The organism is Campylobacter sp. RM16190 (assembly GCF_012978835.1).
Taxonomy (GTDB): Bacteria; Campylobacterota; Campylobacteria; order Campylobacterales; family Campylobacteraceae; genus Campylobacter_A.
The window spans coordinates 1-57671 of the sequence record NZ_LIWS01000003.1; the positions used below are offsets into that span (position 1 = coordinate 1).

Consider the following 57671-nt stretch of genomic DNA (forward strand, 5'->3'; position numbering starts at 1 on the left):
AGTTGTTTTAGTCTTATTGCGAGGACAATAAGAGAGTTTCATAAACACTCCGGGCTTATAGGATCGTTTTATAAATTAAAATTTATTAATCCTAACATCGGCCAAAATTATCTTAGACATCTTGTCTACCTCTCTAGTAACTTCATTTGTTTTATCTACTATTCTGATATTTTGATGAGTCATATCATCGATTTGAGAGATGGATTTGTTTATCATACTTATCCCTTCAGCCTGCTCTTTTATACTCTCACTCATCTCATTTATACTTTGAGCTAGGACATTTGCATTAGCCTCTATCTCACTTAGTGATTTTTGAGTTCTTTCCGCTAGTTTTCTAACTTCATCTGCAACTACCGCAAAGCCTCTTCCGTGTTCTCCGGCACGTGCTGCTTCTATGGCTGCGTTAAGTGCTAGTAAATTTGTTTGATCTGCTATATCTCTTATTATTACTATTATGTTTTTTATCTCTTCTGATTGTCTTGTTACATCTTCTGCTTTTTGACTTATAGCATTCATTGAGCTTGACATCTGTTCTACTGCTGCAGCACTTTCTTGAAGAGAATTTGCTTGGATGTTGGTTCCGTCGGTAAGCTCCCTCATAGATTTAGCCAAAATATTAGCCTTTTCCTCGAGCATCTGAGCCTCATTTAGATTGTCTTGAAGCATCTTACAAATTACATCTCCCATGTTTTTAACACCCATAACCATATCTTTCAAATCACTTTCAAGACCCTCTCTAAGCTCTACTTTTTGAGTAAAATCATTTTTTGTATATAGGCTTAAGACCTTTGTAATATCTTTTAAATTTTCAGATATAGAATCAAAGAATGTATTTAGTAAATCTTTTAACTCCAAAAGTGATGGATTATTTGGATCGGATGAAATTTTCACACCCAAATTTCCTCTGATCATCAAATTTGCAACACTATTTAGCTCATCTATCATCATGTTGTCTTTCTTAATGCCTTCTATAACCTTATCTATATTTTCATTTATAACCCTACTCATGACTCCAAATTCATCATTTGTGCTTATTTCTAACTTTTTAGGAGCCTTTGCCTCATAGGTCACAAATTTAAATACGTCATTTAGCTTATCTTGGATGGCTTTTATTGGATTTAGCGATTTTTTAAGCAATATATATACAAACGCTGAAAGAGCTATCACAAATATTATCGCCAAAATAGCTTGGGTTCTTAAAATAGGTATAGTATTGTTACTGAAAGTATCACCCTCAATCTCTGCTACAGCCAGCCAACCCTCGCTATTTAAAGATAAAATTTTAGCAAATACATTGTTATTTTCTTGATTTACATAAGAAATCAATCCATTTTCATCAAAATTTTTACTCTCAACCTCTTTCATAAGCTGCACTGTTGAAGGCAGAGTTTTTGACAAATTATTTGAATTTGAATGCATTAAAATTTTTGCATCTTTGCCTTCAATGACATAGATATAGCTATACTCGGTTCTACCCATTTCAAGTATCTCTTTATTTAGTCCATCTATGCCAACATTTAAAGACGCCACACCTATTAGCTTGCCATCTTTTATAGCAGGAGCAGAAAAACTAACCACTAGTTGATTATTTGCCACAGATATATAAGGCTCTGTAAAGATAGCCTTATTTTCAGATTTTGCCTTTTTATACCAGCCACGAGTCCTTGGATCATAGTCTTTTGCCGGGTTTCCGTCCGAAAAAAATGTCGCACCATCAGACTCTCTACCGTAATAAGCAAGAGATATTAAGCTAGTGCCCCAATGCCTAGCATCTTTGACTATTTTGAAAATTTCATCATCGCTTCCAGATGAATTCGCTATATCTCTAGCAAGTTTTACTACATACTCTTTATAGGAATCAAAAAATTCACCCATAACACTTTTTACATCTTTTAGGATCTGCTCTTGATTTTGATTTACAAGTTTGACAATTTTATCCTGAGCCATACAATAATTAACCACAGATATGGCAGCAAACGAAATAAAAAGCGCCACAATAAGCATAATAGCGATTTTGTTTGTTATTGATCTCATTTAATATTTTCCTTATTTTAAATTTTAATTAATTCTACTAGTTTATTATTTAAAAGATATTAAAATAAATGGGATTGCAAAATGTAGAAAATATATAAATTCTACCGCCGAATAAAGCGGTAGAATTTGGATATCACATAGCGAATTTAGGATCGCTAAATGCAGTTAGTTTAGGCGCCTCGCCTTTGAATTTCTCGATATTTACAAGAGCTGTATGAGAGATATTTCCGTTTGCAAGTTTGCTGGTTGGCATATCTATGGTTAGCATGTTTGCCGAACCGTTTTTGCATAGTCCGTTCATATCAGGATCATACCAAGCACCCTCGCAAAGTCTCACAACGCCAGGCATGATGTTTTTGGTTACAACCGCTCCCGCAAGCGCTTCACCACGAGCGTTAAAGACGCGAACTAGATCGCCGTTTTTAATACCGAGCGATTTGGCGTCTTTTTCGTGTATCCAAATCGGCTCTCGATTTGCCACTGCGTAGTTATCGCGGATGCTTGTGTTGCTTAGTTGCGAGTGAAGTCTATCTGCCGGGTGAGCGCTGATCATATGGAACTGCGCAGGTTTGTTTTGCATACCTAGCCACTCGATCGGCTCAAACCACATCGGATGCGCCTTGCAGTCATCATATCCCATCTTTTCGATAGTTTCAGAATAAATTTCGATAAGCCCCGAAGGTGTTCCAAGCGCATTTAAAATAGGATCTTCTCTAAATTCGCCAAATCTCACCCACTGATCTCTCTCAGGTGTAGAAGCAAATGTAACAGCCTTGTTTTCATTCCAGAATTCGTTAAATTCTTTCATGTCTGTTACTAGATCAGGGTTTGCTTTTACCTGAGCGTATGCTCCGTTGTAATACTCTTTTATCCAGTCAAATTCGTCTTTTCCATTATCTGTGTAGGCTACGACTAAATTTTTAGCATAAGCTTTGCATAGATCGGTGAAAATTTGATAGTCATCTCTTGCCTCACCAAATTTCTCAACAACTTGTTTCATCGGAACAATGTTCATATTTGAGTAATCACCGGTCATAGTGATGTCGTTTCTCTCATACTGAGTTGTTGTAGGGAACACTATGTCAGCCATCTTTGCGGTCGGCGTCCAGTATGGCTCATTTACTACGATAGTGCGAGGTTTTTGCCACGCTTTTACAAGTGTGTTTGTATCTTGGTGGTGGCAGAAAGGGTTGCCGCCGACCCAGTAGATAAAGTCGATATCAGGATATGTTATCTTCTTACCGTTGTGATCTATAATTTTGCCCGGATTTAGCAGAGCTTCAGCTATCCTAGCTAGAGGGAATACATACTCTGTCGCTTTCGAAAGCCAGCTTTGACCTGTGCCACCCGAAGAAACAGTTTTTGCTACAAATTTACCATTTTTATCAAAGCCACCTGTAACACTTCCTATAAACTCTCCCGCTTCATTGAAATTTCCAACGCTTGCGCTGTTCATACCGCTTAATACGCCGCCTTTGCAAGTCGGCGCACCGCCGTTTGAGTAGTGATAGCTAAGACCAAATCCACCGCCAGGAAGTCCGATTTGTCCAAGCATAGCAGCTAGAGTTACCATAGCCCAGTGCGGTTGCTCGCCGTAATGAGCTCTTTGCATACCCCATCCGCTCATTAGCATAGTGCGGTTATCCATAAAGGTATCTGCAAGCTCTTTTATAAGCGAAGCTTTAAGTCCGCAAATTTTACTCGCCCACTCTAGGTCTTTTGCCACGCCGTCTGTCTTGCCAAGCAGGTAAGGAAGGAATTTATCAAAGCCCACTGTGTAAGTTGAGATAAACTCTTTATCGTATTTGTCACTTGTATATAGGTAGTGCATCATACCAAGCATCATCGCTGTATCGGTATTTGGCAGAGGAGTTACCCACTGAGCTTTGTCGAAGTATTGAGCTGTTTCGCTCTTGATAGGATCGATGATGATCACTTTTTTGCCCGATTTTTTAAGCTCTTCAAAGTATTTAAAGCCTTGCTCGTCTGTCGAAGTCCAAGCTATGCGAAGTGTGGATATAGGATTTGCCCCCCAGATAACTACTACTTTTGAGTGCTCAAGTATAAGCGGCCAGCTGGTTTGTTGCTCATACACTTCGATACTTCCTACAACGTGAGGCATGATGACCTGACTAGCTCCGGTTGAATAATCCCCAAGGTGACCCACAAAGCCTCCGCTTAGGTTCATAAATCTATGAAGCAAAATTCTTGAGTTGTGCACGTTACCGCTTGATTTCCAGCCGTAGCTTCCTGCAAATACAGCTTGGTTGCCCTTTTCTTTTCTCGTCTTTTTAAGCTCTCTGGCAACAAGCTTGATAGCATCTTCGTATCTTACTCTAACCCACTCGTCTTTGCCTCTAAGTTCCGGTTTTGGGTTATTTGGATCCATTAGATAGCTTTTGCGCACCATTGGGTATTTGATACGGCTTTTATAGACCATATCGGCTGTGAAATTTTGAAGCGGGTTTGGTATCTCGCTTGTCTTTTGCACAGGACCTGAGCCTACGATAACTCCGTCTTTAACGTCCACTTTTAGCATACCCCAGTGAGCTGCGGTATTTACGGTGCCGTTTTTTACAAGGGCCGGATTTAGCTCATCGGCTAGTAAATTTGTGGCTGTAACCTTTGATAGCAGAGGAGCTCCGGCTAAAAGTGCGCCAAATTTTAAAACATCTCGTCTTTGTCTATTCATCTTTTCTCCTTTTGTGGTTTTTATCTCTCGTCTAAGCATTTTTAGGCACTACTTCACATCCGAAGAGTGTTTTTGAAGATATTGCGTGATGAGCCACTCGTCTTTTTTGTCTATCGCGGTTCTGCTAAGCATCGATTTTACAAGACCCGGCCATTGGTTTGCAGTATAGTGATCGGTCGCATGAGCACCGTGGCAAATACCGCAGTTATCTTTGTATAACTGATCGGCTCTTGCAAACATAGAAGATACTTCATTTACAAATTCGCCCTTTGTGGTGTAAGCAACTGCTTCTACTTTGTCCCATTTGCCGTTTTTGCCCTTTTCAAGTGTTTTATACTCGATCTTAGCCGTCTTAGCAAATGCAGCCGCTATAACGCGCTGTGAGTCGCTATAGTAGATCACGTTATCTATAGCAGGGTTTTTGTAGCCACGGATGACTATCTTTACTCTATCTCCGCTCTCTTCGCTTATCTTAACTGCGTTTGTTGGAAGCAGCCTTCCTATAGACTTAGTCGAACTCTCGTCCGCAAAAATCGGCTTCACAACATCTGTATAAACATCGCCTGCAGCAAGCAGCGAACAAGCTAGCGTTACTGATAGTAATACCTTCTTCATATTTCTCCTTTATCGTGGTTGTAGGGAAATTATAGATAAAAAGTATGATTTAAGTATGATTTTTTTGAAATTTATGAAATTTTATGAATTTATTTAAGTAGTTTTGTGGATTTAGAAAATTTTAATAAATATACTTAATTTTAGCATAACAAATATCTATTAAATACAACTCTTGGGCTATATTTTTTTCTCAAACATAGCCAACCTCGCTCACCGTCCTATCGCACTCCTCGTTTAAGCAGAGCTTGTAGCCTCTACCTTGAGCGCTTTGGATGAGTTCAGGATATAGCTTCTTGCGAAGTTTATAGACAAACGAGCGTATCGCATCACTCGTGCAGCTCTCTCCTTGCCACACGTTAGCCTCTATCATCTCAAAGCTAACGGTTCGCGTCTGGTTTTTAAGAAACAGATGAAGTAGCGCTTGCTCCTTTTTAGTTAGCGCCACGACTTCACCGTCCTTATAAAGCTCTCTTGTAAATGCGTTAAACACAAAGCCGTTTTTAAGATCAACGCTTGCAAAATCGCTTCTAAATTTATTCGCCGCAAAGCTCATTGTCATCACTAGCTCGCGTTTGTCAAAAGGCTTTTTAAGCACGCCCGAGCTCTTAACATCGATCGCACTTAGCATATTTTCATCGCTATCATAAGCAGTTAGAAATAAAATAGGCACGTTCTCATCGCTCTTTCTGATGATCGAAGCCATTTTTAGACCGCTCATTCTGGGCATGTTGATGTCAGAAACTATCAAATTTATATTGCGCGAGCCAAAGCACTCCAGCGCCTCTTTAGCATCCCTGCAAGCGTAAATTTCATGCACATAGTGCTCTATCGCGCTTTTTATCGCCTCTCTTAAGTCATCATCATCCTCGACCAGAAGCAAATTCACATCTTTTAATATCTCTTTTATCTTACTATACATTATCCGCCTCTTTAACCTCTCTTTTTAGATAAAGCGCAAATTTCGTGGGCTCTTTGGCGCTTTCAAGCACAAGTCTTCCGCCAAGCTTATCGGTAGCTAAAATTTTAGCCACATAAAGCCCCATGCCCGTTCCCGTCTCTTCTTTGGTCGTGAAAAACGGCTCAAAGATACGCTCTTTATCCCATCTTATGCCGCTACCGTTATCGCTTACGCTTATACAAATTTCGCCTTTTGCCCTTTGCAAACCCACCCAAACTCTGGGCTCAAAATATATATCATCTTGCATAAAATTCACAAGCTCATCTTTGGCGTTTGAAAGCAGGCTTAGTAAAATTTGCTTCACGTAAGAAGACACACCGCAAACGATAAATTCACCCTCTTCGCACTCAAACTCAAACAAAATTCCATTCGTATTCATCTGCGGCTTTACTATAAATGCAAGCTCGTTTATAACATCTTTTACATTAAAATTTATTATATTGTTATCGTTTTTATAAAAACTTCTAAAAGCACTTATCGTCTCATCCATAAGCCTGATCCCGTTTTTGCAGCGACTTAGATGAGTTTTTATCTCGTCAAATTTGGCTTCATTTAAGCAGTCTTCGATATTTTCAAGCGATAGTAAGATGGAGCTAAGTGGCTGGCGCTGTTGATGAGATATGGAGTTTATCATCTCGCCGACAACCGCCATCTTTGCGTTAGATATGAGCATTCTGTGGTGTTCGGCCTGTTTTTCTTCAAGCTCTCTTTCGTGCGTCACATCGCTTGCGGTGATGATAAATCCGTCAAATTTAACCCCGCCCTCAAGCACGCTTGAGACGTTTAATCGGTAAAAAATTTTATCGATACAGACGATGAAATTTTGATTTTCGTGAGGGTGGTTTTTGAGATTTGAGAAGCTTTTTAAACACTCAAGCTCTTTGGAATTTAAAACGAGAGAGTTAAATTCTTGCTCGTAATACACCTTGCTTTCAAGATTAAAAATTTGCTCAAATTTTTTGTTTATAAATTTGATGATTCCACTTTCATCTACGAGCAAAAGCCCCAGATTTGGAGTCTTTGCAAAGGCTCGCTCTACATCGTTTTTACTCTGTGCTTTATTGCCGGCAAGCAGATATATCAAAACTCCTGCAAGCAAAAAGCCCGCTAAAACCAGAAATTTAACATCGCCGCTAGCGTAATAAAACCAAACGCAAATCGCCCCAAACAAGAAAAATAGAGCGAAAATAACCTTTTGCAAAAAGCCTCCTTGGTTTTGCAAATTTAAGCTTAATTAAGCTCTTTATACTCCACTATATCAAGCCCAAACCCGCCAAGAGCTACGAATTCTCGGTTTTTGCTTGAGCTTAGAAGCTCGATCTCTTCAACTCCTAGCTTTCTTAAAATTTGAGCTCCGATGCCAAAGTCTTTTATAGTGCTGTCGCAGGTTTTTTCATCTTGCAAAAATACCAAAACTCCACCGTTTTCGCTTAGATACTTGATCGATTTTAAAAGATCTTCGAATTTAGCCGAGGTCAAAAGCTCGATATCGCTTGCGGTTTTGTGAAATTTTACATTTGCACGCTTGTTTATTTCGCCAAATGCAAATGCAAAATGCGTTTGGTCTTTATGGTCGATTATGTCGTATTTAACGGCATTAAAGCCAGCTATCTTAGCATCTGATTTTTCTTTTATGTCTATTAAACTCTCATGCTTTAGCCTATACTCAACCAACTCTGAAACCGAGACCATATTAAGCCCAAATTTCTTACAGAACTCCTCAAGATCGGCTCTTCTTGCCATATTTCCATCATCTTTTACGATCTCGCAAATCACCGCAGCTTGCGTCACTCCTGCGTATTTGCAAAGATCAACCGAGCCTTCTGTGTGACCTGTTCTGCTTAGCACGCCGCCTTTTTTGGCTATAAGAGGAAAGATATGCCCCGGCTTTACGAAATCTTCAGGCTTAGAAGTATGATCAGTCGCCAAACGTATCGTCATATCGCGCTCATAAGCGCTAACTCCCGTTGTAGCCGCCTTTGCATCTATCGTAACGGTAAAGGCCGTCTCGTGGCACGAGGTGTTTTTACTCACCATCAGATCAAGTTCAAGCCTCTTTGCTATCTCCTCGCAAACCGCAAGACAAAGCACACCTCTAGCGTGAGTTATGGCAAAATTTACCTTTTGCGTATCGCTAAACGCACCTGCAAAGACAAGATCGCCTTCGTTTTCTCTATCCTCATCATCGACCATTACTACCATTTTGCCGTTTCTTATATCGGCAATCGCTTGTTCAACTCTATCCATTTTTTCTCTTTATAATTAAATTTGTAAGAATTATACCTGTTTTGTTTAAAATTAAAGATTAAACTAAAATTATAAACAATTTATAAATTTTATATTTTCAACAAATAGTTGTTTTATAGACATTAGGATAAATTTGCTTTTTTAGTTTTCTTGAAACGATAATTAAATTTTAAAATATTTTTGATTATAATACTGATACAAATTATTATAAAGGTTAAAGATATGCAAAAGATTGCTTTTAACGATGACATCTCGGAAACTCTGCTTATAAATTTGTATTTTAGAAGCCTTGAAAACGAAGTAAAAGAGCCGATTTTAAAAGATGAGTTTTCAAAAGATATAGTTAAGAATATAGATTATGATTTTGCAAAATTTGATTCAAGCGATTTAAGCCGTATAGGAGTTATCATAAGGGCTAAATTTTTTGATGACGCACTTATAGAATTCACTAAAAACAACGATGAAGTCGTTATCGTGCAAGTTGGAGCAGGTCTTGACACAAGACCCCTTAGACTTGAAGAAATCTGCCCTAATGCTATCTTTTACGACCTTGATTTGCCCGATGTATCTGCACTTAGAGATAGCCTTGTACCAAAAGCCAAACGAAATTTTAATATCGCTAGCTCCATGCTAGAGACCGCTTGGATGGATGAGCTTAAGGCAAAACATCCAAATGCGAAATTTGCATTTGTGCTTGAAGGCGTTGCGATGTATTTTGAAAAAGAGGTTTTTAAGGAGTTCTTTTTAAATTTAGCTAGGAGGTTTGAAGGCATAGTCGCGCTTGATCTTATAAATAATTTTGCCGCAAAGATGGATTCTAGGAAGCATGATACGCTTAAATTTATGAAAAAAGCCGTAGTTTTTAAAATGGGCATAGAAGATCCAAGTGAGGTTGAAGAGTGGGATAAAACCGCGATAAAACATCTAAGCACGGGCGTTATGATGAGTATGTATAAAGATCGCTGGAGCCTTAGAGCAAGGATCATGAGGATATTTCCTTCAATTAGAAACTCTTGCAGGATGTTTGTGTTTAAGATAAATTGATACCAAATAATATTTAGTTAGATAAATTTCTTAAATTTTAAAATATAGAAAAAGACACCGATGCAAATAATAGACGAAAAAACGACCGTTGCTTTATAACCCACAAAAGAGGCGATAACAAAGCCAAGAGCAAAGGATATATACTGAAACAACATGCTTATACTACTTTGCAAAGCGCACTCGCTTACCGGATGCTTTGTCGCCTTTCTCATGATCATAGTTGAGACACTTACGGCGCCTACAGTATATACGGCAAAACAAATTTGACACACCAAAACCAAAACTATGAAATTCGTATATCCTAAAATAGGCAAAAGCAGAGTTAAAATCCCCGCAGCTTGGATGAGCGTAACTAAAATTATTGTTTTGATACTACCGAATTTATTTATAAGATAACTTGCGATAACGCTACCCAGCAAAACACCGCAAAGCCCGTATATATGCACGATCTTGCCAACTTCATCCAGCCCTCTTCCGCTATCAACTAGTATGGGATTAATAAGCCCAAAGGACATGCAAACACCCACACCTTGAAGCATCAGCACGCTTAGCCAAAATTTCTTATCTTTAAAAAACATCGCCATGTTCTTAAAATTTACGTGATTTTGACTTTTCTCAAGTTCTCTTGGTAGCTCTTTAAAGGTTATAATCATAAAAAGCGCGATAAGCGTAAGAAAGACTAAAAACAGAGTCGAAGCTATCCAGCCGAAATTTGCATATATTATGAGCGTAACGCCGGTTCCTAAAACATGCCCGATAAAATTTCCACTAGCTCCTAGCGAATTTGCGCCCGCCAAATTTTGAGGAGTTGAAATTTTGATAATCAAAGCGCTTGATGCGATAGCCGAAGTAGCCGATAAAAAGCCAAGAAGACCCGCCATAATCAAGATAAAGCCTAAATTTTCTCGCACGTTTAAAAATGAAGTTATACCAAGAGAGATTATCATCAGAGTTAAGATAACTACGATAAAATTTTTATAAACTCCACCCATTTTTGCGACCGCAAATTCCACAAACGGCGCCCACAAAAATCTAAATCCATAAAATAATCCTATAAAATATACCGCGCCTATCTTTTCTAAGCTGAGTCCGTCTTGCCTAAGTATGGCCGCCAAGCTTTCGGAGAAAAACCCGACGCTTATGTATTGAGCCATATTTAAAGAGATTATCAAAAAGGCGATTTGGGCTTTGAAATTTAAAATTTTAATAGGCAAATTCAAAGCCCTGCCTTATAGATAGCTTAAATTTTATGCGCAAGATAAGGTCGTATTGGCAATTTATTAAGCATACCTTGGCCAAAGTGCAATTTATTAAATTTTTATTACGCATCTTTATTTTTAGCATGCCAAATTTTTACATTTTGCTGAGCTTGCCACATGCTGTAGTATCTGCCCTTCGCGCTTAAAAGCTCTTCATGAGAGCCTTTTTCAACCAAATTTGCATCATCAAAGACCAAAATTTGATCAGCCGCGACGATGGTAGATAGCCTATGAGCTATGACTATAACGGTTTTATCCTTTACTAAAGTATCAATAGCCTTTTGCACCGCAAGCTCACTTGCGGTATCAAGCGCTGCGGTAGGCTCGTCTAAAATAACAATAGGAGAGTCTTTTAGTATGGCTCTAGCTATGCTGATACGCTGCTTTTCTCCGCCTGAGAGATTTCCGCCTATATCGCCCACTCTAGTTTCATAGCCTTTGGGAAGCCTTGAGATAAAATCGTCACAAAGTGCCGTTTTGGCTGCATTTTCTACCTCCTTATCGCTTGCGCTTGCTCTGCCCATGCGAATATTGTTTAGCACCGTATCGTCAAAGAGATAGACATCTTGAAATACCACAGATAAGCACTTCATAAGCTCTTCTTGCCTTATACTCCTTATATCTACTCCGCCTATTTTTATCTCCCCTTTTTGCGCGTCGGCATACCTCATAAGCATCTTTATAGCCGTTGTCTTGCCGCTTCCAGAGGCTCCTACTATAGCGGTCATGCTCTTGGCGGGAATTTTGAAACTAACACTATTAAGAGAGTTTTTATCGCTACCAAAATAGGCAAAATCAACCTCATTAAATTCGATATCAAACTTTTCTGGTATCGTTATAGGCGGATAAAATTCAAGCTCTTTCATATTTAAAATTTCTTTCGTGCGCCTAAAACCGTTTTCGCTAACGTCAAAAACGCTAGCCACCACTAAAAGTATCGAAAACGGCTCATTTAGCCTTGGAAGGATAACCAACACGGCCGCAAAAAGACCAAGCGAAATTTCACCGCTTATATTAAGATAAACACCCACAAAAACGGCTAACAAAGTAGTAAATATGATCAAGCTTCCTGTTAGCAAAATAGGCAAATTTGATCCCGTCATCTCATCAAGCTGAATTTGCCTTACGTTTTCTATCTCTCTTTGTAGCTTATTTGAGTTTTTGCCGATCAAATTTACGGATCGAAGCACGCCTATACCTTGGATATACTCTATGATACTTGATTCAAGAGACGCGTTTGCCGTCATAAATTTCTTTTTATCTTCTACTGCCATCTTACGTTTTAGATTATAAAGCGGGATAACAAGAGGCAACATCACAATAAGTATAAGAGCGATCTTTAAATTTGCAAAAAGAGTGGCGATGATAACAAAAGAGCAGATTAAAAGCGGCTCTAAAAACATAAGAGGTATCATGTTCATAAGCATTACCGCAGAATCAACATTGCTTGCAAATACGGCGTTTAGCTCGCCGGTCTTATATCTGCCAAGGTTTTCAAGAGGCACTGAGGTTAGCTTTTTTCCAAGCTTTAAGCGAAGATCGTATCCTACATCTACAAAAGTGCCAGCATGATCATAATGAGAGCTTTTAAATTTAGCCACCATAAATACTATAAGCACGGCTATCATCGCTAAAACAACGAAATTTAAAGAGCTTTTATCCCCCTGATAAGCAAAAACAAGAAGAGGGTAAAACAAACAAAGCAAAACGGCTTGAGATACTATAGCTACGACGCCTGAATAAAGGCTATTTTTATACTCTTTTTGATACGAGCCTGCAATCTCTAAAAACATCTTGTAAAGCTCTTTTATGGAAGCGAATTTGATATCTTTATTCATGATAGGACCCCTTGTGGATGTTCCAAATTTGAGTTTGCGTATAGCTATCCCAAAGCTTGGAGTATAAATTATCATTTGCTAAAAGCTCTTCGTGAAGTCCGTTTTCTACTACTTCGCCTTTATCAAAAACTACGATCTGATCGGCTTTTTTAATAGTTGATAGACGGTGAGCTATGATGATTACGGTTTTGCCTATTATGAGATTTGAAATGGCTTTGATGATCTTCTCTTCGTTTTCAGGGTCTGCAAATGCAGTCGCCTCATCAAGCACTATGATAGGCGCATCTCTTAAAATTGCGCGAGCTATGGTTATGCGCTGCTTTTGCCCTCCGCTTAAATTTGCACCTCTATCACCGCAAATAGTATCATATCCATTTGGCAAAGTCTCTATAAACTCATGAATTTGCGCTGCTTTTGCGGCACTTATCACCTCATCTCTTGTTGCATTTGGCTTTGCCATTGAGATATTTTCATATACGGTGTCGTTAAACAAAAACGTATCTTGAAATACGAAAGATACGAAATTCATTAGCTTCATAGGCTCAATTTGCCTTACATCAACTCCACCTATTAAAATTTCACCATTACAAACATCCCAAAAACGAGGGATAAGCTGTGCTGCGGTGCTCTTGCCCGCACCGCTTGGACCAACGAGTGCCGTTACGCTTCCTGCATCAACCTTAAAACTAACATCCTTAAGAGCGAATTCGTCTCTTGTTTCGTATTTAAAACTTACATTTTTAAATTCTACCGAGCTATCCTTCGGTTCTTTGAAAGAATCTGAAATTTTAAGAGGCTTTATGTCTAAAATTTCTAAAATTCCGCTTGCCGCCGCCCTTGACTGCTGAACAAAATTATTTACCCACATAAGCGGCATCATCGACTCTATAATGCCTGCTGCAAGTATCAACGCTCCTATAAATTTGCCAAATTCCAAACTACCATTCATATAAAGATAACTACCCGATATACCCACAACAACAAGAGTTATAATCGGACTAGCAAGCATTATAGCAACCCTTGAAGCAGTAGTCGTCAGAGCTATCCACTCCTTAAGACTCTTGCAGTAGGCGTTAAGAGCATCGTTATAGCGCTTAAAGGAGCTTGCGCCGTCACTAAATGTCCTAACCACCGGCATAGCTTGAACAAATTCTATAATAGACGCGTTTATAAGCGCTTGGTTATCGTCATACTCTTTTCTATATTTTGCATTATCTTTAAAAGCCATACTCATAACAGCCGCACTTACAAAAACCAAAGTGAGGCTAAGCACCAAAAGCCTTAGATCAAAAAAGCCAAGTGCGATTAGGCATGCAATAGGAGTTACGGCCACTCTTGCCAGCATAGGAGTAGTGTCTGCTACAAAAGAGTGTAAATTTTTCACATCATCAAGCATGCTTTTTTTAAGCTTGCCGCTTCCTTTGGTTATAACCTCTCCGAAAGGAATCGCCGCTATATGCTCAGAAAGCTTGGTGCGTAAAATTTGCTCAAGCTTAAAGGCTGCCACGTGAGATACTCTAAAGGCGTTTGAGCGCAAAAGATATTCAGCTATGATAAATCCTGTGCCTACACACAGCAAAGTATAGTTTATCTCCGCATTTGCAAGATACGAGATGACAAAAGCAAAAATACTAAAAGCAAGCACATAGCAGATAGATGCGATGCCTGCTAAGATCATACCTAGCTTTATCTCTTTTACAACAGGCTCGATGATCCTTGTTAAATCTCCTTGCTTTTCTTTCATAGGAATTCCTTAATTTTATTTGAGCGAATTTAATCCGCTATAAGCAGAAATTTGGGCTTATAAACAAAAAGCCCAAATTTGAAGTTTAAAATGAATATCTAACACCTAAGCCAAATCTTCTTGGATTCGCAAAGTGATTCATCCCCGATATGCCTCCGTGATGCATGAAGGTTACGACGTGAGAGTTGTTTGTGATGTTTGTTACGTATCCATAGATATCAAAGGCCTTAAACCTATATCCGGCACGAATATCGGCGGTAATCCAAGATTTTTGCTTAAATTTATTCTCAGCATCAAAATACTTATCGCCATTTCCTCTTAGATCAACTCTTGTATAAAATCCACTAGGATGAGTGTAAGTTACGCCCAAATTTAAAGTATAATTTGGAGTATTTTCTATCCTTTTATTAACCGCATTTGGATACTGGATATTCTCTTTATATTTGGTCTTATTTATGCCCAACGCTCCGCTTATATCAAGCTCATTGCTAACTCTATAAAAGGCTTCAAGCTCGATTCCGTCGCTTTTTGCTTCTCCTCCATTACTTGTAACAAATATTCCTCCCGGCAAAATAGAGTATAGATGTATATCCTTGATATCCATATGAAATGCCGATATGCTAAATCTAAGACGATTATCAAAGGCGTTACCTCTAAGCCCTATCTCGTAGTTGTGGCTCTTTTGCGCATCGAAAGCTTGCTCTTTTATGAATGCATAGTAGTTGTATCCGCCGGACAAATAACCTTGAGAATATGATAAGAACGCACTCAAATCATCATTTATCCTATAGGTTAGTCCTGCTTTAGGAAGGAATTTGTTCCAAGTTTTAGAATCGTTTAAAGTATTTATAGGAGCACCTTTAGGCATACCAAGAGGAGTCATAAAAGCCGCCATATCTATATCTTTTTTGATCTTTTGAAATCTTCCTCCAAGCGTTAATAAAAAGCTATCCGTTAGCTCATAGGTTCCTTGTCCAAAGACCGCTGCAGTATCGCCTTTTACCGTTGCAGGAGCGTCCATTTCCATCTTCATTCCGCCTTGACTAAACTGCTGACCCATTCTTTTGTTTTCAGTCTTTTCACGCTCGAAATAAAGCCCGCTAACCCACTTAAATTTATCGGCATTTATACTCGCAAGCCTAAATTCTTGAGACAAAGTATCTAAATGCACATCTTGAAACTGGATTAATCCATTAGAAGGAAGTAACGGAGCATAAGTAAAGTCGCTATCGTAAATTCCATTTGCTTTTGATTTCTTATGAGTAGTTACGGACGAAAATTTAACCCTATCAAACTCATAATCGACTCCAAAAGCTTGAGAAAAAGTTTTAACCAAGCTATATGTAGGTCCTTCAAAATTTGCTTTTTTGGCATCCTTTAAATCTATAGTGCCAAAAAATCCTGTTCCTCCTTGATAAAAATGCTCTTTAGACCTCTCCTCAACCAAAGTTAAGCGAGTGGTTAGCCTATCTGTGGGCTTGAGCGTAAAGGCTAGATCAAATTTATGATCGTTTGTTTTATTGGCTTTTTTATCGCCGTTATACTCATTTGTTATCCAGCCGTCATCCTTTGAAGCGTATCCTCCGATATTTAAGAATAAAACATCATCTATTAGCGCACCGTTTGCGTTAAAATTTCCCATCATGTAGTTATATGATCCGTATTCGCTTCCTACAGCGCCGCTCCACTCGTTTTTAGGCGGTTTTGATACGACATTTACAACACCTCCGATTGAATCTTTGCCATAAATCGTGCTTTGAGGTCCGCGCAAGATTTCAACTCTCTCGACATTGTTTAAAATAGAGTTGTAATTGCCCATATTATTGCTCGTAGAAATACCGTCTATATATATGGTAACCGGATTTGAATTAGTAAAATCGGAGTGATTTATGCCGCGAAAATTTACCCTTGTCTTGTAGATAAAATGCTCGGCACTTAGGTTTGGAATCTGGCGCATGATGCTGTCAGTATCCTTTATACGCTTTTCTTCTATCTCGTTTTCATCTATGACACTTATGCTCTGAGGAATATCTTTGATATTTTCCTCCATTTTATTGGCTGAAACCGTTACTTCTTTTAAAGAAACAGAGTCGGCTCCAAACAGACAAACGCTCGCTGCAACTGAGATAATTCCGACAAATTTTATATGATTTAAGCTCATTCAAAACTCCTTAAAAGTTATTCAAGCTTAATGCTACTATAATTTGATAATTATTACTATTATTTTTTAATGGTAAAGGGATTAAATTTAATGGTGCAGGGATTTTATGAGTAGTTTTTCTGAGCTAGAGGAATTTTTTAACGAGACTTGGGGTGGAAACGAGCGTTGCTTAAAAAATTTAAGCCTAAAAACAAATGAGATGATCTTAAACATACAGATATTTAATAACGCAAACGGTTTTGGTTACGGAATGTTTGATATGTATTTTGATGATTACAAGGTCTTTAACTCCGCAGACATAGGCAAATACTCTTTTGTCTATTTTAATACAGGCAACAGTTCGGTGTGTATGAATTACGAAAAAAATAGCACAAATAATATCTTTAAACCAAATGATGCTTGGATAGGAGTTATAAAAGAGCCTTTTAAGGGTAAAGTAACCTATGAGCGAAAAAAGCGATTTAAGAGTCAGTGTATATTTATAGACAATGAACTAATCAGCGATTTTCCTTTATTTAACGAGATAAACAGCCTTGAGCCTGCAAGTATAAAAACAAGCTCTACAAATTTAACTCAAAAACTCATCCTTCAAGACTTAGAAAATTCGCATATATATAAGGGCAAAATGAGAGAAATTTTTATAGAGGCTAAAATTTTGGAGATGATATATAAAAGTTTTTCGGCTTGCGATAACTACGAGTGCTGCAAAGGGCTAAATTTATGTGAACATGACATAGCTGCGATAAAAAAAGCTAGAGAAATTTTGCTTAAAAATATGTCAAATCCACCGTCAATCAAAGAGCTTGCCAAAATTTGTGCCATAAATGAATTTAAACTCAAAAAAGGCTTTAAACAGCATTTTAACAATACTATCTATGGCATGCTTCAAGAAGAGAGACTTAAAAACGCTAAAGAGCTTTTAATGAGAAACGATGTGAGCGTAAAAGAGGCGGCTAGTATCGTAGGATATAGATCCTTGGCGCATTTTAGTAAGATTTTTAAAGAGAAATTTAATGTGCTGCCAATGGAAATCTCAAAACATAAAAAATTTTGGATTAAAGCTTAGAATACTAAATTTTCTAATCAATGTAATTTCAGCAAAAATTAAGTAAGTTTTTAAGGGCTTTCAAACATCGATAAAATTGGGATTTGGTTGCGGAGGATGGACTTGAACCACCGACCTTCGGGTTATGAGCCCGACGAGCTACCACTGCTCTACTCCGCGATAAGTTAAAAGTGGATGGGGTAAGAGGATTCGAACCTCTGAATGTCAGGACCAAAACCTGATGCCTTACCGCTTGGCGATACCCCAATACCAAATAAGAAAACGTGATTATATTCACTTTTTTAAAATTTGTCAAGACTTTAGCGCTAAAATAACGAAGTTTCAAACAAATTTTAAATATATTAAAAAGTACTCATATAAAAACGATGCAAATTTAACTATATGCGCTACAAAATAAAAACCTAAATTATATCCATATAAGATGTATCATAAACGCCTTCAATACGCTTTTTAAGATCATCTTGCCAACCGACACTAAGACAACGTAAATTCATAAATTTATCTATCAAATTTGCATTTTCTTTAGGCGCATAAAAGACACGATTTACATCAGCCACACTCATAGAGCTATCATCCCTAGAGACCATCTCGACACTATCGCCCGCCTTGCAAGCGCCCGCCTCAAGCACTCTATAATACCAGCCACTTAGTCCGCTTCTAAAAATTTCTTTTGCCACTCCTGCGTTCATCCAGCGCTTTGAGAGCTTAAAACATGGCTTTCTAGGCTGGCTTACTTGAAGCACAAGCGAGCCGATCTTATGCACATCACCTATATATACGCTTTCTTCATGTATGCCCGAGATAGTTAAATTCTCACCCATCGCACCAAAAGGCAAATTATTTAAGCCCAAAAACTCACTCCAAACAGGATAATTTTCATAAGAGTTTGCAAATATAGCCTTCTCTGCTCCGCCGTGATGCTTCTTATCAGCCACCTCATCGCCATGAAAGCCGAATTTATCAGCATAAATTTCATCATTTGTCGCTGTTTTAAATATCGCGCTTTGCCAAATTTTATTTATCGAATTGGCCGCATTTTCATCTCCATAGGTTTGAACTTTACCTATCAATAAGGCCTTTACAATCCCCACCATAAACCTTTTTATAAATTTCTTAAATTTTATTCAATTGATTTTATAGCATATCAATAAGTATCAATATAAAAAATAGTAAGCAAGAAAAGCCATAAAAGCTTTCCTGATAACATACGTATAATCAAACAAAGTAAATTTAAGCTACATTTTGTAGATTTAATCTTCCGCCAAGCGGCTCATCATCGTCATGAAACTCAAATTTAACAGCTCTAGCCCCAAAACTCTTAGCGATAGCTTCAAGAGTGTCACGGGCAGATTTATGAATTTTGCTTTGAAGTTCGGAAATTAACTTAACAGACATCTTCTCAACCTCGCTTCTAGCCTCTTCTATAAGCCTGTTTTTATCTTCTTCTCTAAAAGTGCTTCCAAAAAAGCCGTTTAACGAATCTGGAAGCAAAAACGGGATAAACTTACCATTTTTCTCATCATAAAATTTCATATTAGCAATCGAAAATTTATATTTACATGGAGGCATTACTATTAGATATTCGCTGTTTGCAATATTTATTATATCCATCTTCGGACTGGTTAGATCATATATGAAATTTATCTCAAATTCAAATATCATCGATAGTTTTTTCTCGCTTACCAGCCATCTTAAATATTCTTTACCAAAGCTTCCAAATGCATGATCAGTCTTTGTTACTATTTCCTTGCTATAGACTTGAAAAACGGAAAGCTCACCGATAGACTTAAGCTGTAATATCTCATTGCTTATAGAAGCTTTGCTAGCTCGATTGCTGCTTGAAATTTTAACAATTTTAAACAGCATAAAAACTACAACCAATAAAAAAGCCATAAGTGCTAAAATCATATAATCAATCATATATTCTCCTTTTTTAAAGCTTTTTAGCAAAAAATAATGAATTTAGTATTAATGCTACTACTTTATATTAAAAAATTTGCCTAAACTCAAATCCTGCGCCTTTTAAGCTTTTGCTAACCTGCTCTTGATGATCCTTGCCCTTTGTCTCAAGCGTTATGATAATACTTGCATCGCCATACTCAAGCTCAGTGGAGAAGCGATCATAATCTATCTTAACGATATTGGCGTTTGCAGCTTTAAGCGCATCAGTTAAGCTTAAAAGCGCACCCGGCTTATCTATCAATGTTACTTGTATAATCATCTTGCGAGATGACTTGATAAGACCTTTTTCTATTATTATGTTTAACATCTGCACGTCGATATTACCGCCACTTAAGACTATGCCTACTTTAGAGCCTTTTTTGATCTTTACCTTGCCGTGCATAACACATGCTACACCTACTGCTCCTGCACCTTCTACGACTATCTTTTGATTTTCCAAAAGATACAAGATCGCATTAGCTATCTCCTCATCATCTACCTGCACTATCTCATCAACACACTCGATTATGTGAGCTAAAGTTATTTCGCTAGCGTCTCTAACGGCTATTCCATCGGCTATCGTACGAACCGATTTTGAGTTTATAACCTTTTTTGCATTAAAGCTATTATACATTGCAGGAGCACCCTTTGCACTTACTCCAATTACTTTTATATCGGGATTTACCTGCTTAACACAGCTTGCTACGCCGCTTATTAGTCCGCCACCACCAACAGGAACTATTATCATATCAAGATCTGCTATTTCATCAAGCATTTCAAGCCCTACTGTTCCTTGACCAGACATTACAAATTCATCATTAAATGGATGTATGAAGCTCATTCCATTTTCTTTAGCATAAGATACGGCAAATTCATAAGCTTCGTCAAAATTATCTCCGCTTAACAAAACCTCTGCACCAAGAGCCTTAGTACCGGCAACCTTTAAAAGTGGTGTAGATTCAGGCATAACGATAATAGCCTTAGCTCCAAACTCTCTAGCGCTTAAAGCGACACCTTGCGCATGATTTCCGGCACTTGCAGCCACGACACCCTTATTGCGCTCTTCTTCGCTTAAATTTGCTATCTTATTATATGCACCTCTTATTTTATATGCACCAGTACGTTGTAAATTCTCTTTTTTTAGATATACGCTAGCCCCACTCATCTGGCTAAGTCTAGTGCTATATGCGAACGGAGTCTTATCCACAAATCCGCTTATTGTGCGTTTGGCTTGTATTATTTTATTTAACGATATCATTTTTAAACCTCTCTAACTCTATTTTTATACATTTATCTTCGACAAAATTTATATTATTTTCTTTAGCTATTATTTTAGCATTTTTATTTGTGATACCAAGTTGAAGCCAAAGAGTTTTAATGCCTAAATTTATGACTTCCATTATCAAATTTTCAGCAAATTCGCCTTTTCTAAACATAACGGCTATATCTATCTTTTTATCTATCTCACTTAAGCTTCTATAGACTTTGCGACCCAAAATTTCATCCTCTTTAGGATAGATTGGAAAGATATTAAAGCCCTCTTTGATTAGAAATTTAGCTACTATATTACTAGCTTTGCTCTCATCCGGACTTAATCCTACTATAGCTATATTTTTAGATGTTTTTAATATATTATCAATTCTCATTTTTGCTCCTTAAAAGCACTCCACACTCTATATGAGTAGTGTTGGCAAACTGATCAAAAATTGCAAATTTACTTACTTTATGGCTCTTGGAAAGCTCTTTTAGATTCTCTTTTAAAGTGGTCGGATTACAGGATATGTAGATTATATTTTCATAATTTTTTATAAAATTTATTACACTTGTCTCAAGACCTACACGAGGAGGATCTACTAAGATATGAGAAAAGTTAAATTCGCTCAAATTTATTTTTTTTAAGCGATTAAATTCTCTCACGCCGGCAAAAGCTTGCATAAGCTCATCTGCCGAAAGTCTAATAAATTTTATATTATCAATACCATTTAATTTGCAATTTTTAAGCGCGTTTTCAATTGACTTCTTTGAAATCTCCGTAGCTAAAATTTTACTAAATTTATCAGCCATCGGAATAGTAAAATTTCCATGTCCGCAATACATCTCAAGCATATCACGGCTATCTTTTACACAATCTTTAGCCCAACCTATCATCTTTTCATTGACGGCTCTATTTGGCTGAATAAAGGCTCCATCACCCAAGATAAATTTATACTCTCTTTGAAGTATATTCAATCTTTCTTTTAAATTTTCACTACCACTTATTAGTTTTTTACCTCTACTTCTTGCGATAACAAAAATTTTAAACTCTTGCGCCAGAGTATCAAATTCACACTTTAAATTTGAGATATCCTTATGATATAAAAGTACTATTAGAAGTTCGTCTTTGGTCGATATAAACTCAACTCCAAACAGTTTATCTCTTAAATTTTGGTTTTTTTCTATATATTTTAAAAGAGGTGACATGATGGCAGCTATCTTAGAATCAACCTTCAAGCACTCATCAATCATTACAAATTTTTGATTTTTACCACGCATAGAGTAACTTATCTGGTTTTTATTGTGATAAATTCCAAACTCCGCTCTACTTCGGTAATAGATTGATTCTGAAGCGAAAAATTCAAACTCTCCGGCATAAAAATCTTTAAATTCTCGCTCAATATACTCTTTTTTAAATTCTATTTGCTCGGTATAAGGTAAATTCAGAGTGCAGCTTCCGCACTCTGAAACAAATTTACAATCCAAACTCAAATTAAACTTTCTGTCCTACAAATCTAACCAATAACACTACTGCCAAAAAGCCAAGAGGAAGAGCAAGCCATATACTAAGCCCTAAAGATACAGGCATATAACCTACAAGAATACTTACTGCGCATATGCTTAGAGCATAAGGCATCTGTGTTTGAACGTGATCTATGTGATTACATCCTGCACCCATTGATGAAAGTATCGTTGTGTCTGATATCGGCGAACAGTGATCGCCAAATATGGCTCCGGTTAAAACAGCTGAGATATTTACTATCATATAGGCATGAAGTGCGTCTCCTTCAAGTCCACTATTTACTCCTACAGCATTTGCAAGAGGAATGGCAAGAGGCATTAAAATTCCCATTGTTCCATAGCTTGTACCTGTAGAAAAAGATATAAATGAACCAAGAATAAATACAGCTGCAGGAAGGACTATCTTAGGCGTAGAGGCAGATAGCATATCGACAAGATATCTTGATGTGCCAAGCTCTTTTATAACAGAGCTTAAGCTCCAAGCAAGAAGCAAGATAACAATCGTTACTATCATTGTTTTCCAGCCTTTAACCCATGTCTCGATAGCCTCTTTTACGCTAAATATTTTTCTATATATACCTAAAAAGATTGCAACTATAGTCGCTAAAAGCGCGGATTGGAATAGAGCAACGGACGCATCGGCGTTACCAAATGTCTCTCTAAACGTTTCAAACGTAAACGGATTTGCCGTGGCTTTTTCAAGAGCCTCTCCTTGCAAGGCATTTAATCCGCTGAAATAAAAGCTAACAAATGCGCCTATTATAAGGACTAAAAGTGGAATAACAGCATTTGAACTTTGAAGCTTTATACCCTCCTTTGGCTCAAGAGTCTTATCTTCGACATCCACCATTCTTGACTTGGTTGAGTGAAGCTCTCCTGTGCGAGCTCTCCTTTCAGCCTTTAACATACCTCCGAATTCTCGCCCCATAAAAGCGGTACAGACTATAAAAAAGAGCATAAATAAATTGTAAAATCTATAAGGAATTGTCTCGACAAATATTCCAAAGGCATTGATATCTGTTACTCCTATTAGTTCATAACCGTTTTTAATAAGTGAGATTTCAAGCCCCACCCATGTAGAAATGATAGCAATACCGGCTATAGGAGCAGCGGTAGCATCTATGATAAAGGCTAGCTTTTCGCGACTAACCTTAAATTTATCAGTTATAGGGCGCATAATTGGACCTACGATCAAAGCATTTGCATAGTCGTCAAAAAACACAAATAGACCCATAACCCAGGTTGAAATCTGTGCCGAAATTCCAGTCTTTGCTCTTTTGCTAAGCCATAAAGCTACAGCCTTTGTGCCGCCCATTTTTGTAATTAAGGCAACAACACCTCCTATACAAAGAACTTGAAGAATAATACCGGCATTCCAACTATCTGCCATTGAGCCTACTATGCGTTGAACTATACTTATAAAGCCCTTTACAAAAGAGGTAAAAACACCGTTGTCTGCTATATTTATTAGATATGTTCCACTAAACACACCTATAAAAAGAGACAAAATAACATCTTTTGTTATAAATGCCAAAACTATAGCCACAACAGGTGGCACAAGTGTCCAAATACCAAATATCTGGGCATTTTTTGCCGCCACTTCAGGATCTACGGCAAAAGCCAAGATAGGCAATAAAAATAAGAATAAAAATTTTTGCACTCTCTTTCCTTTGTATTAAATTTAATTTTTCTCCACATGAAGCCCTGCCCAAGTCTGAGCAGTAGCCATCAGCTCTACAATGTTTATATTCACATGCTTTGGCATATTTATACAGTTTACAACAATAGTCGCTATATCTTGCGCGGTTATAGGCTCAACGCCCGCATAAACCTCATTAGCACGCTCTATATCACCTTTAAACCTTACCTCACTAAATTCAGTCTTACAAATACCTGGTGCAATCTCCGTCACGCGAATACCAGTGCCTTTTAGATCGTTCCTTATATTTCTGCTAAACTGCTTGACAAAGGCCTTTGAAGCTCCGTACACATGACTTCCAGGATACGGCCAAGCGCCAGCGGTAGAGCCTAGATTAAAGACATATCCGCTCTTTCTAGCAGCCATTATGGGCAAAACAGCTTTAGTGGAGTACAAAAGCCCTTTTATATTAGTATCTATCATTGTTTCAAGGTCATCCACACTTGTTTGCAATATTCCATCTATGCCTAGTGCGAGACCTGCATTATTAACCAAAATTTCAATATCTTTAAAAGATTCTGGAAGATTTTTTACAGCCTCAAAAAGAGCATCCTTATCTCTTATATCACACTCTATTATGTGAGTATTTTTAATCTCCTTGACTAATTTTTCCAATCTATCCCTTCGGCGTCCTAGAGCTATTATTTTATAACCCTCTTTTGAGAGCCTTCTTGCTATCGCATCGCCAAATCCGGATGTTGCTCCGGTTATAAAAGCCGTTCCTTTCACCACTACCCCTTCTAATTATCAAAATTTGACTTTAAGCCAAGAGCTTTTAAATACTGCAAATTTGCCTCTTTTTTGCCCATTATCGCATAATCAAAAGCGTTAAATCCGGCATCATCTACAGCATTTAAATCAACACCTACGGATATTAAAAATTTTAAAATTTCCACATCACTTTTACGAGCAGCCTCCATAAAAATAGTTCTTGATGTATGCTCAAAGTCGCAAGGTTTTATATAGCTTGGTAAAACCTCTCCTAGATTTGAAGCATAAGCAAGCTTTGTGTTTATATCAATAGTCCTCTTGCTTACATCAGCTCCGTGCTCTACAAGTAGCTTTACGAGATTAAGATCATTTAGTCCTACAGCCTTAAAAAGAGGGGTTTGTCCTAGCAAATTTGAATAATTTACGTCGGCACCGTTTTTAAGTAGCAGTTCAACACTTTTTAAATTATTAAGAGCGAAAAAAAGAGGGCTCTCATACCCACTATTAATATCTACTCCTATTTGTATAAACTCTTTAAGAATATCTATGCTTTTATCATAAAGCAGCGCGGTTTCAAAAGCTTTTTGCAAAGAGTCTTTAGAAATCTTTCCGGAGTATATAAACTCGTTTATATCATTTTTTGAGAATTTAGGATCACTAACGCGCTTTTGCACTTCGCTAATATCTAACATGCTGGTCGCAAAATCCTCTTTTTGTATCGCAATTGCAAATTTTAAAAACTCATTTGCAATCTTTGTGGCATAGTAGATAGCGCTGCCCTCATCCATTCTAAAACTGGACATATAGTGTTTTACGGTAGGACCAAGAGCCTCATTATAGTTTTTGTTAAACACTCTAAATAGTAAAAAATTTGAAAGAGTTTGATGCCCCCAGTATCTAAAAAAAGCTCTATTTTGTTCAAGCTCTTTTTCATATTCTTCGGATTCAAGAAGAGTTTGTGCATAAATTTCAGGTTCAATTCCGGCTTTTAAAAGCATAAATTTAAAATTATTTAAATTTATATCCGCAATTTTTCCTACACAAGAGCGACTCTCCGATCTTATTTTAGTTGAGGTGTCAAGCAGATTTTCTATATGCTTTAAATTTAAAAGAGAACTTGAGCATCTAAAATCAATGGCTGTTAATCCTGCTGCCTCGATATTAAAATTTGCAGAAAAAACACGTAGTTTATTGGCTAAAATTTCATCGCAGTCAAGTCTGCCATCATCTAATATACTTCCAAAAGTAAGGGGTACAAAAAATAAAAATAATAAAATTGCCTTTATGGCAAACCCCATTTCGCAACTCCTCTTTTTAAGAACTGGATTAAATTTCAATCAATTACTTTAATTTTGCCAAAATTTTAATTATAAGATTTTACAAAATTTCGTTTTATACTTTTATAAAGTCCGATTATATAACAATATTTTTTAAACGAAAGTGGCTTTTTGCAATATTTAGATAAAACATCTTAAAGAATTTAAATTATTTCCAGATTTACTCAAATTTAACACTTTCAAAAGCATTTTTTAGCTTTTCGTACAGAGGATGAAAAGGCACCCCATTCACTCTTAGATCGGCAATAGAAGTTATAAAGTTGGTATCTCTTTCCCATCTTGGCACTAGGTGATAATGCACGTGCTCAGCTATTCCAGCACCCGCAGCCTTTCCTAAATTCATTCCGATATTTACGCCCATTGCACCAAGCTCTCTTTTTAATATTTCCACACCCTTTCTTACAAATCTACTCATTTCTATCCAAGCCTCATCGTTTAGGCTTTCAATTTTTTCAAAATGCTCGTATGGTATTACCATAAAATGGCCCGGAGTATACGGATATAGATTCATCACACCAAAGCAATGCTTAGCACGAAATAAGACTCCATTTTTTTCGTCATTTTCCGGATGTTTTACAACATCGCAAAATACGCATCCGGACATTTTCTTGCTAAAATACTCACTTCTCCAAGGCGCACAAATATGTTCCATATCACCCCTCCTTTATGGTTTTAACCGCTTTTACAATATCATCTTGTCTCATAAAATGCTCCCCAATTAAGAATGCATCGACACCTATTTTATTTAAATTTACAAGTTGTTCATGATCAAATAGTCCGCTTTCGGCCACTATGATTTTATTTTGAGGCAAAAGCGGTATAAGTCGTTCACAAAGGCTCATATCCATTTCAAAAGTTTGTAAATTTCTATGATTTATTCCTATTATATTCGCTCCGGCAAAAATCGCCTTAGTGATATCTTCTTTGTCATGCGTCTCCACAAGAACTTCAAGTCCGAGATGATGAGCGTATCCAAGAAGCTCTTTTAGCTTAGATCTACTTAAGGCCTTAGCTATCAAAAGTATAAAATCTGCCCCGTAAACAAGAGCCTCGACTATCTGATATTTATCTATTATAAAATCTTTTCTAAGTAGAGGCGTTGCCGTATATCTTCTAATCTGAGTTAAAAACTCTAAATTTCCTTTAAAATAATGAGGCTCGGTTAAAACAGAGATTGCATTAGCTCCGCCGTCTTCATAATTTTTAGCTATTAAAATAGGTTCAAATTCGCTTCTAATAAGACCTTTGCTGGGGCTAGCCTTTTTAACTTCTGCTATTATTCTAAAAGGCTCATTTTCACTGGACCTTAATACTCTTGCAACATCTCTAGGCGCATAAGGATTATATGCCAAGCTTCTACCTAGCCATTCAAGAGGAAACTTGACCTTTCTTTGCTCCAAATCCTCTTTTGTTCGCTCTATAATCTGATCAAGTATCATTTTTTATTCTTCTGCAAACACTCTTTTATCATTCTTATATGTTCTTTTGCTTCATCGCTATCTATAAATTCACTATCATGCATAACGCCTTGCATAAGCTCATCTGCCTTCTCGCACTCTCCAAGCTTAAAATAACCCCACGCAAGAGAGTCTATATAATATACAGAATTTGGATCTCTTTCGAGAGCCTTTTTAACTAGCTCTACGCCCCTTTTTATATCCACATCATGATCTATGAGCAGATATCCGTAATAGTTAAAATATACCGGATTATCAAGCCTGTTTACAGACTTTTCAAAGTTATATATGATCTCATCAAGACTCTTTTTAGTCATTTTTTTAGAGTCGCGTTCATATTGATAGATTGCCATTTTCGCCTGATATTCCAAGTTGAAGCTCTTATCAAAGATCTCTTTTGCCTTATTATATGCACCGTCAAAATCTCCAATCATAGCATAAATTTCCATCAAAGCATCATCGTTATGTTTATGTTTTTTTAGAAATTTAATCGCATCTTCGTAGTTCTTTTGATAGACATAAATTCCAAGAGCCTTATTTAAAAATTCTTTCTCTTTCATTATTTCATATAAATTCTCATAAATTTCAATCGTATTGTTAAACTGTTGCATCTGAATATAAAAGTCTATCAAAGTCATGCACACATGCGCAGTGCAACCATTGATTCTTCTTGATGTCTCAAGATAGCTTACCGCCTCTTGCTTTCTATTCATTTTATTATAAAGAAAATCAGCAATCCTAATCAAATTCTCATCGCTTTTTTCTATCTCATAGGCCTTTTGAAATTGTGCCAAGGCCTCTTCATTTTTACGCTGCATCGAAAAAAGAGAGCCGAGCATTATATAGCTTCTAGGTCTAGGCTCTTTTTTAATTAAATTTTCCAATACTCTCTTAGCCTCTTCAAGTCTGTTTTGACCCATTAGCTTTGCACCTTTGATGCGCAAAAAATCCGGATCATCTTTTAAATTTTGCTCAGCAAGTTTTAAAATTTCATTAAACTCAGAGCTATTTGAAACAAATGCGAATTTCAAAGCCTCTTTTAAATAGGTTGTTTTATTAGTTTTTTTAAAAAGCTCTTTATAGATACCAACGGCATCTTCGTGTTTAGAATTATCAACCGCCATAAGCGCTTCAAGTATATAGAGATTTTCATCAAATTTTTTATCTTCGTTAGCCGCTCCTATGCAAAACATGGAAAATATTAATAAAATTCCTACAATCGCCTTATTCCCACGCATTCTCTCTCCAATTCATCAAAATGATTTTTAAAATAATCCCAAAAAGGAAAACTCATACACTGTTTAGGCCTAAACTCATAAATAGAACAATTTTTTTCGCTCTCATTAAAGAATATACAGGCATAACCACCATTGTAAATCTTCTCTTTTATACTAAATTTATACCCGTGCTTTTCTAAAAATTTATTTCTAAATTCGCCTTCATCAAGACTAAGATATCCAGCAAGAGCTGAAATTTCATTTGGACTTATCCATATATACCCGCTCTCGCCCGTGCAACACTTACCTCCGCACTCAGAGCACTTAGTAAAGTCGAATTCGTAATCAAATCCATCTTGCCTTATCAATCAAAATCCTCACTAAGAGTATTTGCTCTAGCAAAAATTTCACTAGCGACCTCGCTATACTTATCATTTTCAAAAACAAAAACAGGGGGCAATATCTTCATTAGCGCCTTTGAACTCTTTTTCGCCTCTATCATAACTAAATTTGCTTCAATAGTTGCTTTGGGATGAATAAAGCATAGCCTTGAGGGCGTAAATTTATACTTTTTTAAACATATTAAAATTTCACTAAGCTGCTTTGCATCATAACAAAACACAAAAGCTCCATGAGGTTTTAGAAGCGAATTTGACGACTTGATCAAATTTTCAAGAGGTAAAAACTCATTATATCTACTAATTTTTATATGCTCATTCTCGCTTCTTTTGGATCCATCGTGATAAAAAGGCGGATTTGAGACTATAAGATCATATCTTTTATCGCTTTTAAAATTAGAAAAATCGGCTGTAATAAAATTTGCCTCAATAGAGTTTGAGTCGGCATTTTGTTTTGCCAAATTTATATTTGGCTCCTGAATATCAAGCAGATCAATATTAATACTAGCAAAATCACGTTTTAACAAAAGCCCCAATATCCCACATCCACATCCAACATCAAGGACTTTGCCTTTTGGCTTTGTTTTTGATACAAAATCATAAAGCATCATAGTATCAGAATTATACCGATACCCTTTTTTAGGCTGCATTAGCCTCATCTATACACCTTGATAACAAAACCTTGCTTATTATCAGAAGTTATGATTTCATTGCTATAAGATATGCGAGAAAAATCTCCAAATTCATCTTTTATAAGCCCTCCGGCGGTTTTTGCCCTCTCTCTGCCTATACCGAAATTCGCATATAAATTTATCTTCTCAAGCTCATTTTTTGGTATCAATTGAGCCACTTTAGAAGTTGCTATAAAATTTCCATGGCTAACTATAGGGGTAATCTCAAAAAAATAGTTTGAATTATAGCGCTGTATAAACTCGCTTACTCTATTTTTACATATTACAGTTGGCTTATCTGATCCTATAACCATATCATCACACTCTATAGATTCTATAAAAACTACTTTTTTAGGCACTTCCGCCTTAAAATTTAGCTGAATTATCTTTTTTAAATTATCGTTTTCACTGCTTAGATATTCGCTCTCTTGCATAAGCTGTGAAATCTTGGTTTTAAGCTCGGATACTTCCAACGAGAGTGGATTTTGATTATTTTTTAAACTCTGCGTCAATGTTTCATTTTTTTTGGTTTGAATTTCAAGGCTGTTTTTTATTTTTTCTAGCCTTAAATTTATCTCACTTATCTCTTTATCTTTAAGAGCAAGAGTAGAATTTAGCTCATCAATGGTTTTTTTATGAATTTCTACGGCAATTTCCGCATTATCTACTCGTTTTTTCGCCTCCTTGCTTATAATTGCATTACCTTGTATTAAAGATGTGATCTTATCGTTTAATATTTTGTAGTTTTGAATATTTTTTTTATTTGCAAATATCTCACTCTCAAGCCTCTCTTTTTGAGTGGCTAACATTGCATTAAGAGAGGTTATATTTGACTCGCTTTGAATTATCTGTTCATCTTTTTTTAAATTTTGCTCTTTTAATTTAGTTATCTCTTTCTCAAGCTCATCTTTTGTATTTTGCAAATTTGAGCTTAATTCATTAAGCTGTTTTTTAAGTTTTTCAACCTCTTTTTTATGCAAGCTCCACATCCCGGCAACTTCCTTCTCAAAACCACTTCTTTCAATCTGAAGTCTTGACTTAAGATTTTCTATCGTGGCATTTTGCTCTTTATTTAAAGATATAAATTTATCATTTTTTTCGTTTATTAAATTTAACTCCGCAAGCTTTTTCTCAAGCTCTTTTGACTTTAAATCAAGCGATTCTTTAAGCAAATTTTGCTCTCTTTTAAGAGCCTCTATTTCATTAAGTTTTGATTTTATATCTTTTTCGTATTCATTTTTTTTGACTTCAAATTCCTTATTTAAAGTATTTATCATATCTTGACTTGCAGCCTGTATCTTTAAGACCTTATCCTTTTGCTCGGTTTCTACTCTTTTAAATTCAAACTCTTTTAAACTTAACGAATCGGTCATTCTAGCATTTTCATCTTTTATCTTAGAGAGCTCACCTGTGATCTTTAAAAGCTCTTTTTCAAGTCTTAGCTTTTCATCCATCTGAGTCTTTAGATTTTTGCTCATTTCGTCACTATTTTTTGAGATTAGCTGAGCCTTATCCCTTTCAAACTGATTAAGCCTATTAACCATTTCGTTTCTTAAAGAATCAATCTCATTTTGAAGCTTGACAATCTTTTGAGATGAAATTTTAGAGCTTTGCAAATTTTCGTTTTGGCTCTCCTCTAGTTTTTTCGTAAGATCATTTATTGTCTCCAAATACTTCTCAGAGTCCATTATCATTCTTAAATTTATATTTTTATATGATAGGCTTGCATCTTTAGAACTTAGTAAATTTGCTATTTCTAAATTTTTACTCACTAAATCTATATTGTCATCATAAAGTATCTTGTTTTGGACCCTTAAATCGCTTACTTGACGTTTTAATTCCTCTAAATCACTAGGTATAGGCTCGTTTATGCTGCTAATTTTTAAATTTTTCTCATAGCTTTTTGGCGTTAGAAATTTACCGTAAGTATCAAGATTATCTTTTTTAACATATTTTTCCTGCTCGTTTCTAGGAAGCTCATCAAAGCTTAAAACATGGATAGCAACCTCATTTTGATCTTGTTTGGAATTGTATTTTTTACCCGTATTTGAATACACAAGATACAAACTAACTGCAATCAAAATACTAAATAGTACAAATAAAGTTAAATTTATGATTTTAAGCCTATTCAATTTAGATATTGCCTTTATCCTTAATACTTTGTATTACTTTATGTGCGTGATTTAAGGCCAAAACTATAGAACCCCCGTTTTTCAGCACTATATCACCACCTATATAAAGCCCCTTTACACTACTTTCATAATCGTCATCTACGATTGGATCCTTATCAGCATCTAGCTTTACACCGCATTTTTGTAAAAAATCAACGGGAGTAGAGCCACCTATAGCATATATTATACGATCAAAGATCTCACTTGTTCCATCAGTAAAAATGACTTTTACCTTTCCAGACTCATTTTCAAGCCCTTCAATATCTACGCCAAGCTTTAAATTTAACTTATTGGCATTAAAAAGTGCCATAACAGCAGCCTCATTTATATCGTTTAATCTGGTAAATTTATCTTTTCTATAATTTAGAGTTACATCGTTTCTTTCGCTAAGATCTACCGCATATTCTGCAGCAGAGTTTCCTCCGCCCACTACAATTATTTTTTCATTGCTAGAGCAAGAATCAAGGTTAAAATTTACAACAGAATTTAAAGATGGCGGAATTTTGTAGCTAGGTTTATTAGGACGCCCCATCTTACCTATTGAAATTACTACATTTTTAGCTCCGTATCCTGCTGTTGATGTAGTTATATGAAATATTCCGCTCTCCTCTTTTTTTACACTTTCAACTTCCGAGTTAAATGCGGTATCAATCTCGTTATTGTCAAGCAGCTCATCAAAATAGTCAAGCGTGCTCTCTTTTGTGCCGTCGTCAAAACCAACCACTCCATGAATAGTGCTATCTTGACCTTTATAGCTTTTATCTACACGCTTATTGTCTTTATAAAACTTCCTTATCGTTTGACTATGATTATCACCCTTTTCCAGCAATAAAACGTTTTTAAATCCATTTGCTTTAGCCTCTACCACGGTAGCGATTCCGCATGGACCTCCGCCTATTACCACTATATCATATACGCATCTCATATCTCTTCTCCGTTACTTAATAATTTTTATTGATAATTTAGCAAAATTTCTATTAAAAGTTAAGTAAATTTATAAAATTTTAAAATATTTGAATTATGAAGCTTGGTAATTGTTATCTTTAAATACCAAAACAGCCAATATGACCGCCTTGGTATTAAACAATAAGGATATTAGTTTTTCTTTACAAAATCAGCTATCAAAAAGGCAAGCTCAAGCGCCTGATCGGCATTTAATCTTGGATCACACTGCGTCTCATAGCGATTTTCAAGGCTCTTTTCGGTTATATTAAACGCACCGCCAACACACTCGGTCACATCTTGTCCCGTCATCTCCAAATGCACGCCGCCGGCGTAAGTTCCTTCTGCTTTATGAATTTCAAAAAAGCTTTTAACTTCGGATAAAATTTTATGGAATTCGCGAGTTTTATAGTTGTTTGATGATTTTACGGTATTTCCATGCATAGGATCTATGCTGTATAGTATATTTAGCCCCTCTTTTTTAGTCTCTTTAAGTATCAAAGGAAGTCTATCTCCTATCTTATCAGCACCCATTCTAACGATGACGTTTAGTCTTCCCGCTTCATTGTTTGGATTTAGCTTTTGACTTAGTTTTTTCACATCTTCGCCGCTCGTACTAGGTCCGATTTTAACTCCGATTGGATTATGCACTCCGCTTAAGAAATGCACATGAGCATCATTTAGCCCTCTTGTTCTTTCACCTATCCAAAGCATATGTGCCGAGCAGTCGTACCAATCTCCAGTCAAGCTATCCTCTCTGGTTAAAGCCTCTTCATAAGGTAGAAGTAAAGCCTCGTGAGATGTATAAACTACTGTCTGATTTATCTCTTGGGTATTTTGAGAATTTATACCGCAAGCTTCCATAAAAGCAAGCGCTTGACTAAGTTGCCCGGCTAGCTCATCGTATCTTTTGCCAAGCTCGGCTTTTTTAATAAAGCCCAAATTCCATCTATTAACCTCGTGAAGATCGGCTAAACCTCCACGCGCAAAGGCACGAAGCAGGTTCATCGTGGAAGCTGATTGATAATAAGCCTCTATCATCCTCTTTGGATCTGGAACTCTGGCAACTTCGTTAAATTCAAAGCCGTTTATGATGTCGCCTCGGTAGCTTGGCAACTTTACACCATCTACCTCTTCATAATCGCTACTTCTAGGTTTTGCAAACTGGCCTGCTACACGCCCCACCTTTACGACAGGACAACGTCCCGCAAAGGTAAGAACAATAGCCATTTGAAGCAAAACCTTAAACATATCTCTAATATTATTTGCATTAAAATTTGAAAAGCTCTCAGCACAATCTCCACCTTGAAGCAAAAATGCATCGCCTGCGCAAACCTTAGCCAAATCTCTTTTTAGATTTCTAGCTTCACCGGCAAAAACAAGAGGAGGAAGTGATTTTAGCTTATCTTCTATGTTTTTTAACTCTTGCAAATCAGGATATATTGGCTGCTGTAAAATATTATATTCTCTCCAAGAGCTTCTGGTCCAATTCATATCATACCTTTTAAAAATAAGCTAGATTTTAGCCAAAAAGAACTTTTATTACAAATAAAAATAGCTGTTTAGTCAAATTTTAACCCTATTAAGTAACATTTTTAACTCTCTCAGTTTTGATTAATTACAAAAGAATAAAATGCACCTTAAAAAATAAAAAAGTAAATTTTATGAAAAACTACGAAAACGAAACAAAAGCGGGCATGATATACGGTCTTAGCGCATTTTTATTGTGGGGGCTATTCCCAGTATATTTCAAGCAGCTCTATGAGCTAAATTTTGCCGAGATAGTATCTCATCGCATCATTTGGTCGGTAGTGTTTTTGTATATCTTGCTAAAATTAGGCAAAAAGTTTGCGCAGACTAAAGCTTTGTTTTTAAATAAAAAAACAGCAATTTTATTATTTGTAAGCGGAATTCTTATAGCCCTAAACTGGTCTATCTATATTTACGCCGTAAACATAAACAAAATAGTAGATGCCAGTCTTGGATACTTCATAAATCCTCTTATAACAATGCTTCTTGGCGTAATAGTTTTAAAAGAGAAAATTTCAAACACTGGCAAATTTGCGATATTTATCGTTTTTATCGCTATATCAATCCAAATTTACGATGTGGGCGGACTGCCTTTTATCTCGGTTATCCTGCCTCTTTCGTTTGCTATCTATTCGCTTGTTAGAAAGCGTATCAAAATTCCATCTTTAGAAGGACTTTTCGTAGAGACTACGATGGTTATGCCTATTGCTATCGTGGCGCTATTTTTCATAGCAAAGAGCGGGCAAAATCACTTTGATTTTTCGTGGTTTGGGCTTTTTATCACGCTTTGCGGACCGCTTACAGTAATACCGCTTTTACTCTTTAACTCGGCTGCCTTAAGAATAAATTTAAGCACAATTGGATATATGCAATATATCTCTCCGACTATGCAGCTTTTAATAGCTGTATTTTTTTATAACGAGCAGATAAATAGCGCTAAAATAGTATCTTTTATACTTATTTGGATTGCTCTTGTTATCGTTAGCGTATCTTCAGTATATGCGAATAAAAAAGCAAAAATTTAGTATAATCTAGCTTTAAATTTAGGCGAAGGAAATTTATGGATATTTTTACTATGACTATTATAGTCTCTCTTGCAGTAGTCGCAATTATTTATATGCAAATTCAAAAAATCACACAAAACATAGATGCAAGCGGAGTAGTAGCAAACAACTCTCCTGAAAATTTAAGACAAATTTCAGTGCAAAAATACAAAGAGTTTTGCGAACTTATAAACAACGAGCTAAGAGAGCTTAAAAATATGGCGCTTTACGATGATATGCTAAAGGACGCCGAGCTTAAAGATAGCTTTTTACAAAGCCTTAGCGAGATGAGCAAGAAGCTCACGTTTATAGAGACCATGAACACAGCTAGAGACGCTGACAGATGGGAAAGCGAGCTGTTTGAAGTGCTAAATAGGCTTGATGAGCTTATCGAAGCAAATTTCAAAGACGGCGAGCGCGTGAGTGACGAGATAAGAGATAGGCTAAGTGCGGAGTTTGCAAAGTTGCAAAATTAATTACTACAAAAAAACAAATAATTATACAGATACGGCAAAATAAAACTCTAGCCTTATATCTTTAAGTTGAGAATAGATATTATTTTAAAGATATTTTTTGATAATGTATATTAAAATATAATTTATTAAAAAGGAATTATTTTGATCAGATGTCCTTGCTGCGGATATTTAACTATGAAATATATAAATGCAAATGATGGCTTTTGTGTAGATATATGTCCTGTTTGCCATTGGCAATTTGATAATCTTTCAAATTCTCGTACAGATATATCAATAGGACCAAATTCGGTATCCTTAAATCAAGCTAAAGAAAATTATAAAAAGATAGGAGCGATAGAAGAAAGACTCTTGCAGTATGTTCGTCCTCCTACTAAAGAGGAATTTGCAGATAAACGGATAAAATGTCCTTGCTGCGGCTATCTAACCATAGTAGATAAAGAGGATAAGAATTTAATACAAGATGTTTGTCCTGTTTGCTTTTGGCAATATAATACAGAGGCCATAAATAACCCGGATAAAATAATAGAGCCAAATATAGTATCTTTAAATGAGGCTAGACAAAACTATAAAGAGTATAAAGCTTCAAGCAAGCTAGGCTCTATAAATGCAAGAGAGCCTATGGATGATGAGATAAACTTAAAGCAATATCATGGATAGAAAACTCTTTGACGGAAGAATAAATTTAACCTCTAAAATGTATACCAAAGACCAGATGGGTCTAATATACACTGAAGTTTATGGAGGATGGATAGATATGCTTCATAGTCTTTGGGTATTTAAACTATTTCACGGACTTAAAGATCATAGTGAAATTACAGATGATGAATTTAGAGAGATATACTTAACCGCACTTCAAAGAATTCTCGAGGATGAAAAAGCTATATTGGAACCACCTTCTTATTTGTGGGACAATAAAAAGAAAAAACACAATACTCCTACAAGAGTAGTAAAGATGAAATTCGGAGATGAGATAGCTTGGGATATTCCTATGGAAGAGATGATAGATTATCTTAGACAAGAGATGATGAAAGAAGACTTTGATAAGGATAACTTGTTTTGGTACGATAAATACGCTCCTAGCTTGATCTGGGATCCTGAGTATGATGAAGAATACGCAAAATACGACGAAGCAAAAATTCTTGTTGTGGAAGGGCAAGGGTTTTAATACATAAGCACGAACTAGGATTTTAAAATAATAAACTTTCCTGCACTCAAGGCTAGTGTTGAAAAATATATAAGAAGTTAAGTAAAAAAATAATATTATAGCGTTTTTGGATTGACTCCTATCCTAATAAACTCAAGGAAATTTGATGAGCTACACCAAAAAAGACCTCATAACAACTTCAAATTTAACCAAAGATGAGATTTACCACTTCTTAAATTTAGCCAAAGAGTTTAAAGCTCTAAACAATTCAGAAGTCAAAAAAGCAAAATCTCTTTATGGCAAAACGACTGTAAACGCCTTCTTCGAAAACTCCACACGCACAAGAACCAGCTTTGAAATCGCAGCCAAACGCCTTGGAGCGGACGCTATAAATTTCAGCGCCTCTCAAAGTAGCACCAAAAAGGGCGAAACGCTGATGGATACGATAAATAACATCGTCGCGATGAAAACGGATATAGTAGTGATTAGACACTATAGCTCGGGCGCGGCTAAATTCGTAGCGGCAAACACCGACGCCTGCGTCGTAAATGCCGGCGACGGGCTGAACGAACACCCCAGCCAAGCGCTTCTTGATCTATTTACGATACTTGAAAACAAAGGAAGCCTTGAAAATTTAACCGTAGCGATTATCGGAGACGTATTCCACAGCCGCGTGGCTCGCTCCAATATCTACGCGATGAAGACGCTAGGCATTAAAGTCAAGCTATTCGGACCGCCTATGATGCTAACGGGAATGGAGGCTTTTGGGTGTGAAATTTGCAAAAGCATGGAAGAAGCGATATCGGGCACCGACGTAATCATAATGCTTCGTATCCAACTTGAAAGGCAAGACGACGAAGTTTCGTTCCCATCGGTGCGCGAATACTCTAAATTTTTCGGACTTACTTCGGCTAAGATGAAATTCGCAAAAGACGGCGTCATGATACTTCACCCGGGACCCATAAACCGCGGCGTAGAGATAAACTCCGACGTGGCCGACGATCCGAGATTTTCGCATATATTAAATCAGGTCGAAAACGGCGTCGCCGTAAGAATGGCGATCCTACACACTCTAGTAAGCAATAAAGGCAGATAATGAAAACTCTAATAAAAAACGCCACCATAGTAAATCACGACGAAATTTTAAAGGCTAATATCTTAATAGACGGTGAAATAATATCAAGCATCACCGCCGAAGAGCCCGCGGCGGATAAAGTCATAGACGCGAGCGGCTGCTTGGCGATACCGGGGCTTATCGACATGCACGTGCATTTTAGAGATCCGGGGCTTGAATATAAAGACGATATAAACTCCGGCTCCGAAACCGCGGTAGCAGGCGGCGTAACTACTTGTCTTCCGATGGCGAATACAAATCCGATAAACGACAACGCCGTAATCACGCGCGACATGATAGCTAAGGCTAAGGCTAGAGGGTTAATCGATCTGCTGCCAATCGGCGCTATTACCAAGGGTATGGGCGGGAACAAAGTCGTAGAAATGGGCGATATGATAGAGGCCGGAGCCGTAGCGTTTAGCGACGACGGCTTGCCCGTATCTAGCAGCGACGTGATGAGATACGCGCTTGAATACTCAAAGCACTTCGGCTCGTTTGTCATAAACCACTCTCAAGACTGCTCGCTGTGCCGCGGCGGACATATGAACGAAGGTCGCGTCTCCGCGATACTAGGCATCAAAGGCATGCCGCGCGAGCAAGAAGAAATCATGGTATCGCGCGACTTACTTCTTGCAAAGCTAACAGGCGGGCATATCCATATCGCGCACGTTAGCTCGGAGTGGTCGCTAAAGCTAATTAAACAAGCTCGCGATGAGGGCATAAACGTGACCTGCGAGGCGACGCCGCACCATTTTACTTACACAGAGGACGAGCTGCTAGGATATGATACGAACTTTAAAATGTCGCCACCGCTTCGCACCAGATCAGACGTGGACGCGATCAGAGAGGGGCTAAAAAGCGGCCTCATCGACGTCATCGTCACCGACCACGCCCCGCACCATAACGACGAGAAATTTTTAGAATTCGACAAGGCGCCTTTCGGTATCCTCGGCCTGCAAACCCTCGTGCCTATGACGCTAGATCTAGTAAGAGACGGCGTGATAGACTACGAGAAAATGGCGGCTCTGACGTCTTATAACGCGGCTAAAATTTTAAAACTAAAAAACAAGGGCGTGATCGCGGAGGGCTACCTCGCCGACATCGCGATAATCGATCCGAATTTCGAGTATCTCTACGACAAAAACCTAAATAAATCAAAATCCCAAAATTCCCCGCTGCTAGGCAAGATGCTAAAGGGAGCGGCGGTAATCACGATAAAAAGCGGAAAAACGGTGTTTGAGTTTCCAAACGTCGTGGCGTAGAATATTTAGATTTATTATGCTAAAATTACAAAGGATATGGAAAAATAATTTGGAATGCGAATCGTATTCGATGGTAAGTCAATTACAATCTAATCCTATTTATTCCATATCCACTTTTATTTTTAGGTATACACTTGGACATAAGAAAACTAAATTCACTAGAAGCTATAGCAAAAAGTTTTAATACCGATATTGGCTTTCTAGAATTTATGAAAGAGCCAGAAAACACAAAAACTCAAAGTGATTATTTTAAGCTACTAAAGCTAAAGAAAAAGAACAAAAAATTTTCAACAAGCTTTAGAGAAGTATTAAAAATTAATGAACCTTTTAATGTATTTTATAAAGAATTACTAAATGAGCTAGAAAAAATTATATACAGCGATTATAACAAGTATATTTCAGAATATGCACATGGTTTTTTAAGGGGTAAAAATATAGTATCAAATTCAAAAGAGCATCTTAATAAATATTACCTATGTAAATTTGATATTGAAGACTTTTTTGTATCAATTAAAAAAGAAAGTATTGAAAAAGTTTTTATTAAGATTGGATGCGAAAAACAAGCTGCCGAACTGTTTTCAAATCTGTGCACATATGATAATGCATTAAAAGAAGGTTTAAATACAAGTCCGTTATTAGCAAATTTATTTTGCCATAAATTGGATGCAGACATAAGATCCTCGATAGCTAAAAATATTGTTTACACTAGATACGGGGACGACATTACTTTTTCTTCAGATAAAAATAACTTTATAAAAACAGATGATTTGCAAAAAATACTAAACAAATATAATCTTAAGCTTAATAAACAAAAAACTTTATTTGCAAAACAAGGACAACCGCAATATGTTACTGGATTAAGTATCTCAAACAGAGAATATCCAAGAGTACCCAAAAAACTAAAAAGAAAAGTTAGACAAAAATTATATTATATGAATAAATTTTTTGAGAGTAATTCAGAAGAGGAATTGCTAAAAAGATTATATGGAGAAATTGCATATATAATTGGCATAGAAAAAGATTTAGGAGAAAAATATAAAAAAACTTTTTTGGAAATTCTAAAAAATAATAATTGTACAATAGACAATGCATCGGCTAAAACTTTCAAGGTAACTACAGCCAAACGTATCTTTCATTATATAGATGAAAGCGAAATTATAATTAGCACAGATGCAGACAAACAATATTTAGCAATATGTGTGGTTTCCATAATTAGCGATTCAGATAAGCAAAAAAATATTCAAAAATTAGGCGAGCTAAAAAATAGCTTTCTGATAGATGCCAGAGATGAGTTTATAAAGAAAGAAGGTCTTTTCCATTACACAAGCGATAATCCTGAGGTAAAAATTAAAGTCCAAGATTTATTAAGAGAACTGGAATATGAAGCCTTTATTATTTTTGGTAAATTTAATAAAAAAATAACCAAAGAAGAATATCAAGAGTTGTACTATGGACTATTTAGTAAAATTTTTAATAATATACTATTAAACCGTTTTGGAGATGCAAATAATTATATATGCTATGAAGAGAATAGTAAAATATCAACAAACAAATTAAGTAGCTACTTGTGTAATAAAAAACATTCTACAAAATTTAAAATAGAAAAAATATCCAAAAAAGACATCCTATCAACTCTACCAGATTATGTTTTGGGAACCTTTTGTAGCCTTGCTAAAGAGGAAAAGTTATTAGAAAAAATAGAAAATCAAAAATATCCATTTGCATTAAGAAATTTAAATAAAATATCAAGTAAAATAAGACTAATCGTAGATAATAACAATAAAATATACTACTCAAGGCAAAATAAAAATAAAAATGATTTTTTGGAAATCAATAAAAACATAATGAATTAAAAAGCTTTTATAATTAGAATATCGCGAGCTATTTTGCAATATAACAAAACAGCTCGCAACTACCAGTCAAACCCTCACGCGCCCTTGCCGTTTATCGCGTACGCCGAGCGCAAAAATACGTCCGTACCCGACAGCAGCGCGCTCTCATCAAAGTCAAAACAGCTGTTGTGATGTCCTGCGGCAAGCTTTGTGCCTATCATCAGATATCCGCTCTTACCGCCGTTTTTTTGCACTTTTTGCATAAAATGCGCAAAATCCTCGCATGCGCTAAAAGTAAATTCTTTCACTATCAGATCGTTATTTATATAAGGCGACTGAATCGCTGCTTTCTCATAAAGCTCGGTTATCTCGGGGCTACTATCTCCGCCGCTGGTACCGCCCGTAAGCTTTACCTCGTAATCCACGCCGTGAATCATGCTTACACCCTTAATGATATCCATACATTTGTTAAACATAAATTCATTAAGCTCCGTAGTCTCTCCCCGAGTTTCGCAGGCAATAAATCCGTTTGGCGCGATCACGTTTCTACCCTCTCCCGCCTTTAAAACACCCACATTTATACGAGTTACTCCATCGGCGTGACGCGTGATAGCATGCATATTTATAGCAGCCTCGGCAGCTGCAAGTAGTGCATTAGCTCCTTCTTGCGGAGCTCCTGCGGCGTGGGCTGAGCGACCCGTGAAAATAACATCAAATTTAGATGTCGCCAGAAGCTTGTTGGTGCCGCAAATTATGCCTGCATTTACTTTAGCTTGAAACCCGATATGTCCGCCAAGCAGATAATCCACATCATCAACCACGCCCATAGGCTCCATGCCTACTGCACCGCGCGTGCCCTCTTCTGCTGTTTGGAATATAAATCTGAATTTGCCGTTAAAATCATCTAAATTTTCAGCTATGATCTTTGCAAGTGCAAGTCCTATCGTGATGTGTCCATCATGTCCGCAGGAGTGCGTAATACCGTCTATATCGGCTCTAAAACCCTCTTTTACGGGTCTATGGCTCTCATCTTTGCTCTCGGTAACATCCACGCCGTCGATATCAAATCTAAACGCCGTCATCTTGCCTGCCCTACCCGTATCGATATCCGCAACTACGCCTGTAAGCCCATCCTCCATAAGAGGCAAAAATTCCTGCTCCTCTTTACTCAGCAGGCTTTTAGCTCTTTCTATAGCCTTTTGCGCAGCTTCAGGAGAGCCAAGCCCTTGTCTGGCATCCGGCTTTACTATCTCGCGCCCCATTTTTAGGCTATATCCATAGTCTTTTAGCTTCTTAGCTATGCTGGCGGTAGTAAAAAATGTAAACCAACCCGTCTCAGGATGTGAGTGATAAAAGCGTCTGTGCGCTATCATTTCATCTTTTAAATTTTCGACTTTAGTTTGAATATGATCCATATTTTCGCTCCTTATATTAAATTAGAAATCTTAATTGAATATTATAACTCAAATTTAATTCTAAAAACTTAAAAATCAAATTAAATTTAATAAATCGTATTTAAAAATAACTATTTTTTAATCAAATATTTAAAAGTTTATTTAAGTTCAGATTTTAGCTTAATTATGCGATCATAAGACTCTTCTATGCGCTCTTTTTTGATCTTTTTGGAATTTATGGCATCGACAATCACTTGAGTAATATACTCGCTAGTTCTGCGCTCTCCTATCATAAATTCGCTAAATAGCAGTATATCTCCACCGGCATTTATGAAATTTACAACTTTTTGCGTCATGCTAAAACCATTCAGTCCGCCCATCAACATATCATCACTTATAACTACACCATCAAATTTCAAATCTTTTCTAAGTAAATTGCCTATAATATCATTCGACATAGAGGCAGGAAACTGCGTATCTCTATCTAACAAATAGACATGAGATATCATTATTAGCTTGGACTTATCCCTTTTAATCGCATCATAATAAGGTTTAAGCTCGCTATAATCAAAATTTTCTAGCACTGTCTTTTCTATATGTGAATCTGTTTTTGCCGAACCATGACCAGGAAAATGCTTAAGAGTCGTTAAAACTCCAACCTCACTAAAGGCATCTAAAAATTCATTAGCGTATAAAGAAACCTCATCTATATTTTTACTAAAAGCTCTATTTTTTGAGGCAATTATCAGAGAATTTGTATTTAGCAGATCAACAACGGGAGCAAAATTTAAATTTATACCAAGATCTTTTAGCTGCTTTGCCATCTTTTTATATAGCTCGTTGGCACCGTTTAAATCAAGAGTCTTGGCAACCTCGCTGGCAGAGATAAAGGTATTAAATCCTTTTTTATCCTTAAATCTAGTGACATTCCCACCCTCTTCATCAATTGCAATAAAAATTCCACTTTGAGCTGATTTTAATGCAGAAGTTATCTTTTTTAAATTGTCTTTTGTGCTTATATTTTTTCCGAATACAATAACTCCGCCAAAACGTTGATATTTTGCATCTGATACTACGGACATGGTATCATTTAAGCTTGAGCCGTTAAAACCAACCATTATCATCTGAGCTATCATTTTGCGAAGCGTAGGTCTCTCTTGGGCTAAGGAAATACAACCAAAAAACGTAAAACAAAGAAATAAATTTAAAATTTTTTTCAAATTTTATCCTTTCATAGGAGGCTTTAAGCCAAATTTGAATTAGAAGTTAGTGAAATTATGCCTTCTATTTAGAAGATCGTTTAAGCTCTTTTGAATCTCTTTCCCATTTAGCATTGCAGCTACTTCATTTACAATAGGAGTATAAATTCCCTCTTTTTTAGCAATTTTTTCTATGGCATAAGATGTATCTATACCTTCAGCCACCTCTCCTAAATCATTTAGTATCTTATTTAAGCTCTCATTTTTAGCAAGCCCTAAACCCACTCTATAATTGCGAGAAAGAACGCTTGAAGCTGTTAAAAACAGATCTCCCGCTCCACTCAGCCCTAAAAATGTCTCATCTTTAGCTCCAAAATGTTTGCCAAATCTAGCCATTTCCACAAGCCCTCTTGATATAAGGCTGGCTCTGGCATTATTTCCAAGCCCAAGCCCATCACAAACTCCACCGGCTATAGCTATGACATTTTTATAAGCTCCGCAAATTTCAGCTCCTATAACGTCATCTGAAACATAAGCTTTCATATATTTTGGAAATAGTTTTGAAATCTCACTTGCAAGCTCTAAATTTGTAGAATTTACAACAAGAGCGCAAGGCATTTCATTTTGAACCTCTTTTGAGAAAGTTGGTCCTGAAAGAAAAGCTAAGTTTTCTTTTTTTGTATGTTCTTCATAGATTTCGTTTAGAAATTTTGAACTTTTAGTCTCTATTCCCTTAGATGCTACTAAAATTTTTTGATTGTAATTTTTAAAATTTGCTTTTAGCCAATCACTTGTAGCTTGAGTGGGGATAGTTATAACCAATAATTCGGCTTTCATAGCCTCATCAACACTCACAAAATGTGAAATTTCACGAGCAGTACGAGAGCTTATTACGCACTCATTATTTCTAGAAAGTGCATGAAATAGTGCGCTTCCCCATTTCCCAGCTCCAATGACAGCTATTTTCATCTTAAAGCTTTGTTTTTAAGAGCTCGTTTACTTTTGCTGGATTAAATGCACCCTTGCCCTCTTTCATAATCTGTCCTACGAAGAAGCCAAAGAGCTTATCCTTGCCACTTTTATACTCGGCAACCTTATCAGCATTTGCATTTAAAACAGAGTCTATTATAGCTAATATAGCTCCGTCATCACTTACTTGTTTAAGCCCTAATTTTTCTATAGTATCATCTACGCTTATATCGTTTTCCATAAGAAAATCAAGAACATCTTTAGCGGCCTTTCCGCTTATGGTGCCGTCCTCTATTCTATTTAAAAGAGTTGCCATCTTAGCGCTATTAACCGGGGAATTTTCAATAGTAACTCCGTTTTTAAGTCTACCAAGAAGTTCAACTAATACCCATGTGACACATAATTTAGGAGAGATTTTAGTATCTATTAGATCCTCAAAATATCTAGCGGTCTCAACGGTGCTTACAAGATTATTGGCATCATCTTCTTTGATTCCATAATCCTTAATATATCTAGCTACTTTTTGCTCCGCAAGCTCAGGAATCTTAATCGCTTCATTATACATATCATCAGGAATTTCTACAGGAAGCAGATCAGGATCTGGAAAATATCTGTATTCGGCACTATCTTCTTTACCTCTCATAGATTTGGTTACTAAATTTACAGTATCAAAAAGGCGTGTTTCTTGACAAACTTCCTTGCTGTAAGTGCCGTCTTCCCACGCTATACTTTGACGCTCCACCTCATAATCAATTGCTTTTTGAATAAATCTAAAAGAATTTAGATTTTTAATCTCAACTCTTGTATAAAGCTTAGTGTCGCCTTTTGGTCTAATGCTTACGTTAGCATCGCAACGAAAGCTTCCTTCTTGCATATTTGCATCACTGATATTTAAAAATCTTAAAATAGAGTGAAGCTTTTTAAGGTATGCTACGGCTTCGTCACTGCTTCTCATATCAGGCTCACTTACTATCTCAAGCAAAGGAGTTCCAGCGCGGTTTAAATCCACAAAGCTCACACTTCCTTCGTGAACGTTTTTACCAGCATCTTCTTCAAGATGTGCGCGGTTTATGCCTATTCTTTTTTTCTTCCCGTCTACATCTATATATAGTTCGCCTTTTTCCACGATAGGAACTTCAAATTGAGAAATTTGATAAGCCTTTGGAAGATCCGGATAAAAATAGTTCTTTCTATTAAAAATCGATCTTTTATTAATAGTTGCATTTATCGCAGTTCCAAAACTAATAGCCTTTTTCACAACCTCTTTATTTAGAACCGGCAAAGCTCCAGGAAGAGCTAAACATATCGGACAAACATGAGTATTTGGCTCATCTCCAAAACTTGTAGAGCAAGAACAGAAAATTTTAGTCTTCGTATTGAGCTGGGTATGAACCTCAAGACCAATTACAACTTCAAACATAATTAACCTTTGTATTTCTTAAATTTTGGAAAATATTTTATCAATTATTTCTTTTAACTTATCTAAAATTCGTTATTTTGAGTTGATTTTATAAGTTGCAATAGAGATAGTAGTGTTTAAAAAAGAAAAAATACCGCCTAAATTTAGGCGGTATAAGTTTAAAATCAGTGTTCTTCTGTTGCCAATGCGCCAGCGAGATACACAAAGGTAAGCATCATAAAAATAAATGTTTGAAGAATTGCCATAAGTGTCAAAAGTGCGTATGCAGGAAGTGGCGCTATAAAAGGTGCCAAAGCAAGCATAACAAGCAAGAATAAATCGTCTCCTTTAATATTTCCAAAAAGACGGAAAGATAAAGATACTATACGTGATAGATGCGATATGATCTCAACAAAGAACATAAGAGGAGCAAGTGCTTTACTAGGTCCCATAAAATGAGCAAAATACTTAATAACTCCGTTTTTCTTAATACCCTCAAAATGATAAAACACAAATACAATCAAAGCCAAAGTAAGAGTCATATTTAAACTAGCAGTTGGCGACTCAAAACCAGGAATTATACCCATTACGTTGCTTGTAAAGATTATAAGTCCTATAGTAGCAACAAGAGGAAGATATTTTCTAGCCAAACTCTCGCTTCCTAATACATCCTTGCCCATAGATATAACGGCCTCTAAATATGCCTCGAAAACATTTTGAGTGCCGCGCGGAACAAGTTGCATGTTTTTAACCGCAAGTTTAGAAAAAGCTATAACTATAACAGCAGCCAACAAAAAGTGCATTGCATAAGTAAACATGTGCATAACGTGCTTATCGCTTGTAAATTGAGAAGCGATTACATTAGAGAATAAAAATAAATTTTCTTCCATGTGCTAACCTTAAATTTATAAATTTTCAGGTGATTTTAGCAAAATTATTGTTAAAAGTTTTTTAAGATTTTTGAGTTTTGTCTCTATGTTTAGGCGATTTCGTTAAATTATAAATTTCACTCTAAAAAGTAAGAGTAAAAAAGTTTCAAAATAGTAGCTCCCACCACAATCAAAAACATAGTTTTAATAAATTTAACTTCTTTTTTAATAACTAAATTTGACCCTATAAAAGCTCCAAAAATTTGCCCTACTCCCATTAAGATTCCAATCACCCAAAGCATATTTCCAGAAATGATGAATACACCCAAAGAAACTATATTGCTAATAAAATTTAAAAGCTTAGTATGAGCAACTGCCTTTTTCATGTTAAGTCCTATTAAAGCAACCATTGCAAATGTCCAAAACGATCCTGATCCTGGTCCGAAAAAGCCATCATAAAATCCTAAAATAAGTCCAAAGGCAACATAAAAAACCTTATAGTTCATTCTAGAAGCCTTATCACTCTCTCCTATTTTGGGCATAAAAATAGTATATATAAAGATTGCTATCAATAAAAATGGTATCATGATTTGTAAAAATTTTGGATTTAAAAACAATATCAAAGTAGCGCCGGTAGCCGCTCCGATAAAAGTAAAAATAATTCCCAAAAAGGCTTCTTTATAATTAATCATTCCCTTTCTAGTAAAATTTAAAGTCGCAGTAAAACATCCAAATGTGCCTTGAAGCTTATTTGTAGCAAGCGCCATATGAGGAGGAACTCCCATAGCCATAATAGCAGGAAGAGTGATAAGCCCTCCACCTCCTGCAATAGCATCTACAAAACCGCCTAAAAATGCCGCTCCAAAAAAAATACAGTAAGCCAAAAAATCAAATTCCATAAATTTCCTATAAAAAATTAATGGCAAATAGTATTACAAATTTTTAAAATTTTTAATTAAATTTGTTTTTAAGAAAGAAAAAATAAGAGCTACAGATAAAAACAGGAGATATCGATCAAAACGATCGATATCTTTAAAATTTATAAAAATTAGTTAATAACACCGCAAACTAATCTAGGACCGCCACCGCCTAATGGCTTTGGATGATCGTGGTGATTGTCTCCACCAACGTGAATCATTAAAGAGTGTCCCTTAAGCTCGTCAAGTTTTTTTATCTTAGGAGCTAACACAGGATAAACCGCATTGCCGTCGTGGTCAGTAAAAAGTGCAGGCAAATCACCCTTGTGTCCTTTGTCATCCCATGGGAATGAATGTTTTTTAGCGTCTGTTGGATCCCAGTGTCCGCCAGCTTTCATGCCTAGACCTTTTTCTGTGGCTCCACAATCAGGATTAACGTGGATATGGAATCCGTGCATTCCAGCCTCAATACCTTTTAGGTTTGGAAAAAAAGCTACACCATAATTTGTCTCTATAGCAACCACCTCTCCTACTTTCATATTACCCTTTTCGCTTAGTTGTTCCATAGGGATAACTAGGTGTTGTTGAGACTTTGGATCGAACTGATGACCCTCATGTGCAAAAAGCATACCGCTTAAAACGGCGCTTACCAATAAAATTTTTTTCATTTACTCTCCTTTTAAAAAGTTAACGTAACTATATCACAACATTGTAAACAAATCTTAAGAAAAATCATCAAATTTGAATTTTTTTATATATTTTTTGATTTATATTTATTTTTTTAGAAATATTTTATCTATCTCTCCGCTCTGTCCGATTCTATACAGAGCAAAATCATATTTAATAGGGTCAAGATAGTCAAATTCTCGAAGTTTGTTTGTCAGCTCTAAAACGGCATTAAAATCGTAACTCTTTCTATCTATAAGCCCAAGTCTTAAAGATACTCTGTGAGTATGAACATCAAGCGGCATCAAAAGCTCGCTCTTAGGTAAATTTTTAAAAATTCCAAGATCAATATCGGTATCTCTTACCATCCAGCGCATAAACATATTATAGCGCTTATAAGGAGAAATCGGCTTACTGTCAAAGGCTCTGCCAAAGAAAAATTCATATCCGTCCGAACGGTAAGAATTTAAAGAATATATAAATTTTATAAGTTCATTTATCCCATCTATCATGAGTCCGCTCTTGTCAAAGCCACTCTTTATGATAGTCTCCATATCGGCTTCTTTTTTAAGTCTGGAAAAAGTTATAAAAATTTGCCTCACATCCTCTATATTTTGGAAGCGATATTTAAAATTTTGCAAATTTTCACAGATGTTTTTTTCGCTCTCATCAAAAAGGCTAAAATTTAAAGACTTTAAAAATTTAACTATCTGTTTAGCGCTACCGTATCCAAACAAGGCGCAAATAAGTGCGATATTTGGCTCTTTATAAATAGTGGCTACCTGAAGCGGATCATCCGCATTATAAAGCCCGTCCTTAGTATTTTTACTAAGAACATGGCTATCAAGAAGCTCTTTTAAATCCATTATTGTTTAAGAGTAAGTAGAGTATCTAGCATCTTCTCTACCGTAGTTATTACTTTGGCTGCCGCACCATAGCTTGATTGAAAGCGAATCAAATTCGTAAGCTCTTCATTTAAATTTACTCCGCTAATTGACTGATGTTCGCTCATGGCAATCTTATTTATAGCGGTATTCGCATCATTTAGCTCATTTGTAGCCTGAGTTTCGCTTGCAATATCTGTTGTCAAAAATCTATAAAATCCCTCTATGGTTTCGATTTTATCGGCATGCTTGTTAGAATAAAAATGTATCTTATTATATTGAAGCTGAACCATCTCGTTTGCTACATCATTATTGCCAGGAGTTGGATTTGAGTATGCTTTAAGCTTATGAGGATTGCTGATAAGCTCACTTTTTACACTCATATCCTTTGCGTTCGTGCCTTCAAAAAATCTATTTATACCGATAATTCCCGGGAAATTTGTTCCATTGTCAATAAATGCGATACTATATTCGCCCGAATGTCTAATAGGGGATACTCCAAACATTCCCTTATTAGAAATCGGATCATATTGATAATATGCCTTAAAATAGTCATTTACGTCGTTTAAGATGTTATTATCGTTGTTATCGTCAGTATCTGCGTTAAAATCTTTTACTATCGAAGTCCCCCTAGTTGGATCGTTCATCGAAGTAGAGGCATCGATCTTTATACTCTTTCTAGCAACCTCTTGCCCTTGATTGTTATAAACCACCACATCAAAGCTTCCGTGTTTTATATCGTCATTAAAGTTCATTAGAGTTCTGGATGGATCTAAAAACGATAACTCATCGGTATTGATGCCCTCTACAGCAGATTTTGAATAGATATTATTGGTTTCGTTTATTATGCCTTTGGCAAGAGTATTTAGATTATCGATATACTTTTGTATAATTCCATCCTGAAATTCGCCACTATCATCGATATATCTTCCTCTTAGATCTAAGGCAGCACCCAGTTTGCCTCCGGTTATCTTACCAGCCATATCTACTCGCTTGCCATCTTCTCTCTCGTAATAGATATTGTTAAAGTCAAATTTATTAGCCGAGCTATCTAGAGCAAGAGGATGAAATGTCACACCATCTACTATAGTAAATCCGGAAATATTTAGATTATATTTTGCGCCTGTATCGGTAACAGTAGGATCTATATCTGCTCTGCCTTGAAGCTCGCCTTTAAATGCAGTCGCGTTTACAAGCCTTGAGATTGCAAGCTCTAACTGATCCCTTTTATCTCTAAGGTCATTGGCTCTAGTTGTGCCTATCGATTCCACGCGCATTATCTGCTTATTTATCTCAGATATCTCTTTTGCGTATTTATTTATCTCATTTACAGCAACTTCTATTTGAGAATTCACGTCTTGTTGTATTTTATATAGCATCTTTACGCTATCTTGAATACTCTTTGATAGAGTTGAAGCCGAATTTAGCAGATGTATCTTTTGAGAAGCTTCGGTAGGGTTTGAAGCGAATTTATTCCAGGCATCAAAATAATTTTGTATATCGCGACCTATTCCTACGCTTTGCAAATCGGGAAATCTCTTTGAAATTTCCTCAAGCATTCTCTTTTTGTATTCGGAAAATTCAAGATTACTTCCGGCACTTCTTAGCCTGGTAAATGTAAATTCGTCATGAACTCTTATTATAGTATCTACCTGAGTTCCTCTACCGACATCTCCTGGAATACTATGCTCAGGCTCTCTAGCTGACTGAACCACACGTTGTCTTGTATAATGCTCGTTATCTGCATTTGTTATATTGTGACCTGTTGTTGTTATCTGCATTTGAGCCGCATCAAGCCCACTTATACCTATGTGTAAAGAGGAAAAAATACTACCAGCCATCTTTTAAACCCTTGCTTTAAATAGACTCTCAGGAGTCGGCTGACTCTTGAAATATCCATCGCTATCTTTTTTATTATGAAACATATTAGAAACCAAACTATCAAAAAACTCTTTAACAACCACAACGTATTTTGCATACTCTTTGTTTTTTTCGTGAAGCTCTTCAAGCTTGCCACGCATTTTTACCAAATTTGACTTTATGTCATCATCTAAAATACTTGCCAAATCGGTGCTGTTATGCTCTTTTGAAACTCTAACAAGCTCCTTATCAAGCATTGATTTTGTAGCTTCAAATTTTTTTACGAGTTGATTTTTTTTACTTACACTCTCTTCTACGGTTGAGTGCTTAGCTTCTTTTATGTTTTTTATATCTTGAGTAGTTACGGCTATAAGCTCATCAAGAATGCTTATAGCCTCTTGTAAATATTTTTTAAGCATTTTGTCCCTTCTGTTTTTACATCAAGGACAAAAGCTTATCAGATAATCTCATCTGCAATAGCGCGTGCAGTTTTTGATAGATCTATCTTGTAAGTTCCATTAGCGATAGACTCGGCTATTTTAGCTACTTTGCTCTCGCTCTTATCCTGGATGTTCTCTTTGTTTTCGTTCTTTTTAATTTCACTGTTAGGTGAAAGTTGGCTCGGGCTAACCCCAGCTTTTACGCCGATTGAACCTAGCATTTTCATACCTTTAAATATATTTATTGCTAAATCGGCATATTTTTTAAATACTTAAGTCCTCTCTTTTAAAAAATTAAATAGCAATTCACTAAATCCTAAATTTCCGCTCAAAGCTCTACTCATAGTATCGTTGTACATAGATGAGTAAATTTTATCTCCGGCATCCTTTGGAAAAAGAGGATTTTCGTCCTTTAAAGCGATATCTAAAACACTTTTAACCAAAAACGCCTCAAAGGCATCAGTCTGCTCTTTCAAAAGCTTATCGTTTTCGCTTTTGCTTCTTGTAATCGAATTTGTGGCTATGTTGTTATATGCGTTTATAGCCAACTGGTTATCTATATTCATTATATTATCTCCAAATCAACGTGTATTGCGCCGACTCTTTTTAAATTTTCTATTATGGCTATTATGTCGCTCGGACTAGCGCCTAGTTTGCTTAGAGCCCTTGCTATGCTTGCTATAGTTGTGCGCTCTCCGCTAACTTTTAGCATATTGGCGTTTGCATCTACGGCTATTCCGTCTTGAAGATCGATAGTTCCGTTTCCAGCATCGTAATAGGAATTTGGCTCTATTTTTATCGTAATTTCCTTGTGTGTTATCACCACAGGATCAACAGTAACATTTACTCCGCTTACTATAGTTCCGGTTTTTTCGTCTATTATGACCTTGTCAAGCGCCTTATATTCGACGTCAATATTTAAAACTTGAGCCAAAAATTCAACCATGCTAACGCCATTTGGTCTATTTATCTTAACAGTTCTTGGATCAATTGCTATTGCGGTTTCACCGCTTACTTTTAAATTTATAGCGTTTTGTATATTTGAAGCGGTACTAAAATTTGACTCTTTAAGGCTTAAAAATATAGCCTCTTGATTATATATATCATAAGTTATCTCGCGCTCCACAAAAGCTCCACCAAAGATAGTTCCAGCCGTTGCGTGATTTCCTGAATTTCTACCCTGACTTTTGCCACCTATAGTAAGAGAGCCTTGAGCCAAAGCATATATATCTCCATCAACGCCCTTTAGTGGGGTCATAAGAAGTGTTCCGCCTTGCAAACTTTTAGCATCGCCAATGGATGATATGGTCACATCAAGCTTATCACCCTGTCTTGCAAAAGCCGGAAGCTTTGCCGTAACTATAACAGCAGCCGTGTTTTTAGATTTTATATCATCCGGACTTATCTTTACATTTACTGTTTGAAGCATATTTGAAAGCGATTGAATCGTAAATTCCGAGCTTGAACCATCTCCTGAACCATTAAGTCCTACTACTAATCCATAGCCTATGAGTTGGTTCTCTCTTACTCCTACGACATTTGCTATGTCTTTAATCTGCGCAGCATTTGCAAAAACACCGAGAGATAAAGCAAGCAACATCGATGAAATTAGCTTCATTGCAATCCTTTTTTATTTTTAAAGGATAAAAGCAATAAATATTCCAAAAATTTATGAATAATATGTAAGAGTTGTATTTCCAAATTTCTTTGATTTTTGAAGAGTAAATTTTCCAATGTCTTCAGGAAATTGATAGCTGCTAATATGCTCTATTACGACCATATAAATTCGTTTTTTGTCTAAATTTCTTATCAAATTTATACACTTTTCATAAATTTGACCAAATCCCTCCCTAATATCAAATGGTGGGTCAAGATATAAGATAACATCTTTCAAATCTCGTCTATTTAAAATTTCAAGAGTAAGCTCAAAGGTGTCTCCATTAAGAATCTCCAAATTTGACTCATCTATATTTTTTGCATTTTCTCGCGCTATCTTAAAAGCATTTTTATCAAGTTCTATTGCGATTGCGCTTTTAGCATCATTACTAAGCGCTTCAGCCGCCATGAGAGCGCTTCCGCCAAATGCCTCTATAAAAATTTTACTTCTTAAATCATACCTCATGCTATCAAAAAAAGAGCCCTTGACTATACTTTTCGTGCTTCTTGTAGTATCAAGAGATGGCAAAAGAAGCTTTTTACCTTTAAATTTACCGCTTGAAATGGTGCTAAAAAGTTTTTTCATCTATAAAGCTTTATAAGATTGATAAGATCTTTTTTAAATTTATCTATAAGGATACTAATTTCATGCTCAATATCTAAATTTTGAGCCATTTGTCTAGTGCCGGCACTTGGAATTTGAATGGCTGAGTAAAATTCCTCAAGTGTATTTAAAAGTGTCTCTTTAGTAAATGGGATTTTTAAATGAGCGGAATTAGAAGATATAATAAATACGGGTTTTTTGCTCTCGATCTTTCTATCTGATATTATAAAATCACAATCTTTTTTATGCGCTACATAATCTTTCAAAAATAATTTAAGCGAATTTTCAAGCAAAATACAATCACAGTCAAATGAAATTTTCATATACATTCCTTATAAATTAAGCAAAATCTTAACAAATTTAAGCGTAAATTTTAATTAACTATATAGTATAAAGAAATTTTAGATATAGCCGATATAACAAAGTAGTATATTTATAAGGAGAAAATATGGAAATTTTCAAAGTTGCAAGTCAGCCGATAAATACGGCTCTATCAACAGGCAACACACATTCACAGCCTCAAACAAGGGAAGTTGAGCAAACACAAATTCAACCAAATATTGTCGAAAATCAAACAGAGCAAAACAATGAAGATCTAGTCAAAAAGCTAAACGAAGCCACGGAAAAACTAAATAGACAGATGGAAGCGCTGGATACAAATATACGTTTTGCTTACAATGACAAGATAAATTTTCTTTACGTTAACGTAATGGAGATGAAAACAGGCGAAATAATAAGAAAAATTCCAAGCGAGCAAGTAATGAAACTTAGTGAATATTTTAGAGAGGCAGTCGGAGTACTATTCGATAAGGAGAGCTAAGATGGGGTTTGGAAAAATTTCTTCTCTTGGGCTTGGAAGTAACGTTTTAACTCAAGATGTTATAGACAAACTAAAATCGGCAGATAGGGCGGGTATAATAAACCCTATCACACAAAATATGGAGAAAAACGTAACAAAGCAAAAAGATCTATCTGCTATTAAAACACTAATAAGTTCGTTTAAATTATCTGTTTCTGCACTTAGCGATGAGGCTATGTTCTTAAAAAGAAGTGTCAATACCAATGGTAAAAGTGCGGATCTAAGCGTAAGTTCTGGTGTTGGCTTGCAAGATATGGATATAGATGTGAAACAACTTGCGGCAAGAGATATATATCAAAGTAAAAAATTTATAAGCCCTGAATCGTTTGCGGCTAGAGAGGGCTCTTTTGTAATCAAATTTAACAATGTAGATTATAAAATAGATCTTAAGCAATCTACATCCTATGAAGAGTTGGCAGCAAAAATAACAGATGCCACTGGTGGCTATGTTCAAGCTAAAATTCTAAAAGTCGGAGGAGATAAGCCGTATCAGCTAATTTTGCAATCAAAAGATACCGGAGCTAGCAATAAGATAGAATTTTCTACCCAAGATTCAAGCGGAAACGAGCTAGATAATGCAAATTATATATTAGAAGCTCTGGGTTGGGATAGTGCAAATGTAAATAGCAACAAAATATCTACAGCGCAAGACTCCGAATTTACATATAATGGTATAACGGTAAAAAGAGATTCTAACAACATTAAAGATCTATCAATAGGCTTGCATTTGACACTAAAAGAAGTGGGAAAAACAACTTTTAGTGTCAAAGAAGATACTTCTGACATAAAAAAAGAGATAGAAAATTTAGTAAAAACATATAATAGTCTAGTGAACAATCTTGATATAGCAACTGACTACAACAGCGATACAAATAATGCAGGAACTTTTCAGGGTGTCAATGAGATAACAAGCATAAAATCTACTATAAATAGGCTTTTATTCACTACAAAAACGATAGGAGAGCAAGACAATATATCTATGCGTTCTATGCATGATTCAGGATCTTTTTCTGTAGCTATAAAATCAAAAAGCAACAACCTTAATATAACTGATTTTGGCATAACATTAACCAAAGATGGACTGCTGGAACTTAATAGCCTAAAATTAAGCTCAAAGCTATCCGAAAATTTAGACGATGCTAAAAAGCTATTCGCAAAATCTAGTATGTATAGCACTATACAAACAGCGAGCAGTAAAGCCATAAATAGCGGTGCAATAAGTGTATCAAACGATGATTTTATAATTAACGGAAACAAAATAACCTTAACCACTCCTAGTACAAATACATCAAAAGAAAACGCCTTAGCACTTTTGAAAGCTATAAACGAAGCCAGTATTGTAGGTATCCAAGCCACTTTGAATAAAGCTGAAGACAGAATCGTTTTAAAAAGCACAGACGGAACAGCTATAAATATTCAAGGCAAAGCTGATGTGCTTGAGAGCTTTGGTTTAAGCGCTATGAATTTAACGTCAAAAGAGACAAGGACTGATGGGGTATTCTCATCTTTGAATTCAAAACTAGATAATATAGTGGGTAAAAATGGAACATTGACTATATATAATCAAAATTTAATAGAAGAAAAAAAGAAGCTTGAAAAAGATAGACTAAAAGCGACACAAGATCTTGATGCCAAATACGACATGATGGCTCAAAGATTTTTAGCTTATGACAATATGATCAACAAGCTTCAAAATCAGTTTTCTACGTTGCAATCAATGATAGATGCTGAGCTGAAATCTAAAAAATAAGAATGGAAAAATAATGATGAATAGCGCAGCTTACGCAGCATACTCTCAAAACGCAGTCGGAGGCATTGAGTCTCCGCATAAACTAATAGAGATGCTATATGAAGGAATTTTAAGATTTATTTTTAGAGCTAGACAATCTATGCAAAATAAAGATGTCGAGAAAAAAGTATACTTTATAAACAGAGCAAATGCGATTTTTGTCGAGCTTTTAAATTCGCTTGACTACTCTCAAGGAAACGTTGCTCATTATCTTAGCGGAATTTACACTAGACAAATTCAGCTACTTTCACAGGCAAATATAACAAACGATGAAAAAAATCTGGATGAGGTAGTAAGTGTAGTAAAGCAACTTCTTGAGGCTTGGAAAGAAAGCAATGCCTGAGACTATATGGCTAAACGAGTTTAAAATAGCAGTCTTAAACGAAGATGAGGAGTCTATAGAAAGACTTATCCAAAACGCTCCATTGATTTTTGATAGCATAGAAGAGCTAGAAGAAGTTGCGACACTGACCAAAGACGCGGAAGAAATCATACGAAAAAGATTGGAAAAACTGAGTCTGGAACTAAAAAAATTAAAAGACGCTAGAAACTACATATGGCAGTAAATCGATTTCAATCAATTTATGGCTTATTTGCTTTTTGTCTATTTGGTGTCAAGAAATTTTTGAAATTTACTTATCAAAAATAGCGCAAATTTCAAGTTTATAAAAACTATAATAACCCCAATAATAGTAAAAGTAGCAAATTCTATCGGTGTTACCGCAATCTCGTTATAAGATTTAGCAATAATCCAAATGCTGACAGGAAGGGTTATCACACTAGTTGCT

At 36.2% G+C, this 57671-nt stretch carries 55 protein-coding genes, 2 tRNA genes and 1 pseudogene (1 of these 58 running past the window's edge); 13 read left to right on the forward strand and 45 right to left on the reverse strand.

All coding sequences use genetic code 11. The features are described from left to right. Window positions 1-75 precede the first annotated feature (75 nt). The 7 genes and pseudogenes from CDOM16190_RS10935 to CDOM16190_RS03850 all read right to left on the reverse strand — a co-directional run bounded on the left by CDOM16190_RS10935 (window position 76) and on the right by CDOM16190_RS03850 (window position 8546). Complete coding sequence (locus CDOM16190_RS10935; RefSeq protein ID WP_502707510.1) at window positions 76-1008, reverse strand: methyl-accepting chemotaxis protein; 933 nt, start codon at window positions 1006-1008, stop codon at window positions 76-78. A gap of 228 nt (window positions 1009-1236) precedes the next feature. Continuing rightward, window positions 1237-2034: pseudogene (locus CDOM16190_RS10940) on the reverse strand (PDC sensor domain-containing protein); the annotation flags it as partial. Window positions 2035-2167: 133 nt separating this feature from the next. Continuing rightward, window positions 2168-4726, reverse strand: a complete 2559-nt coding sequence (locus tag CDOM16190_RS03830) for a molybdopterin guanine dinucleotide-containing S/N-oxide reductase (RefSeq protein WP_170018960.1) — start codon at window positions 4724-4726, stop codon at window positions 2168-2170. A gap of 48 nt (window positions 4727-4774) precedes the next feature. Continuing rightward, window positions 4775-5341: a cytochrome C gene (locus CDOM16190_RS03835; RefSeq protein WP_170018961.1), complete on the reverse strand. Its 567-nt coding sequence runs from the start codon at window positions 5339-5341 to the stop codon at window positions 4775-4777. A gap of 190 nt (window positions 5342-5531) precedes the next feature. Beyond that, window positions 5532-6260 carry a response regulator transcription factor gene (locus tag CDOM16190_RS03840; RefSeq protein ID WP_169975978.1) on the reverse strand — a complete coding sequence of 243 codons (729 nt, stop codon included), beginning with the start codon at window positions 6258-6260 and terminating at the stop codon, window positions 5532-5534. Further along, window positions 6253-7500: an ATP-binding protein gene (locus CDOM16190_RS03845; protein WP_249934109.1), complete on the reverse strand. Its 1248-nt coding sequence runs from the start codon at window positions 7498-7500 to the stop codon at window positions 6253-6255. Before CDOM16190_RS03845 ends, CDOM16190_RS03840 begins: the two co-directional genes overlap by 8 nt. A 29-nt stretch (window positions 7501-7529) precedes the next feature. Further along, window positions 7530-8546 (reverse strand): bifunctional 3,4-dihydroxy-2-butanone 4-phosphate synthase/GTP cyclohydrolase II, encoded by a 1017-nt coding sequence (locus CDOM16190_RS03850; RefSeq protein ID WP_169975980.1) that lies wholly within the window; start codon window positions 8544-8546, stop codon window positions 7530-7532. A 222-nt stretch (window positions 8547-8768) separates the two neighbouring features. Between CDOM16190_RS03850 and CDOM16190_RS03855 the strand changes: the two genes are divergently transcribed. Continuing rightward, window positions 8769-9590 carry a class I SAM-dependent methyltransferase gene (locus tag CDOM16190_RS03855; protein ID WP_170018962.1) on the forward strand — a complete coding sequence of 274 codons (822 nt, stop codon included), beginning with the start codon at window positions 8769-8771 and terminating at the stop codon, window positions 9588-9590. A gap of 17 nt (window positions 9591-9607) precedes the next feature. Here CDOM16190_RS03855 and CDOM16190_RS03860 read toward each other — a convergent pair whose 3' ends face one another. The 4 genes from CDOM16190_RS03860 to CDOM16190_RS03875 all read right to left on the reverse strand — a co-directional run bounded on the left by CDOM16190_RS03860 (window position 9608) and on the right by CDOM16190_RS03875 (window position 16592). Next, window positions 9608-10810, reverse strand: coding sequence for an MFS transporter (locus tag CDOM16190_RS03860; protein ID WP_170018963.1), 1203 nt, complete (start codon window positions 10808-10810; stop codon window positions 9608-9610). A 101-nt stretch (window positions 10811-10911) separates the two neighbouring features. Further along, a complete protein-coding gene (locus CDOM16190_RS03865; RefSeq protein WP_170018964.1) occupies window positions 10912-12687 on the reverse strand; it encodes an ABC transporter ATP-binding protein in 1776 nt (591 codons plus the stop codon). Further along, the gene (locus CDOM16190_RS03870) at window positions 12680-14431 is read right to left on the reverse strand and encodes an ABC transporter ATP-binding protein (protein WP_170018965.1); all 1752 of its coding nucleotides are present in this window, start codon (window positions 14429-14431) and stop codon (window positions 12680-12682) included. Before CDOM16190_RS03870 ends, CDOM16190_RS03865 begins: the two co-directional genes overlap by 8 nt. Window positions 14432-14516: 85 nt before the next feature. After that, window positions 14517-16592, reverse strand: a complete 2076-nt coding sequence (locus CDOM16190_RS03875) for a TonB-dependent receptor (protein WP_170018966.1) — start codon at window positions 16590-16592, stop codon at window positions 14517-14519. A gap of 106 nt (window positions 16593-16698) precedes the next feature. Between CDOM16190_RS03875 and CDOM16190_RS03880 the strand changes: the two genes are divergently transcribed. Further along, window positions 16699-17658 (forward strand): helix-turn-helix transcriptional regulator, encoded by a 960-nt coding sequence (locus CDOM16190_RS03880; protein WP_170018967.1) that lies wholly within the window; start codon window positions 16699-16701, stop codon window positions 17656-17658. Between the two features lie 84 nt (window positions 17659-17742). Here the strand turns inward: CDOM16190_RS03880 and CDOM16190_RS03885 are convergent. The 18 genes from CDOM16190_RS03885 to CDOM16190_RS03970 all read right to left on the reverse strand — a co-directional run bounded on the left by CDOM16190_RS03885 (window position 17743) and on the right by CDOM16190_RS03970 (window position 34471). Then, window positions 17743-17817 (reverse strand) — tRNA-Met (locus CDOM16190_RS03885). 12 nt (window positions 17818-17829) lie between these two features. Beyond that, window positions 17830-17904: transfer RNA gene (locus CDOM16190_RS03890), tRNA-Gln, on the reverse strand. A gap of 155 nt (window positions 17905-18059) precedes the next feature. Then, window positions 18060-18749 (reverse strand): MOSC domain-containing protein, encoded by a 690-nt coding sequence (locus tag CDOM16190_RS03895; protein ID WP_169974013.1) that lies wholly within the window; start codon window positions 18747-18749, stop codon window positions 18060-18062. A gap of 139 nt (window positions 18750-18888) precedes the next feature. After that, a complete protein-coding gene (locus CDOM16190_RS03900; protein ID WP_249934115.1) occupies window positions 18889-19524 on the reverse strand; it encodes a DUF4230 domain-containing protein in 636 nt (211 codons plus the stop codon). 121 nt (window positions 19525-19645) lie between these two features. After that, complete coding sequence (gene ilvA / locus CDOM16190_RS03905; RefSeq protein ID WP_170018969.1) at window positions 19646-20857, reverse strand: threonine ammonia-lyase; 1212 nt, start codon at window positions 20855-20857, stop codon at window positions 19646-19648. Then, window positions 20841-21245 (reverse strand): CoA-binding protein, encoded by a 405-nt coding sequence (locus CDOM16190_RS03910; RefSeq protein WP_170018970.1) that lies wholly within the window; start codon window positions 21243-21245, stop codon window positions 20841-20843. Before CDOM16190_RS03910 ends, ilvA begins: the two co-directional genes overlap by 17 nt. Beyond that, window positions 21235-22338: a tRNA (uridine(54)-C5)-methyltransferase TrmA gene (trmA, locus tag CDOM16190_RS03915; RefSeq protein ID WP_170019165.1), complete on the reverse strand. Its 1104-nt coding sequence runs from the start codon at window positions 22336-22338 to the stop codon at window positions 21235-21237. Before trmA ends, CDOM16190_RS03910 begins: the two co-directional genes overlap by 11 nt. Before the next feature lie 7 nt (window positions 22339-22345). After that, on the reverse strand, window positions 22346-24034 hold the full coding sequence (locus CDOM16190_RS03920) for a Na+/H+ antiporter NhaC family protein (protein WP_170018971.1): 1689 nt from the start codon (window positions 24032-24034) through the stop codon (window positions 22346-22348). Window positions 24035-24055: 21 nt separating this feature from the next. Continuing rightward, entirely contained in the window at window positions 24056-24802 is a 747-nt protein-coding gene (locus tag CDOM16190_RS03925) for an SDR family NAD(P)-dependent oxidoreductase (protein ID WP_170018972.1), read from the reverse strand. Window positions 24803-24813: 11 nt separating this feature from the next. Then, the gene (locus CDOM16190_RS03930) at window positions 24814-26082 is read right to left on the reverse strand and encodes an ankyrin repeat domain-containing protein (protein WP_170018973.1); all 1269 of its coding nucleotides are present in this window, start codon (window positions 26080-26082) and stop codon (window positions 24814-24816) included. Window positions 26083-26281: 199 nt separating this feature from the next. Beyond that, the gene (locus tag CDOM16190_RS03935; protein ID WP_169973997.1) at window positions 26282-26773 is read right to left on the reverse strand and encodes an HIT family protein; all 492 of its coding nucleotides are present in this window, start codon (window positions 26771-26773) and stop codon (window positions 26282-26284) included. A 1-nt stretch (window position 26774) separates the two neighbouring features. After that, window positions 26775-27560 carry an indole-3-glycerol phosphate synthase TrpC gene (gene trpC, locus CDOM16190_RS03940; protein WP_170018974.1) on the reverse strand — a complete coding sequence of 262 codons (786 nt, stop codon included), beginning with the start codon at window positions 27558-27560 and terminating at the stop codon, window positions 26775-26777. Beyond that, window positions 27557-28816, reverse strand: a complete 1260-nt coding sequence (locus CDOM16190_RS03945) for a tetratricopeptide repeat protein (RefSeq protein WP_170018975.1) — start codon at window positions 28814-28816, stop codon at window positions 27557-27559. The genes trpC and CDOM16190_RS03945 overlap by 4 nt, the downstream gene beginning before the upstream one ends. Next, complete coding sequence (locus CDOM16190_RS03950; protein WP_211436549.1) at window positions 28792-29163, reverse strand: YkgJ family cysteine cluster protein; 372 nt, start codon at window positions 29161-29163, stop codon at window positions 28792-28794. Before CDOM16190_RS03950 ends, CDOM16190_RS03945 begins: the two co-directional genes overlap by 25 nt. Beyond that, entirely contained in the window at window positions 29160-29852 is a 693-nt protein-coding gene (locus CDOM16190_RS03955) for a tRNA1(Val) (adenine(37)-N6)-methyltransferase (RefSeq protein WP_170018976.1), read from the reverse strand. Before CDOM16190_RS03955 ends, CDOM16190_RS03950 begins: the two co-directional genes overlap by 4 nt. After that, the gene (locus CDOM16190_RS03960) at window positions 29849-31996 is read right to left on the reverse strand and encodes a vesicular transport factor Uso1p (protein WP_170018977.1); all 2148 of its coding nucleotides are present in this window, start codon (window positions 31994-31996) and stop codon (window positions 29849-29851) included. Before CDOM16190_RS03960 ends, CDOM16190_RS03955 begins: the two co-directional genes overlap by 4 nt. Window position 31997: 1 nt before the next feature. Continuing rightward, window positions 31998-32960 (reverse strand): NAD(P)-binding domain-containing protein, encoded by a 963-nt coding sequence (locus CDOM16190_RS03965; protein WP_169973986.1) that lies wholly within the window; start codon window positions 32958-32960, stop codon window positions 31998-32000. A 170-nt stretch (window positions 32961-33130) separates the two neighbouring features. Beyond that, entirely contained in the window at window positions 33131-34471 is a 1341-nt protein-coding gene (locus CDOM16190_RS03970; protein WP_170018978.1) for a class II 3-deoxy-7-phosphoheptulonate synthase, read from the reverse strand. A gap of 170 nt (window positions 34472-34641) precedes the next feature. Here CDOM16190_RS03970 and rarD point away from each other — a divergent pair, with 170 nt between their 5' ends. From rarD to CDOM16190_RS04010, 7 genes are all read left to right on the forward strand, one after another. After that, complete coding sequence (rarD, locus tag CDOM16190_RS03975) at window positions 34642-35532, forward strand: EamA family transporter RarD (protein WP_170018979.1); 891 nt, start codon at window positions 34642-34644, stop codon at window positions 35530-35532. A gap of 35 nt (window positions 35533-35567) precedes the next feature. After that, a complete protein-coding gene (locus CDOM16190_RS03980) occupies window positions 35568-36026 on the forward strand; it encodes a hypothetical protein (protein ID WP_170018980.1) in 459 nt (152 codons plus the stop codon). A gap of 141 nt (window positions 36027-36167) precedes the next feature. Next, a complete protein-coding gene (locus tag CDOM16190_RS10565) occupies window positions 36168-36683 on the forward strand; it encodes a CPCC family cysteine-rich protein (protein ID WP_211437401.1) in 516 nt (171 codons plus the stop codon). Beyond that, window positions 36676-37191 (forward strand): hypothetical protein, encoded by a 516-nt coding sequence (locus CDOM16190_RS03995; protein ID WP_170018981.1) that lies wholly within the window; start codon window positions 36676-36678, stop codon window positions 37189-37191. Before CDOM16190_RS10565 ends, CDOM16190_RS03995 begins: the two co-directional genes overlap by 8 nt. A 145-nt stretch (window positions 37192-37336) precedes the next feature. Then, complete coding sequence (locus CDOM16190_RS04000; RefSeq protein WP_170018982.1) at window positions 37337-38266, forward strand: aspartate carbamoyltransferase catalytic subunit; 930 nt, start codon at window positions 37337-37339, stop codon at window positions 38264-38266. After that, the gene (locus CDOM16190_RS04005; protein WP_170018983.1) at window positions 38266-39546 is read left to right on the forward strand and encodes a dihydroorotase; all 1281 of its coding nucleotides are present in this window, start codon (window positions 38266-38268) and stop codon (window positions 39544-39546) included. Before CDOM16190_RS04000 ends, CDOM16190_RS04005 begins: the two co-directional genes overlap by 1 nt. Before the next feature lie 134 nt (window positions 39547-39680). After that, entirely contained in the window at window positions 39681-41399 is a 1719-nt protein-coding gene (locus CDOM16190_RS04010; RefSeq protein ID WP_170018984.1) for a reverse transcriptase family protein, read from the forward strand. Between the two features lie 74 nt (window positions 41400-41473). Here CDOM16190_RS04010 and CDOM16190_RS04015 read toward each other — a convergent pair whose 3' ends face one another. From CDOM16190_RS04015 to CDOM16190_RS04085, 15 genes are all read right to left on the reverse strand, one after another. Next, a complete protein-coding gene (locus tag CDOM16190_RS04015) occupies window positions 41474-42793 on the reverse strand; it encodes an amidohydrolase (protein ID WP_170018985.1) in 1320 nt (439 codons plus the stop codon). A gap of 137 nt (window positions 42794-42930) precedes the next feature. Beyond that, on the reverse strand, window positions 42931-43992 hold the full coding sequence (locus CDOM16190_RS04020) for a glycoside hydrolase family 3 N-terminal domain-containing protein (protein WP_249934110.1): 1062 nt from the start codon (window positions 43990-43992) through the stop codon (window positions 42931-42933). Window positions 43993-44031: 39 nt separating this feature from the next. Then, window positions 44032-44940, reverse strand: coding sequence for an NAD(P)H-dependent glycerol-3-phosphate dehydrogenase (locus CDOM16190_RS04025; RefSeq protein WP_169973969.1), 909 nt, complete (start codon window positions 44938-44940; stop codon window positions 44032-44034). Between the two features lies 1 nt (window position 44941). Further along, window positions 44942-46360 (reverse strand): Asp-tRNA(Asn)/Glu-tRNA(Gln) amidotransferase subunit GatB, encoded by a 1419-nt coding sequence (gene gatB, locus CDOM16190_RS04030; protein ID WP_170018986.1) that lies wholly within the window; start codon window positions 46358-46360, stop codon window positions 44942-44944. 164 nt (window positions 46361-46524) lie between these two features. Further along, a complete protein-coding gene (locus tag CDOM16190_RS04035) occupies window positions 46525-47229 on the reverse strand; it encodes a F0F1 ATP synthase subunit A (protein ID WP_169973965.1) in 705 nt (234 codons plus the stop codon). 116 nt (window positions 47230-47345) lie between these two features. Continuing rightward, entirely contained in the window at window positions 47346-48107 is a 762-nt protein-coding gene (locus CDOM16190_RS04040) for a TSUP family transporter (RefSeq protein ID WP_170018987.1), read from the reverse strand. A gap of 149 nt (window positions 48108-48256) precedes the next feature. Further along, window positions 48257-48793 (reverse strand): superoxide dismutase family protein, encoded by a 537-nt coding sequence (locus CDOM16190_RS04045; protein WP_170018988.1) that lies wholly within the window; start codon window positions 48791-48793, stop codon window positions 48257-48259. A 105-nt stretch (window positions 48794-48898) separates the two neighbouring features. Continuing rightward, window positions 48899-49657: a TIGR02757 family protein gene (locus CDOM16190_RS04050; RefSeq protein ID WP_170018989.1), complete on the reverse strand. Its 759-nt coding sequence runs from the start codon at window positions 49655-49657 to the stop codon at window positions 48899-48901. Continuing rightward, the gene (gene flgK, locus CDOM16190_RS04055) at window positions 49657-51516 is read right to left on the reverse strand and encodes a flagellar hook-associated protein FlgK (protein WP_170018990.1); all 1860 of its coding nucleotides are present in this window, start codon (window positions 51514-51516) and stop codon (window positions 49657-49659) included. Before flgK ends, CDOM16190_RS04050 begins: the two co-directional genes overlap by 1 nt. A gap of 3 nt (window positions 51517-51519) precedes the next feature. After that, on the reverse strand, window positions 51520-51954 hold the full coding sequence (gene flgN / locus CDOM16190_RS04060) for a flagellar export chaperone FlgN (RefSeq protein WP_170018991.1): 435 nt from the start codon (window positions 51952-51954) through the stop codon (window positions 51520-51522). A gap of 38 nt (window positions 51955-51992) precedes the next feature. Further along, window positions 51993-52196, reverse strand: a complete 204-nt coding sequence (locus tag CDOM16190_RS04065) for a flagellar biosynthesis anti-sigma factor FlgM (RefSeq protein ID WP_170018992.1) — start codon at window positions 52194-52196, stop codon at window positions 51993-51995. 51 nt (window positions 52197-52247) lie between these two features. Beyond that, window positions 52248-52541, reverse strand: a complete 294-nt coding sequence (locus CDOM16190_RS04070) for a rod-binding protein (protein WP_170018993.1) — start codon at window positions 52539-52541, stop codon at window positions 52248-52250. Continuing rightward, window positions 52541-53593 (reverse strand): flagellar basal body P-ring protein FlgI, encoded by a 1053-nt coding sequence (locus tag CDOM16190_RS04075; RefSeq protein WP_170018994.1) that lies wholly within the window; start codon window positions 53591-53593, stop codon window positions 52541-52543. Before CDOM16190_RS04075 ends, CDOM16190_RS04070 begins: the two co-directional genes overlap by 1 nt. Before the next feature lie 51 nt (window positions 53594-53644). Beyond that, window positions 53645-54217, reverse strand: coding sequence for an RsmD family RNA methyltransferase (locus CDOM16190_RS04080; protein ID WP_170018995.1), 573 nt, complete (start codon window positions 54215-54217; stop codon window positions 53645-53647). Beyond that, entirely contained in the window at window positions 54214-54558 is a 345-nt protein-coding gene (locus CDOM16190_RS04085) for an ornithine carbamoyltransferase (protein WP_170018996.1), read from the reverse strand. The genes CDOM16190_RS04080 and CDOM16190_RS04085 overlap by 4 nt, the downstream gene beginning before the upstream one ends. Before the next feature lie 125 nt (window positions 54559-54683). Between CDOM16190_RS04085 and flaG the strand changes: the two genes are divergently transcribed. Genes flaG through CDOM16190_RS04105 form a run of 4 tightly spaced genes read left to right on the forward strand, consistent with a single transcriptional unit; the run spans window position 54684 to window position 57449 of the window. Then, window positions 54684-55055 carry a flagella length regulator FlaG gene (flaG, locus tag CDOM16190_RS04090; protein ID WP_169973941.1) on the forward strand — a complete coding sequence of 124 codons (372 nt, stop codon included), beginning with the start codon at window positions 54684-54686 and terminating at the stop codon, window positions 55053-55055. A 1-nt stretch (window position 55056) separates the two neighbouring features. Next, the gene (gene fliD, locus CDOM16190_RS04095) at window positions 55057-56844 is read left to right on the forward strand and encodes a flagellar filament capping protein FliD (protein WP_170018997.1); all 1788 of its coding nucleotides are present in this window, start codon (window positions 55057-55059) and stop codon (window positions 56842-56844) included. A gap of 13 nt (window positions 56845-56857) precedes the next feature. Then, complete coding sequence (gene fliS / locus CDOM16190_RS04100; RefSeq protein ID WP_170018998.1) at window positions 56858-57226, forward strand: flagellar export chaperone FliS; 369 nt, start codon at window positions 56858-56860, stop codon at window positions 57224-57226. After that, window positions 57219-57449 (forward strand): hypothetical protein, encoded by a 231-nt coding sequence (locus CDOM16190_RS04105; RefSeq protein ID WP_170018999.1) that lies wholly within the window; start codon window positions 57219-57221, stop codon window positions 57447-57449. The genes fliS and CDOM16190_RS04105 overlap by 8 nt, the downstream gene beginning before the upstream one ends. A 38-nt stretch (window positions 57450-57487) precedes the next feature. On the opposite strand, the gene CDOM16190_RS04110 is transcribed toward CDOM16190_RS04105, so the two are convergent. Then, window positions 57488-57671, reverse strand: the final stretch of a protein-coding gene (locus tag CDOM16190_RS04110) for an HXXEE domain-containing protein (protein WP_170019000.1). It continues 332 nt past the right edge of the window; 184 of the gene's 516 nt are visible here — the last part of the coding sequence; its start codon lies off the right edge, out of view; its stop codon occupies window positions 57488-57490.

Bases quoted from the DNA above. Each gene is read 5' to 3' on its own strand.
- CDOM16190_RS04035 (WP_169973965.1), bottom strand. From the start codon at position 47,229: ATGGAAGAAAATTTATTTTTATTCTCTAATGTAATCGCTTCTCAATTT.
- CDOM16190_RS03855 (WP_170018962.1), top strand. From the start codon at position 8,769: ATGCAAAAGATTGCTTTTAACGATGACATCTCGGAAACTCTGCTTATA.
- CDOM16190_RS04005 (WP_170018983.1), top strand. From the start codon at position 38,266: ATGAAAACTCTAATAAAAAACGCCACCATAGTAAATCACGACGAAATT.
- CDOM16190_RS04065 (WP_170018992.1), bottom strand. From the start codon at position 52,196: ATGCTAGGTTCAATCGGCGTAAAAGCTGGGGTTAGCCCGAGCCAACTT.
- rarD (WP_170018979.1), top strand. From the start codon at position 34,642: ATGAAAAACTACGAAAACGAAACAAAAGCGGGCATGATATACGGTCTT.
- ilvA (WP_170018969.1), bottom strand. From the start codon at position 20,857: ATGATATCGTTAAATAAAATAATACAAGCCAAACGCACAATAAGCGGA.
- CDOM16190_RS04025 (WP_169973969.1), bottom strand. From the start codon at position 44,940: ATGAAAATAGCTGTCATTGGAGCTGGGAAATGGGGAAGCGCACTATTT.
- CDOM16190_RS03865 (WP_170018964.1), bottom strand. From the start codon at position 12,687: ATGAATAAAGATATCAAATTCGCTTCCATAAAAGAGCTTTACAAGATG.
- CDOM16190_RS03980 (WP_170018980.1), top strand. From the start codon at position 35,568: ATGGATATTTTTACTATGACTATTATAGTCTCTCTTGCAGTAGTCGCA.
- CDOM16190_RS03835 (WP_170018961.1), bottom strand. From the start codon at position 5,341: ATGAAGAAGGTATTACTATCAGTAACGCTAGCTTGTTCGCTGCTTGCT.
- CDOM16190_RS03935 (WP_169973997.1), bottom strand. From the start codon at position 26,773: ATGGAACATATTTGTGCGCCTTGGAGAAGTGAGTATTTTAGCAAGAAA.
- CDOM16190_RS03880 (WP_170018967.1), top strand. From the start codon at position 16,699: ATGAGTAGTTTTTCTGAGCTAGAGGAATTTTTTAACGAGACTTGGGGT.
- CDOM16190_RS03930 (WP_170018973.1), bottom strand. From the start codon at position 26,082: ATGGGGTTTGCCATAAAGGCAATTTTATTATTTTTATTTTTTGTACCC.
- flgK (WP_170018990.1), bottom strand. From the start codon at position 51,516: ATGGCTGGTAGTATTTTTTCCTCTTTACACATAGGTATAAGTGGGCTT.
- CDOM16190_RS03840 (WP_169975978.1), bottom strand. From the start codon at position 6,260: ATGTATAGTAAGATAAAAGAGATATTAAAAGATGTGAATTTGCTTCTG.
- CDOM16190_RS04040 (WP_170018987.1), bottom strand. From the start codon at position 48,107: ATGGAATTTGATTTTTTGGCTTACTGTATTTTTTTTGGAGCGGCATTT.
- CDOM16190_RS04050 (WP_170018989.1), bottom strand. From the start codon at position 49,657: ATGGATTTAAAAGAGCTTCTTGATAGCCATGTTCTTAGTAAAAATACT.
- CDOM16190_RS04080 (WP_170018995.1), bottom strand. From the start codon at position 54,217: ATGAAAAAACTTTTTAGCACCATTTCAAGCGGTAAATTTAAAGGTAAA.
- fliS (WP_170018998.1), top strand. From the start codon at position 56,858: ATGATGAATAGCGCAGCTTACGCAGCATACTCTCAAAACGCAGTCGGA.
- CDOM16190_RS03870 (WP_170018965.1), bottom strand. From the start codon at position 14,431: ATGAAAGAAAAGCAAGGAGATTTAACAAGGATCATCGAGCCTGTTGTA.
- CDOM16190_RS04085 (WP_170018996.1), bottom strand. From the start codon at position 54,558: ATGAAAATTTCATTTGACTGTGATTGTATTTTGCTTGAAAATTCGCTT.
- CDOM16190_RS03830 (WP_170018960.1), bottom strand. From the start codon at position 4,726: ATGAATAGACAAAGACGAGATGTTTTAAAATTTGGCGCACTTTTAGCC.
- CDOM16190_RS10935 (WP_502707510.1), bottom strand. From the start codon at position 1,008: ATGAGTAGGGTTATAAATGAAAATATAGATAAGGTTATAGAAGGCATT.
- gatB (WP_170018986.1), bottom strand. From the start codon at position 46,360: ATGTTTGAAGTTGTAATTGGTCTTGAGGTTCATACCCAGCTCAATACG.
- CDOM16190_RS04045 (WP_170018988.1), bottom strand. From the start codon at position 48,793: ATGAAAAAAATTTTATTGGTAAGCGCCGTTTTAAGCGGTATGCTTTTT.
- CDOM16190_RS04075 (WP_170018994.1), bottom strand. From the start codon at position 53,593: ATGAAGCTAATTTCATCGATGTTGCTTGCTTTATCTCTCGGTGTTTTT.
- CDOM16190_RS04015 (WP_170018985.1), bottom strand. From the start codon at position 42,793: ATGGATCATATTCAAACTAAAGTCGAAAATTTAAAAGATGAAATGATA.
- CDOM16190_RS04000 (WP_170018982.1), top strand. From the start codon at position 37,337: ATGAGCTACACCAAAAAAGACCTCATAACAACTTCAAATTTAACCAAA.
- CDOM16190_RS03995 (WP_170018981.1), top strand. From the start codon at position 36,676: ATGGATAGAAAACTCTTTGACGGAAGAATAAATTTAACCTCTAAAATG.
- CDOM16190_RS03970 (WP_170018978.1), bottom strand. From the start codon at position 34,471: ATGAATTGGACCAGAAGCTCTTGGAGAGAATATAATATTTTACAGCAG.
- CDOM16190_RS03965 (WP_169973986.1), bottom strand. From the start codon at position 32,960: ATGAGATGCGTATATGATATAGTGGTAATAGGCGGAGGTCCATGCGGA.
- trpC (WP_170018974.1), bottom strand. From the start codon at position 27,560: ATGATACTTGATCAGATTATAGAGCGAACAAAAGAGGATTTGGAGCAA.
- CDOM16190_RS04070 (WP_170018993.1), bottom strand. From the start codon at position 52,541: ATGAATATAGATAACCAGTTGGCTATAAACGCATATAACAACATAGCC.
- flgN (WP_170018991.1), bottom strand. From the start codon at position 51,954: ATGCTTAAAAAATATTTACAAGAGGCTATAAGCATTCTTGATGAGCTT.
- fliD (WP_170018997.1), top strand. From the start codon at position 55,057: ATGGGGTTTGGAAAAATTTCTTCTCTTGGGCTTGGAAGTAACGTTTTA.
- CDOM16190_RS03910 (WP_170018970.1), bottom strand. From the start codon at position 21,245: ATGAGAATTGATAATATATTAAAAACATCTAAAAATATAGCTATAGTA.
- CDOM16190_RS03945 (WP_170018975.1), bottom strand. From the start codon at position 28,816: ATGCGTGGGAATAAGGCGATTGTAGGAATTTTATTAATATTTTCCATG.
- flaG (WP_169973941.1), top strand. From the start codon at position 54,684: ATGGAAATTTTCAAAGTTGCAAGTCAGCCGATAAATACGGCTCTATCA.
- CDOM16190_RS03875 (WP_170018966.1), bottom strand. From the start codon at position 16,592: ATGAGCTTAAATCATATAAAATTTGTCGGAATTATCTCAGTTGCAGCG.
- CDOM16190_RS03900 (WP_249934115.1), bottom strand. From the start codon at position 19,524: ATGCTGTTTAAAATTGTTAAAATTTCAAGCAGCAATCGAGCTAGCAAA.
- CDOM16190_RS03850 (WP_169975980.1), bottom strand. From the start codon at position 8,546: ATGGATAGAGTTGAACAAGCGATTGCCGATATAAGAAACGGCAAAATG.
- CDOM16190_RS04105 (WP_170018999.1), top strand. From the start codon at position 57,219: ATGCCTGAGACTATATGGCTAAACGAGTTTAAAATAGCAGTCTTAAAC.
- CDOM16190_RS03955 (WP_170018976.1), bottom strand. From the start codon at position 29,852: ATGAGGCTAATGCAGCCTAAAAAAGGGTATCGGTATAATTCTGATACT.